This window comes from Paenibacillus brasilensis (genome assembly GCF_009363115.1).
Taxonomy (GTDB): Bacteria; Bacillota; Bacilli; order Paenibacillales; family Paenibacillaceae; genus Paenibacillus; species Paenibacillus brasilensis.
In genome coordinates, this window is record NZ_CP045298.1 from 5,116,003 (window position 1) to 5,173,673 (window position 57,671).

Sequence of the window (57,671 nt, forward strand, 5' to 3'; positions counted from 1 at the left end):
TACAGAACATTGGGTGACGCTTCCATTTTTCGTTCCACTGTTAGATTAGACGGTCTTTGTGAAATATCCGGCAAAGAAATAGGTAGTGTCACTTCATCTTCAATCCCTTCAGTTCAACAGCATTATGATCATCTCTTTATTATTATATCCGAGTCATCATCTGTCCAATAAATACAAAAACGACTGGAGACCCAACAATAGGGACTCAAGTCATTTTTGTATAACTATTCGGAATATCATTTTTGGTTTTGGAACAGCAGTGAAAAACGATAATTACTTATCTAAGGAAGCCTTTCCTTCTCTGAATGCGATCAGGAAAATAGCCCCGCCTATAATTACTGCAGCTAGAAGCAGTAGCGTCAAATTGCTGTACAGATACGCTGCAACGTCAGTAACCATCGGGAGAATAGGAAAGTTGAGCCTGAGTTGTGTAAGCAGTCCACCTACAATTGCGATACCGAGCCCTTCTGCCAAAAAACAGGAAAAATTCAAAAAACCCATACCTGAGCCTGATTCGTCAGCGCTTAGCGAGCCTGCCACAATGGTTGAGATAACCGTTTTGACAAAGGATAGTCCACCAAAAATCAAAACCAAGGCTCCCGAGATGATCCAGGGAGTACTATCCGCGAAAAGTGAAACGATCAAAAGTCCCGCACCGAGCAGCAATAGTCCGGCAATCATGACAAAACGAGCTCCCCGCCTGTCGACTAAAGAACCACCAACGATCCCGAAAAAAATCACGCCAATCGTTCCAGGAAACAGAACACTGCCGCCAATGAGGCTTGTCGACATCTGATGTACTTCTCTCATCATGTAAGGGATCATGGACATAAATCCTGCGACGGTTCCTAGAAGTATTCCCCCTACAAGTACTCCGACGATAAATCTTTTCCTCTTGAATAAAGCCGGTTCCAAGAAAGGTTCCTTAGCTCCTCGAATTCTCAGCACAAATCCTATGAATAGAATGACGCTGATGATCAAATACCACCACTCGTAATGCGTCGTAAATAAAGTAAACGAAGCAATTCCAAGCACAAAGAGCAGGCATCCCGGAACATCAAGCCCACCTTTTTTCACAGGCTCGTCGGGTAGCGTCCGTAAGAAAAACGGCAGTGTTACTAGCGTCATCATCGGCAGGAAAAACAGATAGGACCAGTGTATATAGTCTGCGATCCATCCTCCAAGTACCGGACCAAAACCTTCTCCCAAAGCAACGGTCGATCCGATCATTCCAAAAGCCTTTCCTTGATGCTGCTTTTCGATACTTCTGGTAACAATGACCATAATCAGCCCGGGAACGGCAGAAGCACCCGCTCCTTGAATAAATCGCGCGGCAAGTAAAGCCGGAAACCAGAAATGAAACAGCAAGCCGATTAGCGATCCCCCGCCGTATATCAGCACACTGATGAAAAACAGTTTTTTTATGCCATAGATGTCCGATATTTTTCCGTAAACGGCCGTTCCTACTGCAAAAGAAAGAATGAAGCTGGTATTGATGTAATTTGCGACGGATGGCTCAATTCCAAATTGAGCGGCAATATCGGGCAACGATACGTTGAACACCGTCTCATTCAATACGCTGAAAAATGCAAGCACACACAGCCAAATCAAGGATTTAGATATACGTTCCTCAACCGATTTTTCCATCATGCAAACCCCTTAAAAATGCCAGGGGAACACGCAGTTTATAGGGCCAGTGATGCAATGTCCCCTTTATTTTGTGCCCTTCTTTTCACTATGTACTTCATTCTAACGCCTCCAAAAGTAAAAATCAGTTTAGTCAAAACTACCTAACCATATTATCATAAAAATAATAAAAATATTACCTTGGATCGGTTACTCTTAGTTGGACAGAAAAAATAAGGGCTAGTAGAATGAAAACATTAGAATTAGGAGCGGATCTACTATGCCAAGACAAAGACGTACATTTACAGCAGATTTTAAGAAACAAATGGTTCAGTTATACGACAACGGAAAGCCGAGAGCAGCCATTGCGAGAGAGTATGAGCTTAGCCCATCGGCTCTAGATCGCTGGATCAAGCAGGCTCAAACCTCAGGTTCATTCGCTGAAAAAGATAACCGAACTGCAGAAGAGAATGAACTCCTTGCGCTCCGTAAAGAAAATGAGCGACTCAAGATAGAGAATGATATTTTAAAGCAAGCCGCGCTGATCATGGGACGAAAGTAAAAATCATTAAGCAAAACAGTGATAAATACTCGGTATCAGCATTGTGTGAAGTCCTGCAAATCGCTAGAAGCACGTTCTACTATGAAGCGAAAGAAAAAGACAACGAAGACGAAGTAACTACGGCTATCGTAGAGATCTTTCATACCAATCGAAAGGCGTATGGAACGCGCAAGTTGAAAGTCAAACTTCAGGAGCAAGGATACACCGTTTCCAGACGTCGAATTGGACGGATTATGAAAGAGCAGGGCCTCGTGTCCACGTACACGATAGCGCAGTATAAGCCGCACAAGACCGCTTGTAACGAAGCAACAACGGCGAATGTGTTGAAGCGTGAATTTGATCAAACCGAAGCTAAACGTTTCGTAGTCAGCGATCTAACTTATGTGAAAGTTCAGCACAAGTGGCACTACATTTGCGTACTGATCGACTTATTTAATCGTGAAATCATTGGCCATAGTGCAGGTCCCAACAAAGATGCTGCTCTGATTTCCCGTGCCTTTGCCACGGTAGAGGGCGATTTGAGCGACATTCAGTGGTTTCATACGGATCGTGGAAGCGAATTTAGGAACCAAACCATGGACGAACTGCTAGAGACCTTTGACATTGGCCGTTCCCTAAGTATGAAAGGCTGTCCCTACGACAATGCCGTGGCCGAAGCCACCTACAAAGTGATGAAAACAGAATTTGTAAACCAAATGAATTTCCAGAGTCTTCATCATCTAAAACTAGAATTATATGATTATGTGAACTGGTTCAACAAGCATCGTATTCACGGCACATTAAGATACATGACGCCAGTCCAGTACAAAGCTGCAGCCCTTAAAAAAGTTGTCTGATTTACTGTTGACAGTCCACCTGCTATTATTGAGAGTCATGCTGAGCATTTAGAAAACTGGATTTAATTATTTTGGTTTTTTGTTCCCCACTCACATAACTCTTCCAAAACGGGTAATAGTGTTTTTGCTTTATCGGTGAGACTGTATTCGACTTTAGGGGGAACTTGAGGATACTCTTTTCGTTTCACCATACCATCCGCTTCCAATTCTTTAAGTTGTGAACTCAATATTTTATAGGTAATAGCTCCTATCTGTCTTTTCAAATCATTAAAGCGAACCGGTTCGTTTTCTGCTAGGAGGTAAATAATAACCATTTTCCATTTACCACCAATAACTGACAATGTATAACCAAAAGGTGTATCTTGAATATTTTTAACTTTACCTTTAAATTCGGTCATACTCATATTCACACTATCCTTTCGGGTAGTACATATCAAAAAAGTGCGTACTACGTTTTTATTCGCGTTCAGTTTATACTAACCTCACTTTAAAGTAAAGGAGAGAACAGCATGACTAAAAAAACAATACGTCTTTTAATGCCACAGTGGCAAGGGGGAAACAACCCTAACTACTCTTTTGGAGCCGAATTGCTTGCTTGGCTAGCTCCTGACAATGATCAACCTCTTATTCATGTTCCAGTTCAAACTTTTGATGGAATTCCGCTTCAAAATGAGAACGGTATGAATGGGAGAAAACAGCTACTTGAGCAATTAGAGGCTGCTCAACATATCATTGACGCACATAAGCCAGATCGCATTGTAATGTTTGGTGGTGACTGCTTAGTCGAACAAGCCCCGTTTGCCTATTTAAACGAACGATACGGGGGTAAATTAGGTTTAATCTGGATCGATGCTCACAGTGATTTAGTTAGATATGTTGGCTATGATAACGGACATACATTACCGCTTGGGAATCTTTTGGGAGAAGGAGATGAGGAGTTCGCAAAACATGTAAAAATTCCTCTTAAACCTGAAAATGTCTTTATCGCTGGATTAGCAGCTCCTACAGAAGAAGAAACAAAAGTGATTTCCGAAGCGTTTCAAACATTAGGTATAGCTCCTGCAGAACAAGATACAGAAATGATTCAAAGACTGGGTATTAAAACTGCAGGAACCAAAGAGTTAACGAACAGTACTGCATCTATAAAAGAGTGGATTAAAGAAAGTGGCATTAAGCACCTAGCTATTCACCTTGATTTAGATGTGCTTGATCCCAAGGCATTTCGTTCTTTATTGTTCGCCAACCCTGAAGCACCTTATAATTATTCTCCTGCGGGAACAATGCAAATGCCTCAACTACTTCATCTGATTAAAGAACTGTCTGAAGAAACAGATGTAGTTGGATTAGGTATAACGGAGCATATGCCGTGGGATTCTATTAACTTGAAAAATCTGCTTGGAGAAATACCTATTCTAAACAAGTAGTAAAAACGGAAATTATGTTTGTCATAGTCAAATTGCTTTAATACAATCGGCTTAACATCCCCAATACCTGATTCTCCCTTCTCTTTTCTCATACGAATAATTTTTCAAACATTTCCATGGATAATTTTATGTTATTGCAGAAGGATTTAGAGTAAAATATATTGACACGCAGGTAGGAAAATAGTGTATATTATGTAAAAGCATCATCTTCTCTTTACGGATAACTTAAACCTATTCAAATCTCCGCAACTTTAAAAATGGTGGTGTTAACAGGCGTTGGTCTCCATAATAATACCCACAAAAATAAGTAATAGAATAAAATCCTATCCATCTAAGGAGTGAAAATGCTATGTACGCACGAACGGTAAAAGCGAATACAAGGAATGTAATCGGCAGTTATTGCAAATGGATCGCAACTGGTATGATTTTAACTTTCACGGGATGCTCGCTTGCATCCGCAGCTCCTTCGCCCTCATCCTCAAGTGAAACTAATAGTAAACCCGCCTCCTCCCTGGTTACATTTCAATTGCAAGAGGCTACGATTGCTCAGATGCAGGACGCGATGAAGTCAGGGGCACTGTCGAGTGTCGAGCTTACCGCCATGTACCTTAACCGGGTATATGCCTATGATTCCAGTGGCATTCGGCTCAATTCCATCCCTGTTCTGAACCCTGATGTACTAAAAGAAGCCGCTCAGGCTGATCAACTAAGGGCGCAGGGCATCAAGACCGGGCCTCTGCAAGGCATCCCCTACACGGTTAAAGACAGCTACAAGGTTAAGGGACTCACTGTTGCTTCTGGATCTCCGGCTTTCAAAAACCTGATGGCAAAGGATGATGCCTTTACAGTAGAAAAGATACGCAAATCCGGCGGAGTTCTGATTGGTAAAACCAACATGCCGCCAATGGCAGCGGGGGGAATGCAAAGAGGGGTTTATGGCCGTGCTGAAAGTCCGTACAATCCAGATTATCTGGCTGCAGCCTGGTATTCTGGCTCCTCTAACGGATCTGGCGTCTCAACAGCCGCCAACCTCGCTGCCTTCGGTATGGGGGAAGAAACGGTATCTTCTGGAAGATCTCCAGCATCTAACAATGGTTTAATTGCCTACACGCCATCGCGGGGCCTAATCTCCATTCGGGGGAATTGGCCGCTCTTCCCAATACGGGATGTCGTTGTCCCACATACGAGAACTGTCGAGGACATGCTCCGCTTGCTTAACGTGATCGTTGTAGAGGATAAGATCACCAAAGGCGATTTCTGGCGAGAACAGAAAGCCGTTCGGCTGCCTTCTGTCAACAGTGTCCGTCCAAAATCCTATTTAGAACTGCGAGACACCCACGCTTTGAAGGGCAAACGCATTGGCGTTCCGAAAATCTATATCGGTAAGGACCATGAAACCACAACTCCGATCAAATTCAGACCTTCGATACAGGCATTATGGGAAAAAGCTGTAAAAGATTTAACTGCTCTCGGAGCTGAGGTTGTGGAAGTTGACTTCCCCCTGCAGGCGAACAGCGAGAAGGACCGGGCAACAGCGAAAACACCTGAGGAGCGTGGACTGATGCCAGCAAAATGGGCCGAAAAGGAATTTGGGCTGCTTAATCCTTATGCGGCTGAGGAATTCCTCAAAAGTGTGGGCGATCCAAACTTCCCGTCATGGGCTAATATCGACCCTGCAACCGTCTTCCCGAATCCGCCCGGTTCGGTAGATGCCAAACGTGGCAGAGACCTTGGCCATTATGACGTATTCATTGATACCATAAAGAAAGGCGTCACCCCATACGAACAAATTCCACAGTTTCATGAAGGGCTGCGGGGGCTTGAAAATGTACGGAAGATTGATTTTGAAGATTGGATGAAGCAAAACAATCTTGATTTTATTGTATTCCCGGCAAATTCCAATATCGGCAAAGCCGACTCCGATGTGAATGAAACGTCCTATGAGGAAGCTTGGGAAAATGGCAACTATTTCTCCAATACGAATTTCATTCTACGCGAGTACGGGATCCCAAGTGTGTCCGTGAGCATGGGCGCTATGAAGGATACCGGTATGCCCGTTAATCTAACGATGGCGGGTGCCGCATACACCGATAATGACCTGTTGCGTTATGCTTATTCCTATGAGCAGGCGACAAAAAACCGTCCTATTGCAACGCGTACGCCAGCGCTTGAGGATGAAACCTTTTCCTATAACCCGAAAACTACGCTCCCACCCTCTAAACGCAAGGAAACAGACGTGCCTGTGCTCAAATTGAATGCCTTAATCAAGGACGATGTCCTCTCTTTGGAAGGTTCAGTCACAGATCAAAGCGCTATCGCACAACTCAAAGTTTATGTCAATGGCATTCGTGTCGTAACTACAGAAGATAAAGCCAATTGGTCAGCAACGCTTCCAACTTCTAAATACAAGCAGGCTGGCGCCTTCCAAGCCGATACGCTGCATATTCTTGTGCTGGCCAAGGATATTTACGGAAATACCTCTGCTCAAGTCAAGTCTGTCGTTTTACCCCAATGACGAAGGACATCATCGGCCGCCCCATCTAAATAATAAAAGAGGGAACTTGACTTATGTCAGGTTCCCTCTATTTTCGTTGATACAGCACATTGCTTTAGGGGAAACAGAATTTCGTACAATATTTGAAATAGAAAAGTTTTAAAAAATAGTCGGTACCATTCCCCCATCTATACGGATTGGAGCACCTTTAAATGCAGATGCATAAGGACTACATACAAATGCAGCTAATCTACCTATTTCAATAGGCTTGATAAATCGCTGTATTTCAGATTGGGGCAGGTTTGTAGTCATAAATTCTTTCTCTTTTTCTGAAAAAGTCATATTTTCATTAGGGTACATACCCTCAATTATTTGATGCACATTTTCAGAGAGCGTTGGTCCTGGCATGATTGTATTGACAGTAACTTCTGTTCCTTTTGTTAATTTAGATAGGCTTTTTGACAATGATAATAGCATTGATTTTGTCATACAATACTGAGGCATTTGTCCTGAAGGCATGATTGCTTCTTCACTCGCAATAAAGATAATGCGGCCATAATCATTTTTCAACATTTTAGGTAAATAAAATTTAGATAATCCATTTGCAGCCAGAACATTCGTACGGAAGTATTTTTCCCATACTTCATCGTTAATCTCCTCATATTGCATAATTTCATAAATACCCATATTGTTAACTAAAATATCAATATTGGGGTATTTTTCAAATAAGGCTTCTCTTTGCCCTATATCCACAATATCGGCTGTTGCATTTTGAGGAGATGTGGCTGGGAAATCTGACTTAATTTCATTTACAGTTTGTTGTACTTCTTCATAACTTCGTCCATTAATTAGTACATTAACACCTTCCTTGGCAAGTTCTATGGCAATTGCTTTACCTATACCTTTCGTTGATCCTGTAACTAAAGCTATTTTATTGTTTAACCCCATATCCATAATACATTTCTCCCTTCTGGATTGTTCAGTTTAAATGTTCAGTACGCCAATTTGAAGGAGTATCACCTTCCCAAAGACGGAAGGCGCGGTAGAACGAGTTCTGGTCTTCATATCCAATCAAGAATGCCACTTCTTTAATATCGAGCGAAGGGTCTGCCAAGTACTCTAGTGCCTGCTCATGTCTCGCCTGTGTCAACAGATGCTTGAAGCTCGTGTTTTCATCAGTAAGCCGGCGCTGCAAGGTACGATCGCTCATACCGAGTTCCTTCGCGACAGCCTGAATGTCAGGGCGCCCTCCTGTGAGGCTACGTTTCATGATCCATTTGACCGTTTCGGTAATTGACCGGCTGCGTTGCTGTTCATCCAGCGATCGGTCCAGAACGGGAGTCAGGATCTCCAGCAACTCTTCGTTGTACGAAACAAAGGGGCGGTCCAGATCTCTTCGATGTAGCGTCAACCGGTTACAATTTGCACCAGTCCCGATACGGCAACCAAAGTAAGCTTCGAGGGCCTGTACATCGCCCATTGAGTGCGAAAATTCGACGAACCGCGCTGTCAAAGGTTGACCTGTGCCCCGGCGCCCAAGCTCCAGAAGGCATGCCAGCGTGATACCAACCAGCATCGGCGGACCGGGTTGCTCGGTATCCAGCCATTCCAGTTCGATTGTACAATGCTCACCCTCCTCGGAGATACGTAAGCTTTCCGGGGGGCACAGTTGTTTATACCGAGCCATTCGGTTTAGAGCGTCACGGTAATCACGAGCGTGGTAAGTCGCCAAGACGGTCGGTGGGTACTTTGCTGTTTCAAAGACGGTCGCAAGCTCGATGATTCCTTGGGAAGTGTCACCAATGAGATCGGAATAAGCCTGCCAGATTGCGAAATATTGGGCGGTGGTGACTACTGGTTCAGTGATAATAGTGAGCGGCAGTCGTGCTTCGCGAGCTACGTCATGGGCGGCAATCCCTAATTGAAGTAATCCTGTCCAAAATCCTGGCGGGATTTTAATACGGTCAGAGGTAAGAGAACTCATGCATATGGATCTCCTTTAGCTATTTTTATATTCATTAGTTTTGGTTGTGATTGGGTGTCCTGCCTTGTTGATGGGACAACTCTTATAGTACCTCCCCAATGTCGCTCTGTAACTAGCAGAAGGCGACATTCTACTTGCCAATTACGCCAAATCTTAATCTGCTGTTAATTTATTATGTAAACAATTCCCTCGGCTTTTGTCATTCATGTGAAAGCCAAGGGGGTTGTACACTGGGCATGACACCATATTTCACGAATCGAGTGGTTATATTTAACAACAAACCACTTAAAAATTTGCTGAAAGGATGGGTAGAATAATTTTAATAATAACTTTTTACGAATGTATTATGAGCTTTTCTGATTGGAGCCAGATTGTTAGCCGAGCACCAACGTCGAAAATATCAAAGGGGGCAAAACATTATGAAAATCATTGTTACCAGTATATTCGTTCAAGATCAAGACAAGGCATTGGAGTTTTATACAGAAACGCTGGACTTTGTAAAAAAGCATGACGTTCCCGTCGGAGAATTTAGGTGGATAACGCTTGTTTCTCCCGATGAGCAAGACAGTACCGAGCTTTTACTCGAACCGAATGACCATCCTGCCGCCAAAGAGTATCAAAAGAAGATATTTGCCGATGGCATCCCAGCAACAATGTTTGGCGTTGCAGATATTAATAAAGAGTATAAACGATTATTGGAAAACGGCGTCAAGTTTACTATGGAGCCGACAAAAATGGGCGAACTCACAATAGCTGTCTTCGACGATAAATGCGGCAACCTTATTCAGATTGTGCAGAAGTAACTTCATGACGAAGTATCTTAGTGCTAAACGACTTATATTGGCAAGTTTTAAGCTCGGCTTCTGTGGATTCCCATAAAGTCAACTAATTCCTGCATTGAAGTTTTTTCGTAACCTTAAACCCAAAACAGTTGTACCGCTTTATCTAATACCTCATTAATTTCAAATTCTTTGGATCTTGCCATTGTAATCACCCCAAGCAACCATTATACATTTAAGTGAACGATCGGCAAACTAGAGAGTAAAACGTGAATAAAATCAAGCGTTGTCGCTTGATTTTATTGTTTATAAGTCTCTTTTATGAATTAATGTAATTAGATATATTTTTAGCCTCTTCTTTTTTTAAACACAGAAATACCTTGTGTCAGGATGCTATAAATAAGAGAAAGCCATACACTATAATCAGGTTTTGGCAATTTTCCTTTCCCAAGCCTTTTTAACTGTTGCTCATACCACCCAAGTTCTAACATTGCAGCACTTTTATCAATACTCCTATTTCCGGTTCTTATCGGCTTCAGCGTGATGTTTGTAAAGCTGCCTTGAAAAACTCTATTGGGAAGGTCTGGTACTATAGCAAATGGCTTTCCTACGCCAACCATATCGATTCCACCATCAGTTAAGGCATGAGTCATTCCGTCTAAAGATCTAAATCCACCAGTTACAACTAACGGGGTAGTAGTCAATTTTCTTACCTTCACTGCGTATTCTAAAAAAATAGGCTTCTCGTTTCTTCGTGCTTTCTCTCACTTCTGAGACCAACATTTTAGGGTTTTCATAGCTGCCACCAGAGATCTCAATTAAATCTACGCCTAATTCGGATATTTTTTGAGCAACTTTCATGGATTCCTCTTCTGTAAAGCCTCCTCGTTGAAAATCGGCAGAATTCAATTTTATACCTATCGGAAACTGTTCACCGACCTGTTTTCTAATTTCTTGATACACCCGTACAAGGAATCTCATTCGATTCTCTAAGCTGCCGCCCCACTCATCACTGCGTTGATTATGATTTGGAGATAAAAATTGATTGATCAGATATCCATGGGCAGCGTGAATTGCACACCGGAAAACCCTGCTTTTTTTGCAATTCTTGCGGAATTCCCAAAACGTGTAATTAACTCTTCAATCTCTTCGACTGTAAGAGCTCGAGGGGGATTGAAGAAGTTTTTTAGATTTCCAGAAAGTGGGGAAGAACTTGGGGCGACTGGTTCTTTGGATAACATCTTGGGCGATTGTTTTCCAGGGTGATTTAGCTGCATCCAAAGGTGTGTTCCATTTTCAGTACCAGCTCTAGCCCATTCTTCGAGCAGAACCAGATCACGCTCATCTTCAACCACGACGTTTCCTGGTTCTCCTAGTGCTCGTCTGTCGATCATAACGTTTCCTGTTAAAACAAGTCCTGCTCCTCCTCTTGCCCACGTTCGGTAGAGATTAACTAATAGCTGAGTAGGATTAGCATCTTTCTCAGCCAAAGTTTCACTCATCGCCGCTTTAAAAAATCGATTTTTTATGCTCACTCCATTTTTAAGTATTAATGGCTTAACTAAGATTGAAGTATTTTTCATACCGTCCAACTCCTTATAGTTCCTCATCGTTTATGATCATCTAGCAAGCGGACTCCATGGAAAATAACAAATTCCTATTCGAGGACAGAGTGAAAGAATCTTCCTCCTCTGTACAACACCGCAACTACTTGGGGGGAAGCACACGTTGTGGAAAAATGATTTCTGATCAATGTAACATTTAGCTGGTTCAATTGAAGTTTGATCTTAGGAATAATGATATATGCTCAAGAAATAAGTCTGAGTGCTTGAATAAGAACCAGTGTCCCGAGTCAGGATAAGTTAGATGCTACCACGGACATTGTGTGTCCATATAATAGAATTCGCCGGTCGGACCGTTATCGGGCAAAGTCGCTAAACGAACTGCCGTTACTGCTCCATCTGCCTTCGTTTTTGTGCGTGCACCAACTAATACCGTAATTCCTTGACGACCTAATTGTCTGGCGACCTCGAAACCGATCCCTTTATCGCTCCTGTTACAAGTGCAATCTTGTTAGACATTAACATGTTCCTCCTTGTTTATATGCCTCGACCAACAATAAAGAACGATCATTCTAATAAAAATATAAAAAATGTCCTTTCGTAACCCTGTTCCCACCTTCTTGCCATTGAAATTCCCTTTCTTGTGTTATCAATATAATATATTGAGAACGATCAGTAAAGAAATGATTTTTATAATGTTTATGTTTAACTGTTATTTTTCATACAGCATTAAAGCCAGGATGTGCTTCAGCACATTCTGGCTTTAATAATAAATCTATTGTATTTATCGACAATTGAAACCTATACGCTGTTATTCCAGCGAATGTTCAATCAATATCGACTGCTTCTATTCCTGTATTCCGTGCAGCCTTTGTTATTTGTTGCTTCCGAAATCAAGCGTGTGGCCAGTCTCTATTAACGTTTTTGTGTTACTTAGAACATGCCACCAGGCACTATCGCTGGGTTCATAGGAAGGATCGTCAGGATGCCACTGATCATGGATAAGAGACAGCTTCGTGCATCCACCCACTGGCTCTAGACGCCAGGAAATCCGGGATTCATAGTTCTCTTGTCCTTCTTTCAGGTAAGCTGGACCAACCTTATGCGTAAAACACAGATGTTTTAATGGAGTATACTCCAGCAGCGTCCCGTACACATGTACGATTTCTTCACCTTCAGGGCCCGGTCCGACATACTCCAGCAGTTCCCCCTCCTTGAAGCTGGAACGGATTATGCTTGCGTAATAGATTTGCTGCACGTACTCTGGAGAGACCAGGCAGGCCCATACTTGCTCTGGTGTCCCCCCAATGTAGATCTCATATTTCAGTTCTTTCATGCTATATTCCTCCCTAATCATAATTGTTTGCTTGTACTTACTTACATTTATACTTAAGACTCGCTTACACTATACAAAAAGAACACTGACAGCTACAGTCAGTGTTCCCGAGAAAATAGAATTAATTTTCGTAATGGCGAGCCATTTCCGAGGCAACCACCACCAACCGCTGCTTCAATGCTGCTGGCTCCCGAATATGCAGCGATTTTCCATAAGGCAAGAGGAAATACGGAACGTAGGTGAATAACGAGCTTTCGTCCAGTAGAAACCGGGCCCATCCCTCCTGCCGTTGCTCTAAGGTATGGCCGAATAGCCAGTGACCGCAAAGATCATTTAATATCACCTCGGATGACTCAATCACCACGGCAATCAGCGCCCGCTCTTGTTCACGGGCAGGAACCAAACTCTGCAGGAGAAAATCGCGTGCAGAGAAATCGTCAGGACGTATGAAACTTGCGCCGCTACAACGGAGTCTGGTAATTCTGTCGACACGGAAGCTACGGATCTCCTGCCGATAGTGGCAATACCCGATGCAGTACCACTGCCCCTTCCAAAGTACAAGCCCATAAGGGTCAATGAAACGTGAGGAGACCGTTTTTTCATTTCCCTTGCGGTACTCCATTTCCAGAGTGTCTCCGTTCGCAATGCCTGATTCAAGCTCTTGCAGAATTTCCGTTATTGCCGCATTAGATGTATACAGCGTTTCAATCCCGCGCTTATGACTCTCCATCCGTTCCATTTGTTGGTCGTTGCTGTAACGCTTCAGCTTATCCAGCGCTCGGTCAAGCGCTTGGACATACGGATATCCCGTCCCACGGACGAAGGCGGCTGCTTGGACAAGCGCCTTCTGCTCTTCGGCGTCGAAGAACAGCGGTGCTTCTACGAAATGATCAGGCAGGCAGTAGCCACCACCGGGTCCGGAATCCGCAATAACTGGAACTCCACTGACGCACAGCGCATCTATATAGCGGTATACCGAACGAACGCTGATCTCCAGAACTTCAGCTAATTCCCCTGCGGTGCGTTTACGCTGCTTTAGCATCCAGAGAATGGATAACATATGGTCTGCTTTGGACATCAGACGCTCTCCTTCCAAACAGTTCAATTACAATCAGTTTACCGCGAAAACTTTGTATCGCCAACTTTACAGCGGCTGGAATACAAGTAATGTCATATAGACCAGCCAAGATTCATTATGGCATCTGCGTTATGTAGGGCAACAAGTTGCTGAATAAATATTTCAGAAATAATCTGACGTTCAAAGAATACGTGAATCGGATGAAGGTCGCCTCCTAAGCGGTTTGATCTGATAAAGTGAAGATAATAAGGGACTGGACGAATGTTTTCCGTTCATTTCCTTATTATTAGATGTCGGGGTCAAGCCTAGGCAGATTGCGCACAAATCCTTATCTTTTTACGGCGGAACCTACCGTCATTGCACGCTCTACTTGTTCACTCAAGAATAGATAGACGAGTACCATCGGCAGAGAAGCGATAATCATAACGGCCCCCATTGCCCCCCAATCTAGCGAAGACGACCAAACCACTTACGAGCTAGTGACAGAATATTCATCATGTTAACACAACTTATCAGCACAGTAATAGATCAAAATTAATCCTAAAGATTCAACCACCACCTTGAAAGTATACTAGGGATATGTTAGGATAAAGTCGAATTTTAGTAAAATTATTAACTAAAAAGGTGTGAACTCTTTGGCAACCATTAAAGACATTGCCCGTGAAGCGGGTGTGTCTGCCGCAACCGTTTCACGGGTTTTAAATAACGATCTGTCACTGTCCGTGAGCCCAGACACCAAGAACAGAATTTTTTCGATTGCAGAGCAGCTCAGATATAAGCCTTCCCGGCTGAGGCAGTTAAAGCGGAACACGGAACGTGCCGGGAAAACAGTCTCCCTCTTGCTGTGGTGTTCTATTGAAGAGGAAAGGGATGATCCGTATTACGCCTCGATTCGCCGTGGAATCGAGCTGCGCTGTGAAGAGCTCGGCCTGACGTTGGGACAGACCTTGCGAGGCCGCTCTTCTATCGCAACCTTGCAGAAGACGGACGGTCTGATTGTTGTGGGTGGAGTTGATCCTGATGAGGTGATCAAGCTGCATCCCGACAAGAACACCATTGTCCTTGTCGATCAGTACGATGAACAGCTGGAGTACGATTCCGTACGCCTCCATTTCCGACAAGCTGTTGATCAGGCGCTCGGACATCTGATCGAGCTGGGCCACCGACAAATCGGGTTTATCGGCGGCAAGAGCGACGGAGAGCGACGGGCGCATTATTTTGAACGGTTCATGCGGGACCAGGGGTTGTACAATCCTCAATTCGTCCGTGTAGGCGCCTGGAGTACCGCGGATGGATATCTGATGATGAACGATCTCCTTGCCGAAGAGCAAAGACCAACAGCCTGCTTCGCTGCAAGCGACCCGCTTGCCATCGGTGCTCTTCGCGCCCTTCATGGACATGGAGTCAAGGTACCAGAGGATATGGCTATCGTCGGTTTCGACGACATTGAGATGGCGGCCTTCGTTCAGCCTCCGCTAACCACTGTACGCGCCTATCCCGAACAAATGGGAAAGGCTGCCGTTCAACTGCTCTCTGAGCGGTTTGAGGGACGTGAACCTCCTGCGCACAGCGTGATTGGCACTAAGCTTGTCATACGGGAGAGCTCGTGCAGAAACAGCTAAAATAGGCACCTGAAAGTCTTAACCTCTTTGATAAATATCCTTACGTTAAAACAAATTGATATTATTAATCCTCAAGGAGTGAATACCATGAATATTCATGTAGACGAGACGCTTGGCTTGTTTCACCTGCAGTCCAAGGATTGCAGTTATATTATCCAACTTGTAGAAGGATATCCCGCACATGTCTATTGGGGAGCTCAGCTTCATCATGACAAAAATCTGGCAAGTGTACTGGAACTTAGAGAGCGCTGCTCCTTCTCTCCCAATCCTGTTCCTTCCAACCGCACGATTTCTTTGGACACGCTTCCCCAGGAATATCCTCAGTATGGAACAAGTGATTTTCGTCAGCCTGCTTACCAGGCTGCACTTGCGGACGGAACTCGGATTACGGAGCTAAAATATAGTGGCTACCGCATTGTACAGGGTAAACCAAAGCTAGAGGGACTTCCTGCCGTCTATACCGAATCAGATGATGAAGCGACAACTCTCTTTCTGATCCTTGAAGACCAATACTCGGGCCTTAAGACCACACTGCTCTATACTGTATTTGCCAATCACAGCGCTATTGCCCGGTCTACTCTTTTTGAGCATAAAGGAAGCGCTATCATAAATATTGAGCAAGCCATGAGCGCCTCTGTCGATTTCGCCGATTCCAACTACCAAGCTCTCTACCTGTCCGGAGCTTGGGTGCGGGAAAGACATATCCAGCGTCGCGACCTCGGACCCGGGGCCATTCGGTTGGAAAGTCGCAGGGGCTCCAGTAGTCACCAGATGAATCCCTTTCTGGCACTGCTTCGTCCTGATGCAACTGAAGATCGTGGAGATGTATACGGCTTCAGTCTGGTCTATAGCAGCAACTTTGTCGCACAGGCAGAAGTAGAGCAGTTCAACCAGACCCGTGTAAGTATTGGAATCAATCCCTTTGATTTCTCTTGGCGACTTGAACCAGATCAGTCATTCCAGACCCCCGAAGCCGTACTGGTCTTTTCAGAAGAAGGTCTTGGGGGCATGTCGCGTACCTATCATCGACTCTACCGCACACGTCTGTGCCGGGGGGCTTACCGTGACAAAGAACGTCCGATTCTCGTGAACAATTGGGAAGCCACATATTTCGACTTCGATGCCGATAAAATCGAGGCGATTGCCAAGGAAGCAGGACCCCTTGGAATTGAACTGTTTGTTCTTGATGACGGTTGGTTTGGCAAACGCGACAACGACGATAATTCACTTGGAGACTGGTTTGAAGACCGCCGCAAGCTGCCCGGGGGTCTTGCCGACCTGGCCAAACGAGTTAATGAACAAGGATTACAGTTCGGGCTATGGGTAGAGCCGGAGATGGTGTCTCCTGATAGTGAATTGTACCGCAAGCATCCCGATTGGTGTCTGCATGCCGAGGGTCGGCGGCGGACTGAAGGTAGATCTCAGCTGGTGCTCGATCTTTCGCGCAAGGAAGTATGCGACTATTTATACGATACACTTAGCTCTGTTTTTTCGATCGCTCCGATTACTTATGTCAAGTGGGACATGAACCGTAATATGACGGAGATTGCATCGGCTACAGCTTCAAGCGAACGGCAAAAGGAAACCGCGCATCGTTATATGCTTGGACTTTACGATCTGCTGGAACGCCTCACCTCCCGGTTCCCGGACATCTTGTTCGAAAGCTGTTCCGGAGGAGGCGGTCGATTCGATCCCGGAATGCTCTACTATATGCCGCAAACATGGACCAGCGACGATACCGATGCGATTGAAAGATTGGCTATCCAGTACGGAACAAGCATCGTGTATCCGGCCAGCACCATGGGGGCACACGTATCGAGCGTGCCGAACCACCAGGTGGAACGAATCACCTCCTTGGCCATACGCGGCGACGTGGCAATGAGCGGCAACTTTGGCTACGAGCTTGACCTTACTGCATTTACAAAGGAGGAAAAAGAGCTCGCTGCCAAACAAATCGCCCAGTACAAGGAAATTCGCTCCCTAGTACAGCAGGGGAATATGTATCGGCTTCTTAGCCCTTTTGAAGGCCGAGGCGATACGGCATGGATGTTTGTTAGCGAGGACCAATCTGAAGCGTTTGTCGCTTATTTCCGCGTGCTGGCTGAGCCGAACGGACCAATCCGGCGATTAACTCTAAAAGGACTTGATCCGAAGAAAAAGTATACAATCGAAAGCGGAGCGACGGGCAACACTACAGATCATGGGGGTAATACCTTGATGGAAGACGGCGGTTCCCCCTTCCGTGCAGCGTTCGGCGGCGAAATCTTTGGAGGTGACCGCCTAATGAAAATTGGACTTGTTGTCTCGGATCTGACGGGAGATTTTGCCAGCTCTACCTTCCGTCTTAAGGCTATCCCACGCAGATAACGGATCCAGCCAGTAGCATAAAGTGACGATATAAAAATGTAAACAAGGCAGACCGGATAATCGGCCTGCCTTGTTTAATCATTAGACGGATAATTCCGTTATCTGCCCGTTTCCGAATAATATTACTTCCCAATTTAATCCATTATATATTATTCCCTAAAGAGGACAGTATACAGATCATACACCAAGCTTTAGATGCGGGCCAGAGCAGTTAAGTCAGTTTTTGGATGGAATGGCCTTGCGCCTTAGCCCAGATTTGCTGGATGCCATCGATACAATAGTATCTCCCGGTATAAGAATAGATGAGAATGAACAAATCTGGAAACCTGAATGGTTGAATCCCTCCCGCCGAAGACGAGCTTAAATAAAAGAACGAATAAATATAATAATAACGTTTGTTTTCTTCTATAGCTTCGTTATTTTGTCCGTTAAACGAAAAGCAGGCTGTCCATCGACAGACTGCTTTTTATTGCTCCATACCCAGCAATACAGCCGACAGCAAACCGGGAAAGCGTGAATTCAAATCGTCGTATCGGATAGAAATGAATCGCTGGGTTCCCACCAATCTCGTATGAATGACTCCTGATTCCCGGAGAACCTTGAAATGATGGGACAAGGTTGACTTTGGAGCTGAAATATCTAACGAGCTGCATGATTGCTCCCCGTTTTTGTCCAAAATTTTGATGATGTTAAGCCGGATCTGGTCACTAAGCGCATATAAAACGGTGGATAGGTTTATTTCATTAACATTGGGATGATACATCGTTCTCAAAATCCTTCACCTGCCCGTACAAGAATTATAGTTGCATTATAGCATAAGTGGTGCTATATTTCTAATGTTCGAAAATATTCGAATAAACGAAATTATGGAGGTTTCCGCTTTGAACAAAATTATCACCTTGTTTTTCTTTATTATGTTTTTCATCGGAACTGATACGTTTATTGTATCTCCGCTTTTACCGATCCTCCGCGAGACTTTCGGTATTTCTGTCGAACAGTCGGGTTGGATCGTTGCGGCTTATGCTTTGGGTTATGCCGTGTTTGCCTTGATTGCAGGGCCTCTGTCAGATGGATGGAATCGAAAAAAAGTGCTGCTATTGGGCTTGCTTGGTTTCGGTGTGTTCACACTGCTATGCGGTTTTGCTGCTGACTTTTGGACCATGTTTGCTTTTCGCTTTCTGGCTGGGATTAGTGCCGCTTTTGCCTCGCCTCAAGTCTGGGCCGCCATTCCGCAGCTGGTTCAACCGCATAAAATTTTAAAAGCCATGGGAGTGGTCACCGCAGGATTGGCCATTTCCCAAATGCTGGGCGTGCCCATCGGCAGCTATCTTGCTACCGTCAAATGGCAAACACCATTTATCATAATTGGCAGCTGCACCTTCCTGCTCGTTTTACTTACTTTTGTTCTATTACCTTCTATGCCTGCTGCTCAACAACAGCATAAAGCAGCCGCGATTGGGAGCAGATATCGTTCTTTACTGCACAGTTCGACATCCAAGGTTGCTTTTCTCGCCTATTTCCTCTTTCAACTTGGAAATTTTGCTGCATTCTCTTTTATTGGCATCTGGCTTTCTGACAAATTTAACTTAAATACTGCAAGTATTGGTACCGTGATTCTATTCCTGGGTTTGGGAAATACGATTAGCAGTTTTTTCGGCAGCAGCCTGGTTAACAAAGTGGGGCCTAGACACTCTTTTATGTATGGTGTAATCTTCATCGTCCTGCTTTATTTACTGCTTCCATACTTGCCTAGTGTAACCTATGTTGAAATTACATATTTTCTGATCTTCTTCATCCTTGGAATGATTTTTCCGCTTATGATGAGTTTGCTTCAAACTCTGTCTGCCACAGCACGTGGAACCATCTCTTCACTCGCCAACTCCTCGATGTATTTCGGAACGACCGTTGGCTCTTTCACTGCGGGGATTCTGTATGCTCACACGGGTGGTTTTATTTCCGTCAGTCTTTTTACTGTGCTTTGTTTCAGTATGTCACTGGTCCTATTCCTGCGAAGCGGGGTTTTACCAAGCTCCTCTCCTTCATCTGCTTCCTAAAATGGCATAGCAATTTTAAAAATCTAAAAAGCCGGGCTAAAATAACAGCTCGGCTTTCATTTTATCTACTATTTTGAATAGCAACTCCCTCCACCTTGACGTTCACCACAATCGTGGATAACCCTGCCATATTAATCATATCCTCCATGACATTTTGCTGTAACTCTCGGCTATGATTATAGCCTTAGACAGTAGGAACCGTTCCACCGTCGATGACATAATCGGCGCCTGTAATGGAACCCGCACGATCTGAAGCCAAGAATGCCACCAATTCGCCAACTTCTTCCGGATAACCAGGGCGGCCTAAAGGTATGCCGCCCAAAGCATCCATTACGGATTGAAGCACACTCTCCACACTGCCTGTTACCTTAGCAATATTCACCATCATCGCGTCAGCAGCAATGGTTTGAATGAACCCTGGTGATACGGTATTAATACGGATGCCTTTGGGAGAAAACTCCTTGGACAAGCTTTTGCTATAGTTAGTCAAAGCGGCTTTGGCAGCAGCATATGGTACAGTAGACTCGTACAACGGCAATTTTCTTTGAATAGATGAAATATGAATAATTACACCTTTGCCCTTATCCAGCATCATTGGAAGCAATCCACGATCCAAACGCACAGCAGCCAGTAAATTCCAATTCAAGGTTTCAATCCAGTTCTCATCCGTTACTTCCAGTGCACCACCTGGAGGCGTATTAGAGCCCCAACGTTATTTACCAAAATGTCAATGGTTCCAAAACGCTCTTTCACTGCCTCAATAACCTTTTCTACACCTTCAGGGGTTGAAATGTCTGCTTGAACAAACAGGTTAGGATCAGCAAGTTCAGCCGGAATAGAACGTGCAGTCGTCAGGACGGTTGCACCAGCCGCCGCGAATCTTTGAGCAATCTTCTCTCCCATCCCTTTCGTACCGCCTGTTACAAGCAGTTTCTTATCTTCGAATTCAGTCATTGGGTTTGCATAAGTAATAGCCATTAAATTTGATTTCCTCCTTTTACGAAATTCCTTCAATAATCATTCCACGGTAGGTTCCGCCCTTCAATCGGTGCTGCACGGCATCCTGATAGGCGGGACTATAATACCAAACTTTTGCTGCTTCAAAACTGGGAAACTCCAGCAATGCAGCCCCTTCTGCTTCAGGACCCTCGATGACTTCATTCTTGCCATACACAGCAAGTGGTGTAACAGGGTGGCCTTCCAACCCTGCTGGAGCTTTAGAGGAATACATCTTGAGTTCTTCCGGATCATTGGTCTTCTCTCGTATAAAAATTACATAAGCCGTCATATTGGATTACATCTCCTTTTGTTATTTGTTAAGGCTCTCAAATTCAAGCTTATTGTAATCTTGACGTGAATTGATTGTCTAATTTATAGTTTTAATAAAATCTATTATTATTATTCATATTTTAAGAGGTGTTCCTAGTGGAGCTTACACAATTGCAGTATTTTTTAACAGTTGCGCGTCTTCAGCATATGACTAGTGCATCCAAGGCGCTCAACATAACCCAACCCGCATTAAGCCATGCGATTTCCAAGCTGGAGAATGAACTCGGAATTCCTCTATTCGAGCGGAATGGCCGGAATGTAGAGCTTAACCGATACGGGAGAATATTTAGCAAGTGGGTTGAAGAAGCGCTTAAAAATCTTGAAAAGGGAAAACAGGAGATTAACGAATGGTCTAATCCTGATAAAGGTGTCATTCATATTTCTTATTTGAACATTTTGGGTATTGATCTGGTTCCAGCGTTAATCAGGGATTATCAGATCACAAATCCAAGTGTACGCTTTGATTTGACACAAGGTAATCTGGGCGATATCAACGAGCACTTCGATAAAGGTCATTCCGATTTAATGATTACTTCAAGAGAGTCCACTGTGGATGATCATGAATGGATTGTCATTCGGAAAACGCCTTTGTATATTGTTGTTTCTGATCAGCATCCTTTTGCCAACCGATCCTCTTTAAGTTTGTTTGATTTATCCGGTGAACCCTTCGTTGGTCTCAAGAAAAATTGCGGATTAAAAGCCACCATAACCTCCCGGTTCGAAAATACAGGTTTTATGCTGGATTCCACTTTTGATGCAGAAGATTTACCCACTGTGGCGGGGTTTATTAAAGCCGGGCTTGGGGTATCTGTACTTCCCAAAACCTTTGGCTTAATGCTCGATGGACTTGTATGGGTTCCGATTCAGGAGGAGGGCTGGGAATGGGAAGTAGGATTAAAATGGAGAAAAGACCGCTATGTATCTCCAGCAGCCAAGCGATTTATTGATTATATCGACCAACAGAGTAACTAATTGTTGGGTTTGCAAAAAAACTGTCCTATAGGCAGTGTATTGTTTAAATAAATTTATAAAAAGAGTTCCATAGTTTTCACTGTGGAACTCTTTTTTACAGATACATTTATTTTGTAATCGTAATTTGTTTGGATGCAGTGTTATAGTTCACTTGATAACCCGAAAGCTCGCTAATAACTCGTAGTGGAACCAGCGTGTAGCCGTTAATAATAACCGGAGCTGTGATGTTCGTCGAGTAATTCCGGGAGTTGTTTAATTCGTACACCGCAAGGGTCGTATTCTTGACTTGAAGCACCACCTGTTTGCCGTCATCAGGACGGTTCAGAATGATCTTTTTAGTTGCTTTATCATAGCTTACCTGATAGCCCACATGTTCACCAATAAAGCGCAGCGGAACCATCGTTACCCCATTTATGGTTCGCGGAGCCTGAGCTATCGTTGTAGCACGACCATCGACATAAGCTGATCTAGCTCCTGGTGTCAGGATAAATGAGCTTGAATATGAGGCAAACGCATTGTTCGTGTATGAGTTCGTTGTACCGGAAGTCGTTGTAGTTGGGCTCGTCCCGGACGATGAACTGCTGGTACCAATCGCTCTATTGCGAATAGCTTCCAGCCGATCCAGCAGATCGCTTTTACGTGACCCGCTCGGCAAATCACTGATTGCATCTCTGGCAGAACGCCAGTCGGAGGCATTCAAACTATTTTCCGCAATCCGCATCAAATCCCTTGCTTTCTCATAATTCGATGAGCTGGACGACGACGAAGAGTAGCTATCTGCACGTTCCGAAATCTTTACACCGCTAGATTCTCTTCCATTGCTATTAACGGTTGTAACCTTAATCTCATACCAGCGTCCTTCACGCAAATCCGTAATTTTGTAGGATTCAGAGGAGGTAGTCCCCTTGTAATCACCATCAACATATATTTTCACTTTTTCAGCCGAACTCGGCATATCGTAGGTGATTTTAATCCAGGTATCGCTCTTGCTATCTACTTCAAGATTGGATACTTCTGACGAATTGGAGGACGTGCTGTTCGTTGTGGCAGTCAGCCTCACACCGGAGGACAATGCACCTGTGCTTCGCTTGGACCTGATCATAAACGTGTATGTCTGGCTTGCCGAAAGATTGTTGAATGTATAGGATGTTCCTGTTGAGTCTGTTATCAGCGTTCCATCCCGATATAAGCTTACCGTACTAATTCCGCTAGGACTCGTCCAGGAAACGGTAACGCTATAGTTATTAACCGATGTTACTGTAGCTCCTGTCACTTCCGGCACTGTATCGACGGTGAGCGCTGAGGTCGTAACCGGAATACTGATTCCTCCGGATATGTTACCGGATTTGTCTATAGTCCTGATCATCACTGTATAGTTTGTGGAAGCAATTAATCCACTGAACGTATAGGACGTCCCTGTAGTACGCTGCACTTCATTGCCATTTAAATAGATAATGGCTTGGCTCAAGTCAGCGTCCTTGGGCATTATGTAATTTACGGTAAAAGCGTTATACCCTAAATTCGCCACTGTCAATCCGCTTACCTCTCCCGGGGGTGTCTTATCTACAGGAGCGCTTGTAGAAGCAGTCTTGGCCTGTATTGTAGTACCTTGAGATTCATCTCCACTCTTATTCACCGTCTTCACTCGGAAGGTATATGTCGTATCCGGCTGTAAGCCGCTCAACGTATAAGAGTTACTTCTAATATTATCTACATACACATCGTTGCTGACACCGATCAACTTTACATGGTCAAAATTAATGTCCGACGGATTAGCCCAAAACAAATTCACCCTTGTTGTATCTAACGCAGCCGCATTCAGATTGCTTACCTCTGCTAGTGCAACACTCAGAGCAGCGGCTTGGCTCGCCAACGCATCTGTTCCTCCCCAAATTCCATATCCCGTATTTAAAATCAGTGTAGCTGTTGCGAACGGAGCCATCCATTGGCGCAAATGCTTCTTATTCATGGTCAATGCTCTCCTTGATAACAGTATAGAAATTTTAATTTTCATAATTATAAATAAGCCTACAAATCCTCCTGCTGTAGCCTAGCTTTTAAAATGTATACCATAATGGTTACATGTTCATTTAACTGTTATCGGAATTATCATAGAAAATGTTTAGGGCTTCACATTCTTTGATGATAAGTGAGAACTCAGACATCCGCTTGGGGATGCTGTAAATATTCGATATTTCGTAACTTTTTATCGTCTTGCCGTATCAATTTGTAGGTTATATTAAATTTTAACTAATAAAATAAAGGAGGTTTATGATGTTTAAAAATGCATTTAAGACCTTTGGTCTCATCGGTAATATTGAAGCGATTTCATATTTACTGCTCATATGTATTGCCATGCCGCTTAAATACGCAGCCGGAATGCCGCAAATGGTAAGCTGGGTGGGGATGATTCATGGGGTACTGTTCGTGGCTTATGTGGCTGCGATTGTAGTCATGCTGATTTTACGGAAAATAACAATACTGCAAGGGCTCATGGCTTTGATTGCCTCACTGCTGCCGTTCGGGCCGTTCATTTTTGATCGTAAAGTATTAAAAAAAGCTGAAGCACGGGGCAATAGCACTACTCCAATAAAGGCTACATAAGCATGTACGGGGTTTCTTCCTCTTCCTCTCTCATGTGCCCTCTATACAAAAAAACAACCGATGGCTTCAAACCACTCGGTTGTTTTTTGTATAGAGATTGTAAAGATACTAATTATCTAGGTTTTCCTTCTTCTTAACTATGTAAGCTTAACTAATCTCTTGGGTAATTGACACTCATGATGTCCATAAAAGGAACTTTATCCGTCTCACCATTATTCTCTACATGAACTCTCCCTGTTCTTGGGTCCATTTTGACAATCTGTCCGCGAACTGCTTCTTCACGCCCCCAAACGGTCAATACGACTTCTGATTGCTCTTGTTGTGCCTCTACAAGCTGATTCCCGATTTCCTCCAGCACAAATTCATCCCGAGTAGGCCGTTTGGCCACCTTCGCCTTTGCCACTTGCGTTCACCCTTCCTTGCGTACAAATCAAATTCATTCTATTTTACCATACTTTTCATCATTTGGTACTGGTAATCCGAGTAAAAATTTATCCACGGATATATAAAAAGGAGCCGATTTCTCAAGACAAGAAATTCGGCTCTCAAAGCGGCTGTTCTAGCTTATTCGGAGTGTTTTGAAGGCTCAGATTATTTAATCAGCTGTGGAATATAATCCACCACATTATAAATGGGTTCACTGCTCTGTTGAGTAACAGCCAGTATTAAAGCTCCTTCCAACATGGATATAATGAGCACTGCCAGACTGCGCGCTTTTTCTTCCATCCATCCATCCGCTTGAAGACGCTCCATATAGAGATGCTGCCAATCTGTAAACGTATTCACACAGGCATGGCGGAGAGATTCACTAATGCAGGAAGTTTCTGCAGCAGTCCAAAAGCCAATCGGCATAAATCCGTTAAAGCTGACGCGATCTGCCTCCTCAGCTGTATTGCGAATAAATTCCTGAATGGCCCTCACGGGGTCATCGTTCTCTGCCAGAGTCTCTTTCAGTTTTTGCTTAATAAACTCGTTCCCTCTTCTAATACACTCTAACGCCAGCTCTTCCTTGCCACGTGGAAAATAATAATAGAGAGAACCCTTAGGTGATCCACTTTCTGCAAGAATCTGATTAAGCCCAGTAGCGTGATACCCTTGATGAAAAAAGAGCCTCGACGCGGTTTGTACGATATTCTCATATGATTCGGGTTTAGCAGCCATATACAGCATCCTTCGTTGTATGATATTTAAATTTTATTTTGACAAAAAAATAATAGCATGTTTATTATATATAGACCGATCGTTATAATTCAATACCCATCAATATATTGGAGGAACAAAAACAACATGAGTACAATGAGTCAAACAAGCACTCCTTCTGAACCCACAACGTTCAAGGTGCTGCCTATTATGATTGCCCTGCTGCTTAGTGGTTTTATCGGAATGTTTAGTGAGACGGCGCTGAACATTGCGCTGAATGATTTAATGCAGATTTTGCACATTACGACAACAACAGCCCAATGGCTGACTACAGCTTTTCTGCTGACACTTGGTATTTTGGTACCTGTATCTGGATTGCTGCTGCAAACCTTCACGACAAGACAGCTGTTTGTTGCATCGTTACTATTTTCTATTGCAGGTTGTCTTGTTGCTGCGCTCGCACCTACATTTTCAGTGCTACTGATCGCACGCATTCTTCAGGCCGTTGGTACGGCGCTGTTATTGCCGTTGATGTTTAATACCATCCTGATCATTTTCCCGGCTGAAAAGAGAGGCGCGGCGATGGGGATCATCGGATTGGTGATTATGTTTGCACCTGCGGTTGGGCCTACGATTGCAGGATTGGTGCTGCAAAATCTGTCCTGGCACTGGATTTTCTGGATCTCCCTTCCGTTCCTGGTATTCTCGTTAATCTTCGGTATTTTCTTTATGCAAAATGTTTCGAAAATTACCAAGCCGAAAATTGACATTTTGTCTATCCTATTGTCTTCCATCGGCTTCGGCGGTGTCGTGTTCGGTTTCAGTAAATCCGGAGAAGGCGGCGAAGGCTGGGCCAGCCCGGTTGTTTTGCTGCCTGCGATCATCGGGTTGATCGCGTTGATTCTGTTTTCTATGCGCCAGTTAAAAATGAAGCAGCCAATGCTGAATTTGCGTGTTTTTAAATATCCGATGTTTGTCATTGGTGTCGTGATGATCTTCCTGTGTATGATGACCATCCTTTCTACGATGTTAATTCTTCCGCTCTTTTTGCAAAAAGGGCTGGCCCTGTCCGCTTTGACAGCAGGTTTGGTGCTTCTGCCAGGTGGGATTATCAATGGTCTTTTGTCTCCCATTATGGGCTCCCTGTTCGATAAATTCGGTCCCAAATGGCTCGTCATCCCAGGGCTTGCGATCGTTGTCGCTGTTTTGTTTTTCCTGTCCGGCATTACAACGACATCAGCTATCGTACTCATTATCGTGCTTCATTGCTGCCTGATGATCGGGATATCCATGATCATGATGCCAGCTCAGACGAATGGTCTAAACCAGCTGCCTCTGGAGCTGTACCCGGATGGAACAGCCATTATGAGCACGCTCCAGCAAGTTGCTGGTGCTATTGGTACAGCCATAGCAGTAAGCATTCTCTCCAAAGGCATGGAAAGCTATTTGAGCCAATCCAGCATGCCTGAATCCGTAAACGAAATGGCGAATGCCATGGTGTTCGGATCCCAGCATTCATTTTTCTTTGCCATGATTGTCAGTGTGATCGGGCTAATCCTTGCCTTTTTTATCCGCAGAGTTCATGTCAAAAAAGGGGCAGCCCAAGCTCCGATGCACTAACTGACAAGCCTATATAAAGGCTGCTGACCTTATTTCCACGGTCAAGCAGCCTTTTTTCAGTATGAACCTCATCTGCTTTGCCTCACACTCAAAAGTAAAGGATGTCCCATCAACCACATACATGGCGTTGGAGACATCCTTTTTATATATTCGTGGAACTTTCTGTTAGGAGCTTGTCGATACCTCTATTCGCCTTGAGGCACGGTCAATCCCAAGCCTTCGGCTACACGGCGTCCATATTCAGGATCAGCCTTGTAGAAATGTCCGATCTGGCGCAGCTTAATTTCGTCGCTTTCTACGGGTTTCATCGCATTTACGATATTTCGAACCAGACGTGCACGCTCATCTTCACTGAGCAAGCGGTACAGGTCTCCTGGCTGTGTGTAGTGATCATGATGATCGTAGGCTACACTTTGAGCTTCGCCAGACACTTCAAAAGGAGCGATTTTGTGTGCTGGGGATTCTTTCGGTCCACCGAGGCTGTTAGGCTCGTAGTAGACAGAGCCACCACCATTGCTGTCACTGCGTAATGCACCATCACGTTGATAGTTGTGTACTTCCGCATGCGGGCGGTTGATCGGGAGTGAATTGTGATTAGCGCCTACACGGTAGCGATGTGCGTCACCGTAGGCAAACAGGCGTCCTTGCAGCATTTTATCCGGAGAGGCTTCAATACCTGGCACAAATGAACCCGGAGAGAACGTCGCCTGCTCTACTTCTGCAAAATAGTTCTCAGGATTACGATTCAGTACCATACGTCCTACCTCGATCAGCGGATAATCCTTTTGCGACCATACTTTTGTTACATCAAATGGGTCAAAGCGGTATGTGTTCGCATCCTCTACTGGCATGATCTGTACATGTAGTCTCCATGCAGGAAAATCGCCCTTCTCAATGGCATTAAATAAATCTTCTGTATGATAATCCGGATTTTCACCAGCAATTTTCGCTGCCAGATCGACATTGAGATTTTGGACGCCCTGCTCTGTTTTAAAATGATATTTTACCCATACGGCTTGACCCTCGGCATTCACCCACTTGAACGTGTGACTACCGAAACCGTGCATATGTCTAAGTGTGGCGGGAATGCCGCGGTCAGACATGAGAATACTTACCTGGTGCAGTGATTCAGGAGATAAGGACCAGAAATCCCACACTGCATTCGGATTTTTCAGATGAGTTTGGGGATGACGTTTTTGCGTATGAATAAAGTCTGGGAATTTAATGGCATCCCGAATAAAAAAGACAGGCGTATTATTGCCTACGAGATCATAGTTACCTTCCTCGGTGTAAAACTTCACCGCAAACCCGCGCGGATCGCGCACTGTATCAGACGAGCCCAGCTCACCCGCAACGGTAGAAAAGCGGATAAACATCGGTGTACGCTTGCCTACCTCGGACAAGAAGCTTGCTTTGGTATATGCAGATAAATCATTAGTGACTTCAAAATATCCGTGCGCTCCCGCACCTTTGGCATGAACAACACGCTCCGGCACACGCTCCCGGTTAAAATGCGCCAGTTTCTCCAGCAAATGCACATCCTGAATCAGTGTAGGCCCGCGTGATCCGGCAGTGATGGAATTTTGATTATCACCGACAGGAGCCCCCCAGCTTGTAGTCAGGTTGGTTGGTTGTTTACTCATGTTTAAAATCACCTCTTCAATGAATTGGTTGACGATATGTTGTAATCAAAAAGGCCTCTCACCTCTGACACTGTATATATGAAAGAACCAGGGAAAGATTCAGACGGCTTCAAGATGAGAGGTCTATTCTATTTAAACATGAATTCCTTAACTAAATAATGAAGATTTCAGGAAGATTTCAGGAAGATTTGAAAAAAGTTTGACGAAGATTAGAGCAGCAATGATTCTCTGTCGAGAAAATCCAGGATATCTTGAACAGACTGGGCTACCTCCCGACCTTCAGTAGATACGAGGAGATCAGGCTCCAGCGGTGCTTCATAAGGAGCATCAATCCCCGTAAAATGGCGAATTTCTCCCGCTCGCGCTTTCTTGTACATCCCTTTTGGATCACGCCGCTCGCATTCCTCCAGACTGCATTGAATATAGATCTCATAGCAGCCTTCCTCCTGTAAAATTTCCTTTACCATTTCACGGTCCTCACGATAAGGGGAAATGGTGGCGCAAATCGTAAGAACACCAGCATGGGCCATTAGCTTTGACACTTCAGCAATACGACGGATATTTTCCTTACGGTCAGTAGGCAGGAAGCCCAGGTTACGATTTAAGCCATGTCGAACATTATCCCCATCCAAAATAAACGTGCGTATGCCGCGTGCATATAATGCTTTTTCCAATGTGGAGGACACCGTTGATTTTCCTGAGCCAGATAGCCCCGTAAACCAAAGCACCGGACTTTTATGTCCATTCAGAAGCTGACGCGCTTGCTTATTAACCTCTGACATATGCCAGGTAATGTTCGAAGATGGATTCATTCAGCACTCTCCTTTTCATGACATATTACTTTTCACGAGATATTATAACAAGCTTTTTGTAAGATAGCCCCCGGCTTCAGGAAAGAAGTTTTTTAAAACTGCTTAAGGTACGTTGACCTGCTGTATGATCCAATACGGCAAAAACAACCCGTTCGAACAACAAGGCATAGCCCTCATCTAGAAGCACTTGCTTAAACCAGTCCGCAACCTCTTCCGGCTTATTGCGGAATACCCCGCAACCATAGGCTCCCAGTACGAGATGCTCTACCCCGTTTTGCTTGGCCATTCCGAGAATGTAACGAATACGCTCCAACATCACTTCGCTTATCCGGTTGACCTGCTCTGGCTCCCGTTCTCGCACGACTCCAGCATTAACAGCAGGCGCAGTCAGGAAATCGACCTGATATGGCTTTTCTAGCAATGTTCCCTGATCATCCCGAAATACCGGAACCTCAGGCGAATAAATCATATAGTCCGAGTAAAAACAGCTTCGCAGTTTTCGGTTATGCTGGTACATTTCTTCCATTTGTGAAATGCAGGGATACAACGCTGACGAACGAGCCAAGCTTTCCTCTTGGGCCTGGCTGCCTCCAAGAAACCCGCCTCCCGGGTTTTTGGCTGATGCAAAATTCAAACACGCTATGTGCTCCAGCTTCTCCTCAACCTGGAGTCTAAATGCCGCCTGTAATGTGCTTTCGCCCGTAATTTCCATCATTGCAGCAGTATGCGCCCGTTTGTCTATGTGTGAAGAGGACTCCAATGCACCTTGTATCCTTTGCTCTGCCTCTTGTTTTAAAGCCACCAGTTGAGAAGGTGTATATAGCTTCGAGCCTGCGATCGCGTTATCCATTTCTTTTGCTATATTCACTTGTACTTGTTTGGTATTTGTGTAATATCTATTCTCCAAAATAGATAGCGTTTCCTGCGCCATCTGTGATCGAGTAACCCGGTTGCTCCGGTGATTCATCGTATTTGTCATGATGACAATTCCTCCTTTTGCAATAGTTCCTCACGTAAATTCGTCAATATTTCCCCTAGCCAATTTGTGCCTCGCCATAACTTGCGGTTCTTTATGCGGGCATCATTTTCAGCCAAGCCAACACCCCAAATGGTGTCTGTCGGACTAGCTTCAACCAGTGTGGTCCCCTTCGTCTTAAGCAGATATTTAAGCAGATTCGGATTTTGCGTAAATTTGGCATTGTTACCGTCATACACAAATTGTCGGCAATTCTTGTCCCACAAGGATTGATCAAATCCGCGTACACTACGACCACGGGCCTTTTGCTCTCGAGGGGTGGATGCCAGCATAATTTTCCGGGCCGCCTCCTCGTCCCCAAAAAGCTGCGCTTTTTTAAACATCATATATTGCTCAGCGCAGTTAAACTCCAAACCCTCCACAACAAAATCAGAAGGATACCATTGCGAAAATGGCGAATGGCTGCGATAAAAAAATGTAAACTTTTCCATGATAATTCCTCATTTCATATTCCTTTATATAAAACGCGACCTGGGCTTGAATCGGTATAGCTTGGATGGACGATGTCCAGCCGCCTTTCTATATTCATTCGTTTCTTCCACGAGATCCGCTATTTTACGGCGGAAAGCCGCAGCCAATAGCTCCTTACCCAAAATAATTTCATACACCTGTTGAAGCTCACCCAATGTAAACAGGTAGGGCATCAGATGAAATGCGATATCTGCATATTCAATTTTGCTGCGCAGACGCTCGATCCCATACGCAATAATTTTGGCATGGTCAAAGGCAATTCCCTCTGACTCCAGCACTTCCCGCTTGATTTCAATGGTTTTCCCCTTCAGCAGTTCGGTCAATTTTACTTTGGCAGACAGACGAATGTCCCCATGCTTCAGGGTAACGTCAATGTCTTGCTCCCACGTGTAACCCTCCGGCTGATTCGTCCGCGTCTCCTGAACCACACTGTAATCCAGCTCAAACCATCGGGCATCTGCGGCATCGTCCCCGGCCTGTACCTCCAAGGAATCATGGTCTACCAATGCCATGTAAGCGCAGCTGATAACCCGCATCCGCGGATCACGTGCTACATCTCCCCAAGTGTATAGCTGCTCCATATAAATCTGATCCACATTCGTTTCGGTTTTAAGCTCGCGTTGCGCAGCTTCTTCGAGGCTTTCATCCATACCTACAAAACCACCGGGCAACGCCCATTGCCCTATAAAAGGGTGCTCGCCTCTTTGGATCAAAAGAAGCTGGAGTGTCTTCTCAGGCAGCTTGCGATAATTATGCTGGAGCTGGTCCATTACAGTAAAGAGCAGCATATCTACCGTTACTGACGGACGTTCGTATTGTGTTGCATCATAAGCGGCCAGAAATTGCTCCTCCGTCAAGCCGTCAGGATTGTATTTTGGTGTTTCTGTCACTTGCGTCACCCGCCTGTTCTTATATTGATATAAGTTATTATTGTTATGATAAAAACAAAATGTTAATATCAATATGGTAATAAATGAATTTGGCTTTGTCAACATCTTCTCCATGAAATCCATATTCAATCAGTGAAGAGCTTTGCACTTCACTGATTGAAAACAAAAGAAAAACCCTAGTCTTGTATGGACCGGGTTTCTCGGACAGCTAAAGCATAGCTTCCTTTATTTATACCAAAGATCATCTATTTCAAGCTCCTGTAGACTGCTCAAAAACGATTTTGAGTTATCAACATAAAGTTCGGTGTCGATATAATATAGTTTTTTATCATGTAAACATTGATCAATATAATCTGCATTCAAGATACTTTTATCCTCTACATTGGCGGCAAATGCCTGCAACTTGGGAAGCGCGGTTTTCTGATATTCAAGCCATGAATGATGGAATCCGGCTGGTTCCTCCAAGCAATAGATGTCTTGATACAACGCTTCAGCAATCCCTTTCTTCCTGAGATAGTCAGATGAGAATGGCATACTTTTGAAGTACCGCCCTGTCATGGCGAACACGCGATAGCTCCAATGAGGAGCACCATGATTAGATTGACAAAACAGATTCAGAAAGAAGACAGAATAATGCATTTTAATCGTAATAATCTGGTGCTTCTTCACTTCCGACACAATCCGGTCCGCCATCCGGCTATCCACGATCTCATCGAAGTCGGCCAATATGATCACATCATCGTCCTCAACCCGATCCCGCAAGATAGAGGTACTCCTGTTTCTTTGGCAAGCTTCATTATGAAACGCGCTGTTATAGCTGAGCAGACGCCAGTACCAGCGGTCAAAGTGTTCCGCACCACAGCTAGCCACATCAAAATACAATGAATTCTTCTCAGGCTCGCGAAACAGATGATTCGCATGCAATGAATGATGAATGACCTTTGGACCAACATAATCCGGATTAAAGTTGCGTGGCTTATCCAAATAGCTAAACGTCTTGTTGGCTTCGACCACATGTAGCTCGTCAATCCAGCGGGCATTTTCTTTGATTTTAATATCTGCAATCCGATTTTCATTAAAAAAAGGGCAAGATTCGTATATTTTCATAGCCGGAAACTCCTCTCCACTATCATAGTATTGGGATGAGCACCCATGCTTTGGCGCAGCCACCCGGATATTAAGCGTACAAGCTTAGCAATTGTTTGGTCTTCATAGTGAAGTGAACTGTAATAGCAGGTTAAGCTTAAACGATCATGTTTAAGACTTGCTGTCATATTTAGCTTGTAAGCAGAGGGATTGTCCGGCGCGTTGGTATTTCCGTAGGGAAGGGTCAAAGGCTCGTACAAATCATCTGCCAGCCCGTCCATTTCCTCCGATTGATAATGGAAAAGCATGTGTGTCCCGTCTTGTAGTGGCTCTGTATTTGGATACATATCCTGTATCATGTACCGTAAAATAAAGTAATCCAGTCCTTCAGATGGAATATGCTGTAACGTCTGCTTGACATCTCCCAGCATAGTTTCCCAATTTTTTGACAGCTCCTCTTCGGGAGTTTGGATTCGAATGGGGTAAGCTCCGGCAAAAAAACCAATCGTACGATCAATCACAATCCCCGGCAAAAAAGACTCGCGTTGATAAGACATTACATGCAGCAGCAAATCGGATTGCTTTTTCAGCTGAAAGCAAGCCTGTGACAAGGCTGTTAGCAGGATGCTTAGCGGTGTAGTATGCTGCTTCACAGCCAATGATTTTAAAAGGCTAATATGCCCCTCTCCTTCAAGTAAATCCTGTGTAATTGTTGTCATGTGGCAGTGTAAAGGCTCGATCTCCGAATCCCTGTCGACCTCTAAAGACTTACCACCTTCCACAACCCTTCTCCAGTAGATTGCTGCTTTAGAAGGAATGTCTTTTGCCGTATATTGTGTTAACGCCATGCACCAATCCCGATAGCTGCTTTCCTCCCCCCCATGTAACGCCAAATCACTTCCCATTCCCGGCAAGAGAAGATGCTTCAAATCCTCTAATAAAATGTTTAACGATATGCCGTCAAAAATTAAATGATGGAACAGGAGTAATATCACCTGACGTTTCTCTTGGCCATAGTGGTCAAACAGCACCACCTTCCATAAAGGGCCCTCCTCGATGTTAAATTCATGCTGAACCTTCGCGCAGTATTCCGAAAGGAAGGCGTCATGTGATCCTGGGATCACTTGCAGATCCACGTAAGAAACAACCTGTTCTACGCTCATGTTCTGCTCATACTGATACCATTCATCATGATCCAGTGGGGAAAATGACAGGCGTAGCGCCACATGTTTATTCCATAGTGCCTCCAGCGACGTGTTTAGCAACTCTCTGGAGATGTATTTCTTGAGCAGAGCGAGGTAAGGCACATTAAACATGTTGCGATTCGTCAGGTCTCTTTGAAAAAAACGTCTTTGTACGGCAGACAGCGGAAATCCATTATTAGGATAACCCTTCTTTGTGGACTGACTAGATGGGATATTTTTATTTGGACAAAGAACAGCTCCTGTATCCGCCAATTCTCTGCTCAATGAAAGGGCCAACCGTTCGATGGTTTGCTCGCGAAATATTTGGTTGACTGTAACTGGATAACCGCTTTTTTGCAGCAGGCTGGCTATACGCAGCGCAGAAAGCGAATGCCCTCCCAACGCGTAAAAGTGATCAGCCTTGCCGATCTGATCAAGCTTCAGAACTCGACTCCAAATCTCTTTTATGATTTGTTCTATTTCGGTCAGTGGTCCGGAATTTGATTCGATACCGCTGTTTTGGATTGCTGGCAAAGGCAGCTTTTTACGATTGATTTTCCCGTTAATCGTTAATGGGAAAGACCTCAGCCAAACGTAACGAAAGGGTAGCATATATGATGGAAGACCATCAGCCATAAAAGATTGAAGCTGCCCCTCCGGCTCTTCCTCTTCTGCTGTATAGTAAGCAATCAGCCGCAATTCCCCGTAAAGCTCCCGGGCAACGACCAGGCATTCTTTCACAACAGGGTAACTGCCAAGACGGAATTCAATTTCGCCGGGCTCGATTCGATAGCCACGAAGCTTCACCTGATCGTCAATTCGTCCAATAAATTCGATATTACCATCCGGCAACCATCTTGCTTGATCTCCCGTGCGGTAGAGAACCAGATTCACTCCTCTTTCACGGTCCTTGGCAGAGGTATATGGATTTAGAATAAAGACACGCTGTGTCAGCTGGTTTTGCTGCCAATACCCTCTTGCAACCCCGTCCCCTCCCACATATAATTCTCCGACTGCCCCGACAGGCTGGATTCGGCCCCTTTTGTCCAAAATATAGCAGGTTGAATTACTAATGGGTTTGCCAATGGGAATATTCTGCTCAAAAGGCTCTTCGATCCGGTAGCTCGTCGAAAATGTAGTATTCTCCGTTGGGCCGTACAGATTGAGGATCGAAAGTTCCGGATAGGCAAGCCGGATGCGATTGATATGCTTAACCGATAAAACGTTCCCACCTACAGCCAGCGATCTGAGTCCAGCAAACATCCTTTCATTTTCTTCAATCCAGTGGTTGCACAGTGCGGAACTTAGCCATAGTGTATTAATTTCCCATAACTTCATCCGCTGCTCCAGCATATGGATGTTAAGAAGATCATCCTTTGATACGACAAACAGCTGGCCTCCATTCAGCAATGTCCCCCAAATTTCAAACGTAGAAGCGTCAAAAACGGGCGAACCCGTATAGAGCAGCCTGATATCAGAGGAAAACGAGAAATAGCTGGTGTTTTTGACCAAGCGGATGACATTGCGATGTTCTACCATAACGCCTTTGGGTTTTCCCGTCGAGCCGGAAGTATATAGCAGGTAAGCAAGGTCATTAGGAGCAGGAGCAGTTATATTCCTTTTCTCTTCATGTGGTACAACTTCAGCCTGGTCAAAATGCTCTGTATACATTAGCTTTAAATGGATTCCCTCACAGGCCTCCAAGATACTCTCCGCTCCTTGCTGCGAGGTGATGATGGTGTCCAGTCTGGCGTCCTCGACCAATTCACGCGTTCTTGCTGCCGGAAAATCGGGGTCGATGGGAACGTAGGCATATCCTGCTTTCATAATCGCCAGGATGGAGACAATGAATTCGGGAGAGCGTGGCAAGTATACTCCAATAAACCTCCCATTTCTAAACGGTTTGGTGTCGCATCGACTGTCTGCATCATCCGTTAGCTTATTGGCAATCTGCTGGGACATTAGGTTTAGGTCGTGGTAAGTCATAACCTGGTTGTACGTAACAATTGCAGGCTGTGAAGGCCGCAGCTTCGCTTGTTCCTGAAACAAGTCAACAATAGAACGATCTCTGGGATATGCTGTATACGTATTGTTCCAGTCGTAGACGACTCGATCATATTCGTCTTTGCTTATAAAACACACATCTCCTACTTTATGATTCGGATGGTCCAGCACATATTGCAATGTATTCAGCAGGTGCTCTTCCAACCGGCAAATCGTTTCTTGCTCTAATTGATCCGCATCGTAAATAAACTTGATGGTTATCTGTTCTCCGTCGTTGGCAATCGTGAGGGTCATCGGATAGTTGGTTTTTTCACGCTCCTCCATACCTGACATGTTTAATCCATTTTCAGGCTGCCGATAGTCGTTCATATAATTCTCGAATGCCACGATGCTGTAAAACATGGCATGTCCCTGAATAGCACTCCAGCCCTTCAGTTCGTTCAGACTCACATAGCTGTAGTCATTCAGCTTCTGAATGGTTTGGTGCAGCTCCTCTAGATATGCTGTAATGGTTTGCTCCACATTCCAGTGCATGACCAGAGGCAACGTATTAATCAACATGCCTGTGATTCGATCTGCTTTTGCCAGATCCGATCCCCTCCCGGACACGACCAGGCCAAAAACGGTTGTATCTGCATCATGATAGACCTGCAGCACTTTCCCCCATGCGAACTGTACCAACGTGTTTAATGAAACTTGTGTTTGCTGTACAAAAGCAGCGATACGATTGGTTAGGCTTGAATCAATATACAGAGTCTCGATTTGCTGGTTCTCAATCGGTTGATGAACATCGGGAAGTATGCCTCCCTTCTTTACAGGCAGAAGAGTTGGCTCCGTTACATCTGCCAAATAATCATTCCAGAATAACCCAGCCTCCGTTCGATCCTTACCGTTCAACCAACGAATGAAAGCGTCACAAGAATGGGACAAGCTACGACGTGGCATTATATTTTGCAGGCTACAATCATAGAGCTCATGAACCCGATTCAGCAGCAAGGGTAGGCTCCAACCGTCCAGCAATATATGATGATAGCTCCAGATCACCATCCACGCTTCCGGGGCAGTCTGAATCAGTGCTAGGCGATATGCAGGCTTGCTCAGATCAAAACGGCGATTACGATCCTGTGCCATCCATCGTTCAATATATTCCTGTTGCCGTTCTGGCTGCTCTGCCGCAAAATCCAGGAACGTCCCATCCAATTCTGCTGTTCGGACAATGCATTGCAAGGGCTTGTCCAGCGATTCCCAAACGTAACATGTCCGCAAGCAATCATTTTCGGCAATCACACTGTTCCATGCTTCCAGGTAACGGCTTACCTCCAGCCTGCCATGGTATTTCCAACGAACCTGCACGAAGTATTGATCAGAAGCGGGATGTTCTAAATAATGGAATAGCAGACCTTTCTGTAAGGGACTTAAATACATCATTTTATCCAGACCATATTGCATGTGGTACTTGTATACGATCTGATCCAGCGTATGCTGCTCCAATGAAACCGACGGAAAATCACTTGGTGTAAACTCCTCATGTTCCGTCTGGCTGCAATCCTCGATAATGGCAAGCAGATATGACTTGAAAGCATTTATCAATCGAGAAATGGTCGCTTCTGCATAGTGACGTTTGCTAAATTTCATAAATAAATGCAGTTTTCCATGAACAATGGAACAGTTGAGCTCCAATAGGCTTGTTCCATGATTAAGCGGCGAGCTATGATCCTGCGCAGCGTCACGTGTAAAACCTAACCACTCGTTTAGACCACTCGTATTTGCCTGATCAAATTGACCCAAATAATTAAATAAAGCCAGAGGTTCGGAGGCTGCTAACTTGGTACGGACCTCTTCGTTCGGATGGCAATATCTCAAAGCACCGTATGATATACCACGGTGAGGAATACAGCGCAACTGCTCTTTGACGGATTTAATCGTCTCTCCCAAGGAGCAACTGTCCCTAACCTGAATACATACCGGAAATATGGAGGTAAACCAACCGATGGTTCTTGTCAGATCCATATCGGATACAAAATGCTCACGTCCATGACCTTCTAACCGAAACGCAATCGTCTTCTGTCCAGACCAAGCGGAAAGTGCCAGCGACCAGGCCGTAAGCAGCAGGTCGTTAATCTCGGTATGATAAGCCTGAGAGCAATGGTGCAAAAGCAACTGCGTATCGCTTTGAGTAAGCATTGTCACGAATTCCGAAGATTCGCCGCTCTTTTTGTGATCTGGGCAACGATCTACCGGCAGCACAAATGCCGAGCTTTGAAGCTGTACTTGCTTCCAGTACTCTAGATGATTTAGAATATTTTTATTTTTGGCATAATCCATCAATGCGGACTGCCAGTTTTTATATGGGTTTGAAACAGGAGGCAACGCTGTACCGTGATACAATTGATATAATTCCTGAACTAATATTCTCCAAGACACTCCATCAATGACCAGATGATGAATCGTTATAAAAAGACGAGCATTACCATCAGGATGACCTTGGATGATTCCTGCATACATCATCGTGCCTGTCTCATAATTCAGTTGTCTGTTCCATGCATTGCATATGCTTGTAATTTCAGATTCGGGGCAATTGATTTGTTGAATAGTGTGGCTGGCAAGTTGAATGGAGGTATCTGCTCGGTAGCGCTGTGAATACGTATGCTCTCTGGCTGAGATCTCCATCGAAAGCTCTGGATGCAGTCGAATCAATTGGTTGATGGCCGTTTCCAGCTGTGCGGGGTCACAATCACGGAGTAGTAAAAACAGCTGGGATTGATTGAAATAATCCGGTTCTACGAACTGCTGCTCGAAAAACCAGTGCTGGATCGGCGTCAGACCAAATTCGCCCGTCAAATCAGCGATACACTCTTCCTTCTTCTCACAGTCTGCCCAAGTAGCCACAGCAGCTAAATCCTTAATGGTTGGGTACTCTGCAACTTGTCTTGGAGTAAGCATAATACCATCATCCCTGGCCATTGATACGACCTGAATGGCAAGAATCGAATCTCCCCCAACCGCGTAAAAATGATCGTTAACACCGATATCGCCTCTTTTTAAGATCTGCCGCCAAATTCGAAGCAGGCGCTGTTCAAACCCAGCCTCACCTGCTTCCGCAGCTTCCTCAGCAGGGACAAATAAGGTGGCTTTCGGATCGGGAAGAGCTCTACGATCAACTTTTCCGTTTGTATTTACTGGTAATGAATCCAGCTGACAAAAATAAGCTGGAACCATATAAGCAGGTAAAACAGAGCTTAAATACTGCGCCAGCTCGGCCTCTTTCAGCCTTTTTATGGCAGTAAAATACGCCACCAGTTTATGGTATGATTCATCCTTCCATGCTTTCACAACACATTGTCCAATGCCAGGATACTGGCGAAGCCAATGCTCTATTTCTCCCAGTTCGATACGATAGCCTCTGATTTTGATCTGTTCATCACTGCGGCCGATAAATACCAGTTCACCGTTCGGCGTCCATTTCACAATGTCTCCGGTTTTATATAACCGCTCTGTCTGTGCTGGATACTCCCTGCCCATGACAATCTGTTTGTGAACGAAGCGTTCCTGGGTCAGCTCATCACGATTCAAGTATCCTCTGGCAAGTCCTATTCCACCCACCCACAGCTCGCCAGGAACACCGACTGGTACAGGATTGCCAAATGAATTCAATACAAACAATCGTTTGTTATAAACGGGTTTGCCGATCGTAATTCCTTTCCCAGGCTTGCATACAGATGTGGAACAAATGACCGTGACTTCGGTCGGACCGTAAGCGTTCACAAACAGTCTTCCTTTTCCCCAATAGTCCACAATATCCGATGTACAGGGCTCTCCCGCAGATACGATTGTGCGCAGTTCAGGCAGATCTCTTTGTTTCATCGTTCGCAGCACAGACGGTGTCAGCATGGCAATGTTGATATTCTTCTCTTCAAGAACGTCTGAAATATCCGCATAAGGCGGCAGCTCCTTATCCGATAGCACAACAAGTGTCCCGCCTACGGTTAACGTTCCAATCCATTCGTAGACTGAAGCGTCGAAACTGATGGAGGCGAATTGCATGACTCTGGAGTCAGGGCTAATACCGAACTTTTCAACAAGGTAAGGGATTAGAGTAACAAGTCCAGCGTGTTCAATAAGGGTCCCCTTCGGATTTCCAGTGGAACCGGATGTGTATATAACATAAGCCAGGTCATTCTGTTTCACCCGCGGTTTAACGCGAATATTTAAGTTCTCATCGGGATGATAACGCGGCTGCATCAGGCATTCATCCACACAAATCAGCGAATGCGTTTCCATACTATTTCGAGAAATAAACGGATTCAGTTTGGTCACTAGTTTGCTATGCGTTATAATCATTTTCGCCTGCGCATCTTCTAAAATAAATCGAATCCGTTCTCCAGGATATTGGGGATCTATCGGAAGATAAGCGGCTCCCGCCTTCATAACCCCTATCATCACCGGGATTACATCCAAACTTCTATCCATGAAAATGGCAATTAACGTGCCAGGCGGCAAAACTTCATGCTCCTGTATCGAAAGCGACTCCAAAATCGCGCGGCTGATTTGATTTGCCCGTTGATTTAACTCAAAGTAGGTCAACTTGAGCTCTCCAAACTCCAATGCAATCGTCTCGGGTGTTCTGGCAGCCTGCTCCTCTATCAGATGAACCACAGTTTTATCCAAGGGATATGCTTGTTCTGTATCATTCCATTGTTGCATCTGCTTGTATTCTTTTGTGGTCAGCATGGGGTGAAAGAGTACCTTTTTCGCCGGAAGATGGAGTATATTTTCCAGTAGGATTTGAAAATGGTCTGCGAGTCTAGCCATCTGTCTTTTTCCGAAATGTCTGCCATTATACTGTATTGTACACTCCAATATATCTGGACCATAACGGTAGCAGAATGCAATCTCTGGTTGATTTACACTGCACAAGGGAGCTGGCGTTTTTGTGTTCGAACTTGGATACGAGAAGTCACCACACGTTTCTACGATGCCCACATTGAAATAATCTTCATCTATTCCTGATGGGGAATCGACCTTCGTTGGCTGTGAAAAAGCCTCTATCCGCTCGTTACTATGTCGTTTGACCCATTCTGCCTTTACCCTTTGCATTAAGGAAAGAAGATGATCTTCCCTCTGAATATGGATAAAAAGTGGATAATCCCGACGACATGCTCCCCCCTCTTTGTCTGATATCACGGAATATAAAACAGGTACAGCATATTGATTGGCGTAATGGGATAGAAGTACAGACCATATGGATGTTATAAAAGCAGGCATGCCCAGCTGATGCTGCTGTACAAATTCTATAATCGCTTTGACCTGACTTGTTCTCAAACGAATTTTGTAAAGTATTTGATCTTTATCTTTAGGCTGTCCCGTATTCCCCCTGCAATGAGAAAATAAAGGCAAGTACCGTGGGTTATTGTCCGGCATACCAGACAAACTCTGAATAGCAGTAATGGAAGATTCGATCATTTATTAAACCTCTCCTATCTGGGATGCTATACCAGCCGCTTGATAAAAAGCAGTCCTGACTTCCTCAACCTCTATCTCGTAGCTGCAGCGCATAGAAAAAATAAGACCGTCCATGTAGGAGGAAGCAATGCAGTTGAACAGTGAATAGATCGGGAGCGGATTCGGTTGCTTTATGACAGCATCATCGTAATAATGACTGTACTTCAGGCCTTCCCTGGTACTATTGGCTAAATAGTTAAACATGAATACATCTAGGTGCTCATACTGCTTCCCAAACTGTACAAGTTTTCGGGTCCGCTCCCACTGTTTTTTGTAAGCAGGGCTTGTAAGTAGATCCATAAAATTGATAGTATGGCGTTTTAATAAATCCAGCCTGCTTCTGACAGACTGCAGCATTTCATCTGGATTCTGCTTCATATCCATCAACATAGGCACAAAATCAATAAATTCACCAACCGTGTTATAATACGCCGCCTCGTCATACCTTCTTCCATCATATAAAAATAACAATGGCAGCTTATCCATGCCTAAATAAGTTTGCAAGCCCCTTGTATAGACAGAAAGCGCCAACTCTAAAGATGGGTTTTCAGCCGGGATGCTCACGCTAAACAGATAGGCTTCGGTGCTCGTTCTTAGCTTGAGGGATCGTAAAAGGTCCTGCTTGCTTTTTTGAAACGCTTCCAGCTGAAAGGATGTCATCAATTCTTGTTCCGTAATTCGTTTGGGCCCACTTTGGATTTGTTTCACATACTCTGCATAGGGCTTCCCTTCATCGGTAGGAAAGGATTGGTTCTGAAGCAGGCTTCTGTAGCAAGCAAGCATCTGTCGTTCAGCCACCTCCGAGGTCACCCGATCACATATAGCATGATGATAAAGAGTTATGACGTAATGCTCACGCAGATTTCGTTTCAGCACAAACATGTGAAACAAAGTATGCTCTCCGATGTATCGGGTATTTGTAATGTAATCATTTATCATTTCCGAAAAGGGCCCACAGGGACTGCTATCCGACACGTCGATGATCTTAAGTTTTGGCAGGTTAGCGTCAGGAAGTACATACTCTCTCCAAAATGTCCACCCATCTCTTGGGACAGGGACGCTTCTCAGTAATCCTTGACTTTGTACAAATTGAGCGTAGGCCTGATTCAGAAAATCATAATTCACATACTCGTCCAGCCGAAAAATGCCTACACTGGGTGGTGTATGAAACGAAATTTGCATTTGTTGAATTCCACTGAGTGGATATTCTTGTGCCACTTGTCCCGTTAGAACCCATTGATCTTTTCTCCAATAATCGTCCTCCAGCTGCTTGCGAAACCTTGCTACTTTATCCGTATCCATGCCTTTCAAGTCCAGACACTGGAAAAACACCTCTTCATTGATGGTCCAGTATTGATCATCCATTTTAGATTTTTGATGCATTGGTACAATATAGTGTGGTAATAGTTCTTTAGCAATTTTCCCATCCATGATCCGTATGATATGGTTAACGTCAATGTCAGCGTCAGGGCCCGAGTAAAGCACCTGAATATCTCTAACTTCGTGAAGGAAATCTCGCACCTGATATTTCACCAGCTCGTAAACACCCCCTGTTTCTTGGTGCAGCCAAGAAATCATTTCTTGTTTGGTTTCTATGATGCCCTGTTGCTTTTTGGAGCGTTCATCATGATAAGCCGAATGAAGATAAGCAGCGAGGGCCCGGATCGTTTTATAGTGGTATATATCTGTCAAAGTGGTATGAAATCCTGCCCGCTCCATTCTCGACATCAGCGTAAGTGCATGAATAGAATGTCCGCCGAGGTCAAAGAAGCTATCTAAAACACTGAACTGCTGAATACCTAACACATCCTGCCAGATTTCCATCAGCTTGGCTTCCAGCCCTGGCTCAGGGGACACGTATGCTGCTCCAGTATGCAAATTACCTTTAAGAGCCAACAGTGCCTTGCGATCCAGCTTTCCATTCAGTGTCAGCGGCATCTGTTCTAATTGCATAAAAAAAGATGGAATCATATAGCTCGGCAGCTTTGCAGAGAGAGTGTTTTTAAGTTCATCTGATGTCAGCATTTGGTTCGCAGTAAAGTACGCTGCCAGCTGCTTCTGACCCGTCTCATCTTCACGCGCGATAACAGCGGCTTCCTGGATATCATTAATTTTTAATAGATGTGACTCTACTTCTCCTGGCTCAATTCGGAAGCCTCTTATTTTTACTTGATCGTCGATCCGTCCGATATATTCGATATTTCCGTCCGTTTGCTCTTTTACCCAATCTCCGGTTCGGTACAACCTGCCTCCCGGCACCCATGGAGACTGAATAAACCTTTCCTGTGTCAACTCGGGGCGGTTCAAATAACCTCTAACTAATCCATCCCCGGCAATGCATAGTTCACCTGCAACTCCTTGTGGCAGAAGGTGCTGATCATGATCCAGAATGTAAACCGACGTATTACTGATTGGTTTGCCAATCGGGATGGTATTGGCATTTTCGTCCAAATGATCAATCCGGTAAAAAGTTGCAAATACCGTGCTCTCAGTCGGTCCGTAGACATGAATTAAACGACCGGGGCCTAGGTGGGTAAATGCTTTACGCACATGGCTGACCGACACCTTTTCACCGCCGAATAGCAAGGCTTCAAGTGTTGCAAAGCAATCGGGATCAATATCCACCAATGCATTAAAAAGCGCTGTCGTAATGAAGCATTTCGTGATTTGTTGTGTCCGTAGTACGCGTGACAGCTCACGTGCATTCATGATTTGAGCTTGTGGGGTCAAAACGAGGGTGGCTCCATTAAGCAGAGCCCCGTATATACCAAATGTAGAACCATCAAACGAAAAACTGGCCATTTGTGATATACGATCTTTAGTCGCAAATTGGATGTAATTCGTCTTTTTAACAACCCGAGTAATATTATAATGCATTGTCAGGTTTCCCTTAGGCTCGCCCGTAGAGCCAGACGTGTACATAATGCAAGCCAGCGCATCTGAACTATGAATAGATGTGAGATTCTCTGTTTCTTCTCCATAATTTTGCTGGTTCGTTAAATCCAGCACAAGAGCATCAAGCCCCACTTGTTGGTTAATTGGCAGCCGGGTTAGCAGAAGCTTTGCGCCAGAATCTGTCAGCATATAGCGTAGACGTTCCTTGGGATATTCGGGGTCAATGGGCACATAGGCTCCCCCGGCTTTTAAAATCCCAAAAATCCCGACGATCATCTCCAATGAGCACTCGGCTATAATCCCTACAGGCTCGTCTGTATCTACGCCTTTGGCCCGCAGAACGCGTGCAAGTTGATTGGCCTGTTTGTTTAGATCAGCATACGTCAAGTGCTTGTCTCCAAATACGACTGCCACTTGCTCCGGTGAGCGCTCGACCTGCTCCTCAAACAATTGATGAATTGTTTGATCCCGTGGGTAATCCGCTAATGTACCGTGTAACATGCTTAACTTCATCTCCCTCTCCCATTAACATTCATATCAATTAAGGCTTGCTCCATGAGGCGTAGAAGTCATTTATGGATAAACTATAATCACAACTTTACATTAAAATGGGAATTTAGCTGGAGGAGAAGAAATGACATCAGGTGTAGCATTCCCGGCATCCCTAGAAATTCAAGTTCGCCATGAGCAATCAAATATTGAATCCGATATTCCAAAAAGGTATCGCTTCTTAGCTGCGGCCATTGTGTTAACGCCTCAGTAGTCTTCATCAAAATTTGAGTTATTGTTAGATGACAAGTCATCTACCTCCTTTCATCCAATCCAATTAGAGCTTGTCTTTCGACCGAAAATTTCTTTAGAATAAGTGTATAGCTATCACTTAATGCTCTACAATAACAATACCACAGGATGGTTACTCGACTGGAGGAAAAGAAATGACATCGGAGTGGCAGAGACTACAAACCAAACTGCCGGAATGGGTGGAACAAAGCCGTCACGAGTATATTCATGGCAAGGTAGCGGCGTATATTCCCGAATTGTCCAAAGCGCCCGCTGAAGCGCTGGGTGTTGTTGTCATGAACGGTGCGGGTGAGACCGTGGTAGCCGGGGACACGGAACTCCAATTTACAATGCAAAGCATCTCAAAAGTATTTACGCTCATTCTGGCCCTGATGGATAATGGAGAAGACGTTGTCTTTTCCAAAGTGGGTATGGAGCCTACGGGCGATCGTTTTAATTCCATGTTGAAGCTGGAACTGGTCGAGCCAGGTATTCCATTTAATCCGCTTATTAATGCTGGAGCCATCGCCGTCTCCTCTCTGATTCGCGGAAATAGCCCCGAAGAAAGGTTTGCCCGCGTTCTGCAATTCTTCCGACTGCTTGCCAGTAATGACACGCTGGAATATGACCAGGATGTCTACGATTCGGAATCTGCCACAGGTCATCTGAACCGTTCCCTTGCTTATTTTCTGATGGAAAAAGGGATTCTGAGAGGTCATGTCGAGGACGTGCTGGAGGTTTATTTCAGACATTGTGCTGTAAAAATGAACTGTACGGATTTGGCACGCATGGGACTCGTTCTGGCCTACAACGGCCGTGATCCGGTTACGGGCGTACCTCTGGTCCCCCGCCGTTATGTGCAGATTGCCAAAACATTTATGACGACATGCGGTATGTATGACGCTTCAGGAGAGTTCGCTATTCAGGTTGGACTGCCTGCCAAAAGCGGTGTATCCGGCGGAATTATGACGATGGTGCCTGGACGATACGGCATTGGATTGGTTGGACCTTCCCTGAACCGTATGGGCAACAGTACAGCAGGTGTACATTTGCTGGAGACCATGTCTCGGGATTTGGATTGGAGCTTGTTCTAGTAAACAAAAAAAGGGTATTCCCAGCCTAATGGCTTATGAGAATACCCTTTTCTGCCTGCATTCCTGTTATGTTACGAGGTTTGGCCGTTAGCCAGTTTAATTTGAATACGGAACGGGTCAGCTACATACTTGGCTCCATTGAGTTCCTGCACTCCATAGCCTGCTGCTGTCAAACGAGCGACAACGGCATCCAATTCCCTCTGATCCGGTACAATCAATTCAAAAAAATCCAAGCCTGCTGCGTTCTCGGGAGCTGGAGGTGCTCCTTCCCCTGCCCATATATTCAAGCCCATGTGATGGTGGTAGCCTCCTGCGGAGATGAACATTGCCGAGGAACCATATCGGGACGTAATGTCAAAGCCAAGCACATCGCAATAAAATTGCTGCGCTTTGAGCAAATTAGACACATGGAAGTGAACGTGTCCGATGACCGTTCCCTGCGGTAGTCCCTGCCAAGGTAAGTTCTGAGAAATTGCTACCAAGTCTTCGGCATCCACAGGATCTGTACCCATAATATAAAATCCATTGGTATCTTTTTTCCACTGCTCGCGAGGACGATCTGCATAGATTTCAATCCCGTTATTATCAGGGTCATGGATATATAGTGCTTCACTTACATCATGGTCTCCCTGTCCGATTTCAATCTCATGAGCCAGCAGATTACGTAAGGACAGCCCTAGAGCCACACGGTTCGGTAGAAGAATAGCAAAGTGGTATAGTCCAGCTGTGGATTGGCGCGGAAGAATAACTGCATTTTCAATATATTTTAGGGTCAGCAGCGTATGCTTTCCGCCGACAGTCAATTCAGCAGTATTCGCCGTTTCACGCAGCAGTTGGAAACCAACCACCTCAGTATAAAATTGAATCGAGCGCTCCAAGTTACTAACCTTTAATGAAACCTGCCCGATTTTAGTATTGTCAGGAAGATGTGCTGTCATGGGATTTCCCTCTTTCTACATGGATTGGACGACTTGGCTAATCAAACATTATTGTTCTGTTGACGTACGACGGCTGAATAAAGAATCCACAGACAAGCGGGTCGTCGGTGCAAACACCAGATGAAGAGCTACCAAAATAAAAGCAATATCCAGCTCATAGCCCGCACCTTGACCATTCCCCATCAACCCGCCGGACAATTTGGCCGTGAGAATCGCGCCGATCAATACAATAACAAAAATTCCGGCTACATAACGGGTAAGCACTCCAAGGATTAATGCAATCCCGCCGACCAATTCAATCACCGCAACAACATAACCTAAAAATCCTGGAACGCCAATGCTGGAAAACCAGCCTGCCACATTATCCAAGCCCATTTGGAATTTAGCAATTCCGTGTGCCAAAAACAAAATCCCTAGCGCCACCCTCATAATTGTAGAAATATTTCTGCTTGCTGAACTCATGTCTATCTCTCCATTCTGAATATATTATCGTACCTGTATAAGCACATATTAATAATTATTTTATATTACTAATAATTTGACTAAAAAAATAAAATGATATCGTTCTAAGCTGTAACTTATATAAGTACTCACAAAGACAAATTATTAGTAATAGGAATAATTATTTTGTAATGTGAATTTATCATAACAATTATAGTCTGTCAACAAAATATTTGGTATGATGAATATTAAATTAGTATACATTATATTTTTCTAAAGGAGGAATGCTCTATGGGTATAGGATGCAACATAAGGGCAGCACGTAAACGTAAAAATTTATCCATTCAGCAAATATGTGAAAGAACCGGATTATCTCAAGGGTTTATGAGCCAGGTGGAAAACAATAAAACCTCTCCTTCCATCGCTACACTGGACAGCATCGCTAATGCGCTCAAGGTCCCCCTCGCTTTTCTGCTTCTTAAGGATGAAGAGCGGATGCAGGTGATTCGCAAGGACGAGCGTCGTAAAACAGTGTATGGTAAAAACAACCTTCAGATCGACCATTTAGGTGGCCAGGGTAACGTTAAAATGATGCTGGTGGACATGCCACCAGGTTCATCGACAGAAGAAGAGCATGCTCATGCGGGAGATGAAATTCATTATATATTGGAGGGCACGGTGTATGTAGAGCAAGGTGAGGATTCAGCTACCCTCGAAGCAGGAGATTCCTTTAGCTGGAGAGCAGCCATTCCCCATTATGTCAAAAACGTGGGAGAAAGCAGCGCTCGCGTTCTCATCTCCGTGTTTCTCGAAGCAGAAAATGACGCTTAATCAAAGCCTGAAAACAACGGAATATCATCACCCATTTCATCAAAAAAGCGCGTACCGGGAAGTTATGTTAACTTCAACGATACACGCTTTTTGTATTTTTACATCTATCAGTGCGACTCTTAACTTATTCCAGCGCCTGTTGGGCATCCGTCCGTGATTCCCATGGCAGCTTGAAGGCTTTCATGATCTGCTTGGTATCAGTTGGGAGCCCAGTTACCGGATCACCCGCAGTACCCAGCAATTCTTCTTTATGATCTATTGTAATACGCCCGTAATAAGTGGTGCTGCTGTCTCCCCATCCTGTAGTAAACTCATAGACCAGCGGCTTATTTAATTTCGGATAAGCTCCCCACTGATTTTTGGCTTTATTTTTTAAAAAAAGCTCCAGCGGATCGTATTCCATCGTAAATTCTTTGCCAAAGGGGGCTCCTACATACCCTTGATAGGTGACAAGCGGAAAACCGTCCTTCACTTCAACCAGACTCAGCACATCCCCATTCACTGTAAAATAACGCAATGCTTCACCTTGAGGAAACATATAGACACTAGACAGGAGCTCGGTGTTGGGAAAATGAGCTTCGATATAAGGATGGACAGAATATCCGCTTAAACGGATGAACGCATCACGCGCTGTCACCAGATCCCCCTCATATATTTGTTTTTTTATTGCACCATGGATCGGCGGCTGTACCTGTATCTGTGCGTTTGTCTTCTCCAATGTATAACCCAAATCAACCGACACATCCCGCAGTGGGATATACACTTCTTTACCTGACACCTCATAGGTGAGTCGCTGCTCATTCTTACGTGACCGTTCCTTAAGCTGCACGGGTTCTGCCCACTTTTTCAGCGTAACCAGCTTCTTTTTGACATCCCACTGATAAGTCGCACCCACAGCTTCGGCAAAAGGTTTAAGTGGAACCATCAGCTTTCCGTTGATCAACATGGGTTTTGTCTTTGCGTTTAATGGCTGCCCATTGACGACAACATTTGTTACCTGCGTCGATTGGGTTGATGGAGTTACAGTGTCTCCCTGTCCGGCAGCTTCGACAATTCCTTGTTGCATAGCCGTAAGAAGTAGAGATAACGTAAACAAGGCGGCAAGCAATCGTTGGAATCTTCCTCGTTTTAGCTTCATCATCATTCTCCGTTCATTTCTTGGGTTTCGGATCTATCTCTTTTTGGCTGCGTCAATGTCTCCAGGATTCAGACCTGCCCAAACGTTCGGAATACTGACGGTCTCTGGATGCTCAAATACGAGAAACGCTGTCGGCAAATACCGCTCGCCATATTCAGAAGAAGGTTTATTGACTATGGCATGGTCTTTAACGAGCACGGTTGACGATCCACCATCCAGATTAGCACCAATAACCGCTCCGTGTTTAAGTAGAATATTTTGCATATCGTACAAATTAGCGCCAATGCTGTAACCCGGCTGACGCCCGTCAATGGTCACGAAAAGAATCGCGCCGTCTGCTCTTTGCCCCATTGCAGTGCGAGGAGCAATTCCCCATCCTTCACTGGCATTGCGAATCAGACCTTTACCATTCACGATTAAACGTGGCTGAAAGGTGACTGCTTCTTGCACGTTCATTTTGGACAATTCAGATAGTGAATAGTGCCCGGCAATCATTTTTCCCTGCTTATCAATACCTACGATTTGGACTGAAGCATTTTTCCCCATATCGTTGTAGTATATCTGTCCTTGGGAGATGACAACGCCGATCGGTTTAAAGCCATTTCCGTTCCAGTTGGGATCGGCAAAGCCGCCGCCATTTACGCCAGCAATAGCCCCTAAGCGCTCGACCATGCTGGATACTCGTTCTCCCCTGCCAGCCTTGGCAGGAATTCCGAGTCTGATTTTAGTGGGGTCATGCACTGTCATTACATAGCCATGATAATTCCGACCGGACACCTCTTCCACTTCAACCAGCGGCGTTTGCTGCAACTTGGTCGGTTTCAGATCAGGCAGCTTGATCGTATGTCTGTCCCTCTCCTCACCCATCTGCTCAAAACGAGCCGAGTATTCGGCCACACGTTTTTGCGCCTCTTCTTCACCGATAAAATATTTCGCCCAATGGCGATGTTGAGTAGTAATCAGCGTATCGGCGGCCAAATAGCGCATATCCTTGCCAGAGGGGGTTAAAAATAACCAAGCCGTGCCCCCTACTCCTGCTAGCAGGAAGACTATAAAAAGTCGCAGTATAAAGCGACCGAATCTACCTTTTCGTTTCTTCTTCTTTTTATTTTTCTGCCTGCGAGTTGCTGCACGCTGTGGCAAAACTTCCGGTTTCATTCAACATCTCTCCCGTTATGGTGACTTCAATCTTAAAAACTCACTGTTATCCATTATACATCAACATCTAACGACAATATAATAATCTAATTTTGTAGAATGATAGTGTCAATTTTTTAACAGATTCCCAACCTTATAAAATAACACAACAAACAGCCCTCCACACAGATGTGAAGGACTGTTTTCGCAATTTACTTTATTTAAACTACGTCCGTATTCGCTTGGCATATCCCCTTTTTACGGTTCTGCCTCCGGTTCAAGCAGCATAAACAGTTCTTTCATTTGCTGTCGCTTGAGTTTGGGGCTGAGCACATATAATGTATCCCCCGGCTCAATCACAGTCGTACCTCTCGGGGCAATAATTTGCTCGTTCCGGATAATGGCGGTGAATAAAATGTCATCAGGCAGCTGCATATCCTGGATCGCTTTGCCCGCAATTGACATTCCCTTTTGCACCTGAATATGATTAATTTCCGAAGTGGTTTTCCCCAGAGAAACCAGCTCCAGCAATGAAGGCGACGACGTCTCGTTAGGGTCCATTAAGCCAAGCTTCACAGCCAGCCACGAAATGGTCGTACCTTGAATAATCGCAGAGGTCAGCACGACGAAAAATACAACATTAAAAAACATGGGCCCTACATCCATCTCGTCCAGTAAAGGATAGGTGGCCAGTACAATAGGAACTGCTCCCCGTAGTCCTGCCCAGGATAACAACGTCTTTTCGCGCATGGAGTATCTGGAGAAAAGTAAGCTCAGAAAAACGCCAATCGGTCGAGCCACGAGCATCAGGATAAAGGAAAGCGCCAAACTTTGCCACGCAATGCCCAGCAGCTGATCAGGGAAAACCAGCAGTCCGAGCAGGACGAACATCATAATCTGCACCATCCAGGCGAAGCCATTGTTAAAATGAATAATGGACCGCTTGTAGGTCAAGTCGGAGTTGCCCAGCACAATGGCCATGACATATACCGCCAGTAGTCCGCTTGCCTCCAGCAAGGATGCCGCCGCATACGTTAGCACTGCAAATGCCAAGGCCATCACTGGATACAATCCGGATGAGTCAAAATTCATTTTATTAATCGCATATACCCCTAAGCGACCGAGTGCAAAACCAATGATCAGACCAAAACCCATTTCCCATAAAAACAATAAAATATGTATCCAAATGGATTGTTCAGGGTGGTGTATCAGCTCAATTAATGTAACTGTGAGAAATACAGCCATCGGGTCATTGCTGCCGGACTCCGCTTCGAGCGTAGAGGTAATTCGTTTCTTGATATTTTTCCCTCCCAAAACGGAAAACACAGCCGCCGCATCCGTCGATCCGACAATAGCCCCAAACAGTATAGATTCCATCCAGCCTACGCCTAAAATAAACTTGGCGCAGACACCAATGACTACAGTCGTAATGATGACCCCAAGCGTGGATAACGACAACGCAGGTCGAATGACCGGCTTAATATCTGCAAACTTCGTCTGCATCCCGCCTTCAAACAGGATCACAATGAGCGCGAGAATACCCACCAGCTTCGCCTTCTATCTATATACCCTCAAATCATGCAGAATACTAATCCTGGGATAAAAAATATTTGAAAATTAAAAATCCAGCTCACGGTCTGTGCTAATTTAGCACTTCATGAGCTGGATATATGTTTTTTGTAGACTTAGCTGCGATAAAAGTCGCGTTTTATGCTTTAGGGTGAATCATATGAGCCGGTACGACATACTGGTCAAATTGTTCCTCGGTCAGCAGGCCGCTACGAAGAGCCGCTTCTTTAAGTGACAATCCTTCCGCATGCGCAAGTTTGGCAATTTTAGCGGCATTCTCATATCCGATATATGGATTCAATGCCGTCACCAGCATCAGCGAATTGTTCAAATTATGCTCAATTCTAGCGAGGTCTGGCTCGATGCCGACCGCACAGTTATCATTAAAGGCCACAATTGAATCGGCTAGCAGGTTCACGGATTGCAGGAAATTATAAATAATAACCGGCTTAAACACGTTCAGTTCAAAATTCCCCTGACTCGCAGCAAAGCCAATCGCTGCATCATTACCCATAACCTGCGTAACGACCATCGTCAGCGCCTCGCTCTGGGTCGGATTCACCTTGCCTGGCATGATTGAGCTGCCCGGCTCGTTAGCAGGGATCGTAATTTCACCCAAGCCACTGCGTGGACCACTTGCCAGCCACCGGACATCATTGGCGATTTTCATCAAATCGGCAGCGAGCGCTTTGATTGCTCCGTGTACAGCTACAACTTCATCATGGCTGGTGAGTGCATGGAATTTGTTCGGTGCGGAAGTAAAAGACTTGCCAGTAATGTTGGAAATTTCGGTAGACGTTCGGGTACCGAACTCTGGATGAGCGTTAATTCCTGTACCTACAGCTGTGCCGCCAATCGCCAGCTCCTTCATGTATTGAACCGTGTCTATGATGATTCGCTTGCTTTTGTCCAGCATGGCATACCAGCCGCTAATTTCCTGACCCAGTGTAAGCGGCGTGGCATCCTGCAGGTGAGTCCGTCCGATTTTAATAATATCCTTAAATTGCTCTGACTTCTGTTGGAAGGTTTCTTTCAGCTTGTCAATGGCAGGCAACAAGCGATCCTCAACTGCAATAACGCCGGCTACATGAAGCGCCGTAGGAAACGTATCGTTTGAACTTTGTGACATGTTCACATCGTCATTAGGATGCAGTTTTACATCTTCCCCCTGCTCCTGCAGCCATTGGCTTCCCAGATGAGCAATCACTTCATTCACATTCATGTTGGACTGCGTACCGCTCCCTGTCTGCCATACAACCAGTGGGAAATGGTCATCGACCCGTCCAGCGAGAATTTCATCCGCTGCATAAATAATGGCGTTCTGCTTCTCCTGTGACAGCTTGCCCAGCTTATAGTTGCTGATCGCCGCACTCTTTTTAAGCACCGCGAACGCCTGAATAACCTCTAGCGGCATTTTCTCCGAGCCAATCGGAAAATTTTCCTTGCTTCGCTGTGTTTGCGCTCCCCACAGACGGTCTGCCGGTACCTTGATTTCGCCCAACGTATCCTTTTCAATGCGGTAGTTCAACTCATTTCCTCCTCTTAGCCTATGAAATTCAGACAAAATATGGTGATCTTCTTTGCCTATTATACATTAAATTTCAAATGTTATCATATATTTTGCAAACGCTTTTTTACGATAAGGTCAGAGGAGAGAAGGAATATTGCTTACAAACCTGCTCTTTAAGTCAGCTAATGGTAATATTGCCTTTGGCACGAACTTCTTTTCTGCCCAGCAGCTTGTTCAGTGCGTCGATGTAGGCTTTCGCGCTGGCTTCCAAAATATCTGTACTTGTACCTCTTCCTCGAGCTGTGTACTCTCCTTGTCTCAAGATGGCATGCACTTCCCCCTGTGCGTCCTTGCCATACGTCACGGACTGGATTGAATAATCCTCCAGTTCCACCTCTTCACCACTTGCTTTATCTATAGCATTGAAAATCGCATCTACGGAACCGTTACCCATCGCGACTTCATCAATGGCTGTTCCATCCTGTTTACTCAATCGAATAGAGGCTACCGGAACAGACTGATTGCCGTAGGATACTTGAATGGAGTCCAGGGTGTAAATCTGAGGGGAAACATTGCGGCTTTCGTCCATCAGGACAAGCAAATCCTCATCCAGCACCTGCTTTTTCTTGTCGGTCAAGGCTTTGAATTTGTGGAACGCCTCCTGCAGCTGCTCCTCTGTCAGACTATCAAATCCCATGTCCGCCAGCTTTTCCTTGAACGCATGTCGACCGGAATGCTTGCCCAACACAAGCTTACTCGTCTTCAAGCCAATACGCTCAGGGGATACGATCTCATACGTTGTGCGCTCCTTAAGCATTCCGTCCTGGTGTATGCCGGATTCATGTGCAAAAGCATTGGCTCCAACGATGGCCTTGTTCCCTGGTACTGACATCCCCGTTCGCTTGCTCACCAATCGGCTGGTAGCATACAGTTCCTCCAGAACCAGACTCGTCTGTGCGTTATAAAGCTCGGTTCTCGTATCGAGGGCCAATGCAACCTCCTCGATCGGTGTATTCCCTGCTCGCTCACCGATACCATTGATGGTACCTTCAAATTGATCTACACCGTTACGAATAGCCGCCAGTGTGTTGGCCGTGGCCATGCCAAGATCATCATGACAGTGCGTGCTGAGCTGTATTTTCTCGATGCTGGGCACTTGTTGCTTTACAACTCTAAACATTTCACCGAACTGGTCAGGCGAGGCATATCCCACCGTATCCGGCAGATTGACGACTGTCGCCCCAGCGCGAATTGCCATATCCACGACCTCACAAATAAAGTCCAGCTCGGTACGACTGGCGTCCTCCGCCGAAAATTCTACCTTGCTGAAATAATTGCGTCCATAACGAATGGCAGCGGCTGCGGTCTCTAGTACTTTTTCCTTATCCATCCGCAGCTTATGCTGGCGGTGAATAGGTGAAGTAGCCAGGAACAAATGAAGACAGGCATCCTCGGCTCCTCGCAGCGCCTCTCTTACCGCATCAATATCCTGCTCTTTGGAGCGTGCAAAACCAACCAGTGTGGCCTGGGTAACCTGTTTGGCAATCTCCTGCATGCTGAATATCTCACCAGGCGAGGTAGCCGGAAAGCCGGTCTCAATCCGATCTATACCCAACTTTTGAAGCTGAAGGGCAATTTCCACCTTTTCCGAGCTGGTCAGGCTGACTCCTGGTGATTGTTCTCCATCTCTTAACGTTGTGTCCAACACCCATATTTTGCGCATACAGTTACCACCTTTGCTTTAGTATTAGGAGATGCTCAAAAACAGGTTTGCAGATCGCCATATATTCATCCGATCATCAGATGTTTAAACTTAAAAAAATTATGAACTAGCCATATGCTTCTGCAACTCCAGCTTGGTGCCGTCCAAATGTTGAATACTATACAGTTCGGCAGCCTTACCATCCCGATCCCGGATCGCTTCATAAATTTTCTCATGCTGCAATGTAAAATGATTTTGCATTACTGGATCGGTAATGAGGTTGTTCAGCGCTTTCCGAATCGCCTCTACAAAGCTGCGATATACGTCTGTAAGCACCTTATTGCGTGTAGCCCCGGCAACAGCCAAGTGAAAAGCGATATCCGCATCAAGATACCCATTCATATCTCCAGCGGCCAATGTCGCAGCACGCCGATCCAGCGCCTCCCGCATCAAGTGTAAATCCTCATCATTACGGCGTAAGGCAGCCAATCTGGCAATCTCAAGCTCCAGCACACTCCGTACCTCATACACCTCGATGATTTCTGCTCGGCTTAGGCGGTAATCCAATGGCTCTTGAGAGGTTGTCGGTTGGCAAACAAAAGTTCCGTGTCCTTGCTTTTTCTCTAACAGACCGGCATGTACCAGAACGCTAACCGCTTCACGCACAGTGGATCGTCCGACCCCAAAGAGCTTCATGAGCTCAGGCTCTGTTGGAATCTTTGTGCCCACGTTCCATTCACCAGCAGCTATTTTTCGCTGCAACTGTTCAGCCACTTCATCGGCAATTTGCTTGCGTTTGACGGCTTGGAAAGGCACCATATCATGATTCATCTGATCATCTCCTGTTTCGTATCATACTATGACTGGTTCTCATTTTGCAACTGTTTTTCAATCTCCTTCTGCACCACGCTACTGCCCTGGATTCGGACTCGCCACCTTCAGCTTTTTGTCCACCCAAATAAGCCTACACCGTTAGACACGATGTAGGCTTATTTGGGGTACAATAATGCTAGGATTTCGATTTATTAGGTGTAACACAATACAAACGGCTGGTTGTTTCAAAGATATGACCTGGCGCAAGTGCAATTAAACCGATGTCTTCCGCAAGCAAGTCCGGACGATTCGGTGCGTTGATCATGTTCATTTGCGGTTCGGGACAGATAAATTCCTTGTTCGCTTTGTTGTTCCAGATCATCCAATGCTTATAGGCTGTGCCTACATCGTATACGAGAGTAGCACCTGTCTTACTGTGTGTCAGCTCCATGTAGTTGCGTCCATTTTGTGGAGCTGCCGTGTAATGATTATCCATAGAGGCAAAATAAGGACTAACTCCCGTTGTCTTCAGCAGTTCCTCTTCCGGGGATAATGGCTGGAACTGTCCGGTGGCCAACAGCCGCTCTGTCAGCTCACGACGTTGACCGATTGTGACCTTAATCTTGTAATCCTCAGGCGAGCTATCGGGTACGAATGGTACACGAATCGCCGTGTGAAAGGCAAATAGGTTAGGGATCGGTTGATTGTCCTCGTTATGGATCACATAACGCTGATGTAGGCCGAGTTCATCCAGGCTGTACGTCAACTTCATGGTAAAGGTGAACGGCAAGTACCGGAACATGGGA

The 57,671-nt window shown here is 45.0% G+C and carries 42 protein-coding genes and 4 pseudogenes (2 of these 46 only partly in view); 12 read left to right on the forward strand and 34 right to left on the reverse strand.

Annotation, left to right across the window (positions count from 1 at the left end):
* Together GCU48_RS24235 and GCU48_RS24240 are read right to left on the reverse strand one after the other, a co-directional pair.
* On the reverse strand, nt 1-92 hold the beginning of the coding sequence (locus tag GCU48_RS24235; protein ID WP_025718507.1) for an SRPBCC family protein. The gene continues 361 nt to the left of window position 1, outside the view; only the first 92 of its 453 coding nucleotides appear in the window; the start codon lies at nt 90-92; its stop codon lies beyond the left edge, outside the window.
* 181 nt (nt 93-273) lie between these two features.
* On the reverse strand, nt 274-1,647 hold the full coding sequence (locus GCU48_RS24240) for an MFS transporter (RefSeq protein WP_152382259.1): 1,374 nt from the start codon (nt 1,645-1,647) through the stop codon (nt 274-276).
* A gap of 259 nt (nt 1,648-1,906) precedes the next feature.
* Between GCU48_RS24240 and GCU48_RS24245 the strand changes: the two genes are divergently transcribed.
* Nucleotides 1,907-3,024, forward strand: a protein-coding gene (locus tag GCU48_RS24245; protein ID WP_152378784.1) for an IS3 family transposase whose coding sequence is annotated in 2 segments (ribosomal slippage) — nt 1,907-2,153 and nt 2,153-3,024 — 1,119 coding nt in all. Because the reading frame shifts where the segments join, the coding sequence is not laid out codon by codon here.
* Nucleotides 3,025-3,086: 62 nt separating this feature from the next.
* On the opposite strand, the gene GCU48_RS24250 is transcribed toward GCU48_RS24245, so the two are convergent.
* A complete protein-coding gene (locus tag GCU48_RS24250) occupies nt 3,087-3,428 on the reverse strand; it encodes a winged helix-turn-helix transcriptional regulator (protein ID WP_025718511.1) in 342 nt (113 codons plus the stop codon).
* 105 nt (nt 3,429-3,533) lie between these two features.
* Here GCU48_RS24250 and GCU48_RS24255 point away from each other — a divergent pair, with 105 nt between their 5' ends.
* Nucleotides 3,534-4,448: an arginase family protein gene (locus GCU48_RS24255; protein ID WP_152381731.1), complete on the forward strand. Its 915-nt coding sequence runs from the start codon at nt 3,534-3,536 to the stop codon at nt 4,446-4,448.
* A 349-nt stretch (nt 4,449-4,797) separates the two neighbouring features.
* Nucleotides 4,798-6,963, forward strand: coding sequence for an amidase (locus GCU48_RS24260; RefSeq protein ID WP_152381732.1), 2,166 nt, complete (start codon nt 4,798-4,800; stop codon nt 6,961-6,963).
* A gap of 138 nt (nt 6,964-7,101) precedes the next feature.
* Here GCU48_RS24260 and GCU48_RS24265 read toward each other — a convergent pair whose 3' ends face one another.
* Both GCU48_RS24265 and GCU48_RS24270 read right to left on the reverse strand, forming a co-directional pair.
* Nucleotides 7,102-7,896, reverse strand: coding sequence for an SDR family NAD(P)-dependent oxidoreductase (locus GCU48_RS24265; protein ID WP_152381733.1), 795 nt, complete (start codon nt 7,894-7,896; stop codon nt 7,102-7,104).
* Between the two features lie 25 nt (nt 7,897-7,921).
* Nucleotides 7,922-8,926 carry a helix-turn-helix transcriptional regulator gene (locus GCU48_RS24270; protein ID WP_152381734.1) on the reverse strand — a complete coding sequence of 335 codons (1,005 nt, stop codon included), beginning with the start codon at nt 8,924-8,926 and terminating at the stop codon, nt 7,922-7,924.
* Between the two features lie 419 nt (nt 8,927-9,345).
* Between GCU48_RS24270 and GCU48_RS24275 the strand changes: the two genes are divergently transcribed.
* On the forward strand, nt 9,346-9,729 hold the full coding sequence (locus tag GCU48_RS24275) for a VOC family protein (protein ID WP_152381735.1): 384 nt from the start codon (nt 9,346-9,348) through the stop codon (nt 9,727-9,729).
* A gap of 116 nt (nt 9,730-9,845) precedes the next feature.
* Here GCU48_RS24275 and GCU48_RS28470 read toward each other — a convergent pair.
* The 5 genes and pseudogenes from GCU48_RS28470 to GCU48_RS24300 all read right to left on the reverse strand — a co-directional run.
* A pseudogene (locus GCU48_RS28470) lies at nt 9,846-9,911 on the reverse strand (TetR/AcrR family transcriptional regulator); the annotation flags it as partial.
* Nucleotides 9,912-10,052: 141 nt separating this feature from the next.
* Entirely contained in the window at nt 10,053-10,409 is a 357-nt protein-coding gene (locus tag GCU48_RS28935) for a hypothetical protein (RefSeq protein ID WP_307499209.1), read from the reverse strand.
* A pseudogene (locus GCU48_RS29430) lies at nt 10,372-11,315 on the reverse strand (NADH:flavin oxidoreductase/NADH oxidase family protein). The gene GCU48_RS28935 and the pseudogene GCU48_RS29430 overlap by 38 nt, the downstream one beginning before the upstream one ends.
* 826 nt (nt 11,316-12,141) lie before the next feature.
* The gene (locus tag GCU48_RS24295) at nt 12,142-12,603 is read right to left on the reverse strand and encodes an SRPBCC domain-containing protein (protein WP_152381736.1); all 462 of its coding nucleotides are present in this window, start codon (nt 12,601-12,603) and stop codon (nt 12,142-12,144) included.
* Between the two features lie 121 nt (nt 12,604-12,724).
* Complete coding sequence (locus tag GCU48_RS24300) at nt 12,725-13,681, reverse strand: helix-turn-helix transcriptional regulator (protein ID WP_025718521.1); 957 nt, start codon at nt 13,679-13,681, stop codon at nt 12,725-12,727.
* A 635-nt stretch (nt 13,682-14,316) separates the two neighbouring features.
* Between GCU48_RS24300 and GCU48_RS24310 the strand changes: the two genes are divergently transcribed.
* Both GCU48_RS24310 and GCU48_RS24315 read left to right on the forward strand, forming a co-directional pair.
* Nucleotides 14,317-15,303: a LacI family DNA-binding transcriptional regulator gene (locus GCU48_RS24310; protein ID WP_152381737.1), complete on the forward strand. Its 987-nt coding sequence runs from the start codon at nt 14,317-14,319 to the stop codon at nt 15,301-15,303.
* Nucleotides 15,304-15,390: 87 nt separating this feature from the next.
* On the forward strand, nt 15,391-17,670 hold the full coding sequence (locus tag GCU48_RS24315; RefSeq protein WP_152381738.1) for an alpha-galactosidase: 2,280 nt from the start codon (nt 15,391-15,393) through the stop codon (nt 17,668-17,670).
* A 466-nt stretch (nt 17,671-18,136) separates the two neighbouring features.
* Here the strand turns inward: GCU48_RS24315 and GCU48_RS24325 are convergent, their stop codons facing one another.
* Nucleotides 18,137-18,442 (reverse strand): ArsR/SmtB family transcription factor, encoded by a 306-nt coding sequence (locus GCU48_RS24325; protein WP_025718528.1) that lies wholly within the window; start codon nt 18,440-18,442, stop codon nt 18,137-18,139.
* 109 nt (nt 18,443-18,551) lie between these two features.
* Between GCU48_RS24325 and GCU48_RS24330 the strand changes: the two genes are divergently transcribed.
* Nucleotides 18,552-19,724, forward strand: a complete 1,173-nt coding sequence (locus tag GCU48_RS24330; protein ID WP_025718530.1) for an MFS transporter — start codon at nt 18,552-18,554, stop codon at nt 19,722-19,724.
* A 184-nt stretch (nt 19,725-19,908) separates the two neighbouring features.
* On the opposite strand, the pseudogene GCU48_RS24335 reads toward GCU48_RS24330, so the two are convergent.
* Both GCU48_RS24335 and GCU48_RS24340 read right to left on the reverse strand, forming a co-directional pair.
* Nucleotides 19,909-20,702 (reverse strand): annotated as a pseudogene (locus GCU48_RS24335) (SDR family oxidoreductase).
* A gap of 19 nt (nt 20,703-20,721) precedes the next feature.
* A complete protein-coding gene (locus GCU48_RS24340; protein ID WP_025718535.1) occupies nt 20,722-21,012 on the reverse strand; it encodes a DUF1330 domain-containing protein in 291 nt (96 codons plus the stop codon).
* A 137-nt stretch (nt 21,013-21,149) separates the two neighbouring features.
* Between GCU48_RS24340 and GCU48_RS24345 the strand changes: the two genes are divergently transcribed.
* Nucleotides 21,150-22,025: a LysR family transcriptional regulator gene (locus GCU48_RS24345; RefSeq protein WP_025718536.1), complete on the forward strand. Its 876-nt coding sequence runs from the start codon at nt 21,150-21,152 to the stop codon at nt 22,023-22,025.
* Nucleotides 22,026-22,131: 106 nt separating this feature from the next.
* Here the strand turns inward: GCU48_RS24345 and GCU48_RS24350 are convergent, their stop codons facing one another.
* Nucleotides 22,132-23,994: a stalk domain-containing protein gene (locus tag GCU48_RS24350; protein WP_152381739.1), complete on the reverse strand. Its 1,863-nt coding sequence runs from the start codon at nt 23,992-23,994 to the stop codon at nt 22,132-22,134.
* A gap of 305 nt (nt 23,995-24,299) precedes the next feature.
* Here GCU48_RS24350 and GCU48_RS24355 point away from each other — a divergent pair, with 305 nt between their 5' ends.
* Nucleotides 24,300-24,629, forward strand: a complete 330-nt coding sequence (locus GCU48_RS24355) for a DUF3817 domain-containing protein (RefSeq protein ID WP_152381740.1) — start codon at nt 24,300-24,302, stop codon at nt 24,627-24,629.
* Nucleotides 24,630-24,780: 151 nt separating this feature from the next.
* Here the strand turns inward: GCU48_RS24355 and GCU48_RS24360 are convergent, their stop codons facing one another.
* On the reverse strand, nt 24,781-25,032 hold the full coding sequence (locus tag GCU48_RS24360) for a YolD-like family protein (protein ID WP_007432418.1): 252 nt from the start codon (nt 25,030-25,032) through the stop codon (nt 24,781-24,783).
* Nucleotides 25,033-25,220: 188 nt separating this feature from the next.
* Entirely contained in the window at nt 25,221-25,790 is a 570-nt protein-coding gene (locus tag GCU48_RS24365; RefSeq protein WP_152381741.1) for a TetR/AcrR family transcriptional regulator, read from the reverse strand.
* A gap of 135 nt (nt 25,791-25,925) precedes the next feature.
* Here GCU48_RS24365 and GCU48_RS24370 point away from each other — a divergent pair, with 135 nt between their 5' ends.
* Nucleotides 25,926-27,389 carry a DHA2 family efflux MFS transporter permease subunit gene (locus GCU48_RS24370; protein WP_208812043.1) on the forward strand — a complete coding sequence of 488 codons (1,464 nt, stop codon included), beginning with the start codon at nt 25,926-25,928 and terminating at the stop codon, nt 27,387-27,389.
* Between the two features lie 185 nt (nt 27,390-27,574).
* Here GCU48_RS24370 and katA read toward each other — a convergent pair whose 3' ends face one another.
* The 9 genes from katA to GCU48_RS24415 form a co-directional block, all read right to left on the reverse strand.
* Nucleotides 27,575-29,032, reverse strand: a complete 1,458-nt coding sequence (katA, locus tag GCU48_RS24375) for a catalase KatA (RefSeq protein ID WP_152381743.1) — start codon at nt 29,030-29,032, stop codon at nt 27,575-27,577.
* Nucleotides 29,033-29,241: 209 nt separating this feature from the next.
* Nucleotides 29,242-29,844 (reverse strand): adenylyl-sulfate kinase, encoded by a 603-nt coding sequence (gene cysC, locus GCU48_RS24380; RefSeq protein WP_152381744.1) that lies wholly within the window; start codon nt 29,842-29,844, stop codon nt 29,242-29,244.
* Nucleotides 29,845-29,920: 76 nt separating this feature from the next.
* Nucleotides 29,921-30,823: a TIGR02452 family protein gene (locus GCU48_RS24385; protein WP_152381745.1), complete on the reverse strand. Its 903-nt coding sequence runs from the start codon at nt 30,821-30,823 to the stop codon at nt 29,921-29,923.
* Nucleotides 30,820-31,311, reverse strand: coding sequence for a riboflavin biosynthesis intermediates N-glycosidase (locus tag GCU48_RS24390; RefSeq protein WP_152381746.1), 492 nt, complete (start codon nt 31,309-31,311; stop codon nt 30,820-30,822). The genes GCU48_RS24385 and GCU48_RS24390 overlap by 4 nt, the downstream gene beginning before the upstream one ends.
* Before the next feature lie 24 nt (nt 31,312-31,335).
* Complete coding sequence (locus tag GCU48_RS24395; protein ID WP_152381747.1) at nt 31,336-32,241, reverse strand: NUDIX hydrolase; 906 nt, start codon at nt 32,239-32,241, stop codon at nt 31,336-31,338.
* A gap of 225 nt (nt 32,242-32,466) precedes the next feature.
* A complete protein-coding gene (locus tag GCU48_RS24400; protein ID WP_152381748.1) occupies nt 32,467-33,348 on the reverse strand; it encodes a glycosyltransferase family 17 protein in 882 nt (293 codons plus the stop codon).
* Nucleotides 33,345-41,978: a non-ribosomal peptide synthetase gene (locus GCU48_RS24405; RefSeq protein ID WP_244315935.1), complete on the reverse strand. Its 8,634-nt coding sequence runs from the start codon at nt 41,976-41,978 to the stop codon at nt 33,345-33,347. Before GCU48_RS24405 ends, GCU48_RS24400 begins: the two co-directional genes overlap by 4 nt.
* 3 nt (nt 41,979-41,981) lie before the next feature.
* On the reverse strand, nt 41,982-45,425 hold the full coding sequence (locus GCU48_RS24410) for a non-ribosomal peptide synthetase (protein WP_244315937.1): 3,444 nt from the start codon (nt 45,423-45,425) through the stop codon (nt 41,982-41,984).
* A 77-nt stretch (nt 45,426-45,502) separates the two neighbouring features.
* On the reverse strand, nt 45,503-45,715 hold the full coding sequence (locus GCU48_RS24415) for a DUF3658 domain-containing protein (RefSeq protein WP_307499236.1): 213 nt from the start codon (nt 45,713-45,715) through the stop codon (nt 45,503-45,505).
* Between the two features lie 132 nt (nt 45,716-45,847).
* On the opposite strand from GCU48_RS24415, the gene glsA reads away from it, so the two are divergent.
* Complete coding sequence (glsA, locus tag GCU48_RS24420; protein ID WP_025718557.1) at nt 45,848-46,786, forward strand: glutaminase A; 939 nt, start codon at nt 45,848-45,850, stop codon at nt 46,784-46,786.
* Between the two features lie 71 nt (nt 46,787-46,857).
* On the opposite strand, the gene GCU48_RS24425 is transcribed toward glsA, so the two are convergent.
* Together GCU48_RS24425 and GCU48_RS24430 are read right to left on the reverse strand one after the other, a co-directional pair.
* Nucleotides 46,858-47,724, reverse strand: coding sequence for a VOC family protein (locus GCU48_RS24425; RefSeq protein ID WP_152381749.1), 867 nt, complete (start codon nt 47,722-47,724; stop codon nt 46,858-46,860).
* A gap of 48 nt (nt 47,725-47,772) precedes the next feature.
* Nucleotides 47,773-48,186 (reverse strand): DoxX family protein, encoded by a 414-nt coding sequence (locus tag GCU48_RS24430; RefSeq protein ID WP_025718560.1) that lies wholly within the window; start codon nt 48,184-48,186, stop codon nt 47,773-47,775.
* A 270-nt stretch (nt 48,187-48,456) separates the two neighbouring features.
* On the opposite strand from GCU48_RS24430, the gene GCU48_RS24435 reads away from it, so the two are divergent.
* The gene (locus GCU48_RS24435; RefSeq protein WP_152381750.1) at nt 48,457-48,996 is read left to right on the forward strand and encodes a helix-turn-helix domain-containing protein; all 540 of its coding nucleotides are present in this window, start codon (nt 48,457-48,459) and stop codon (nt 48,994-48,996) included.
* 124 nt (nt 48,997-49,120) lie between these two features.
* Here GCU48_RS24435 and GCU48_RS24440 read toward each other — a convergent pair whose 3' ends face one another.
* The 7 genes and pseudogenes from GCU48_RS24440 to GCU48_RS24470 all read right to left on the reverse strand — a co-directional run.
* A complete protein-coding gene (locus tag GCU48_RS24440; RefSeq protein WP_152381751.1) occupies nt 49,121-50,134 on the reverse strand; it encodes a stalk domain-containing protein in 1,014 nt (337 codons plus the stop codon).
* A gap of 33 nt (nt 50,135-50,167) precedes the next feature.
* Nucleotides 50,168-51,292 (reverse strand): phosphodiester glycosidase family protein, encoded by a 1,125-nt coding sequence (locus GCU48_RS24445; protein ID WP_152381752.1) that lies wholly within the window; start codon nt 51,290-51,292, stop codon nt 50,168-50,170.
* Nucleotides 51,293-51,529: 237 nt separating this feature from the next.
* Nucleotides 51,530-52,822 (reverse strand): annotated as a pseudogene (locus GCU48_RS24450) (potassium/proton antiporter); the annotation flags it as partial.
* 157 nt (nt 52,823-52,979) lie between these two features.
* Nucleotides 52,980-54,368 (reverse strand): class II fumarate hydratase, encoded by a 1,389-nt coding sequence (fumC, locus tag GCU48_RS24455; protein WP_152381753.1) that lies wholly within the window; start codon nt 54,366-54,368, stop codon nt 52,980-52,982.
* A 160-nt stretch (nt 54,369-54,528) separates the two neighbouring features.
* A complete protein-coding gene (locus tag GCU48_RS24460) occupies nt 54,529-56,073 on the reverse strand; it encodes a 2-isopropylmalate synthase (RefSeq protein ID WP_152381754.1) in 1,545 nt (514 codons plus the stop codon).
* A 99-nt stretch (nt 56,074-56,172) separates the two neighbouring features.
* Complete coding sequence (locus GCU48_RS24465) at nt 56,173-56,883, reverse strand: FadR/GntR family transcriptional regulator (RefSeq protein WP_025718574.1); 711 nt, start codon at nt 56,881-56,883, stop codon at nt 56,173-56,175.
* A 178-nt stretch (nt 56,884-57,061) separates the two neighbouring features.
* A protein-coding gene (locus GCU48_RS24470) for an aldose 1-epimerase (RefSeq protein ID WP_152381755.1) crosses the window boundary here: on the reverse strand, nt 57,062-57,671 show its 3' portion. It continues 410 nt past the right edge of the window; 610 of the gene's 1,020 nt are visible here — the last part of the coding sequence; the start codon falls outside the window, past its right edge; it ends in the stop codon at nt 57,062-57,064.

Excerpts from the sequence above, each read along its gene's own strand:
- GCU48_RS24425 (WP_152381749.1), bottom strand. The coding sequence starts at position 47,724 with ATGACAGCACATCTTCCTGACAATACTAAAATCGGGCAGGTTTCATTA.
- GCU48_RS24260 (WP_152381732.1), top strand. The coding sequence starts at position 4,798 with ATGTACGCACGAACGGTAAAAGCGAATACAAGGAATGTAATCGGCAGT.
- GCU48_RS24300 (WP_025718521.1), bottom strand. The coding sequence starts at position 13,681 with ATGTCCAAAGCAGACCATATGTTATCCATTCTCTGGATGCTAAAGCAG.
- GCU48_RS24295 (WP_152381736.1), bottom strand. The coding sequence starts at position 12,603 with ATGAAAGAACTGAAATATGAGATCTACATTGGGGGGACACCAGAGCAA.
- GCU48_RS24415 (WP_307499236.1), bottom strand. The coding sequence starts at position 45,715 with ATGACTTGTCATCTAACAATAACTCAAATTTTGATGAAGACTACTGAG.
- glsA (WP_025718557.1), top strand. The coding sequence starts at position 45,848 with ATGACATCGGAGTGGCAGAGACTACAAACCAAACTGCCGGAATGGGTG.
- GCU48_RS24400 (WP_152381748.1), bottom strand. The coding sequence starts at position 33,348 with ATGAAAATATACGAATCTTGCCCTTTTTTTAATGAAAATCGGATTGCA.
- GCU48_RS24270 (WP_152381734.1), bottom strand. The coding sequence starts at position 8,926 with ATGAGTTCTCTTACCTCTGACCGTATTAAAATCCCGCCAGGATTTTGG.
- GCU48_RS24445 (WP_152381752.1), bottom strand. The coding sequence starts at position 51,292 with ATGAAACCGGAAGTTTTGCCACAGCGTGCAGCAACTCGCAGGCAGAAA.
- cysC (WP_152381744.1), bottom strand. The coding sequence starts at position 29,844 with ATGAATCCATCTTCGAACATTACCTGGCATATGTCAGAGGTTAATAAG.
- GCU48_RS24385 (WP_152381745.1), bottom strand. The coding sequence starts at position 30,823 with ATGACAAATACGATGAATCACCGGAGCAACCGGGTTACTCGATCACAG.
- GCU48_RS24435 (WP_152381750.1), top strand. The coding sequence starts at position 48,457 with ATGGGTATAGGATGCAACATAAGGGCAGCACGTAAACGTAAAAATTTA.
- GCU48_RS24265 (WP_152381733.1), bottom strand. The coding sequence starts at position 7,896 with ATGGATATGGGGTTAAACAATAAAATAGCTTTAGTTACAGGATCAACG.
- GCU48_RS24465 (WP_025718574.1), bottom strand. The coding sequence starts at position 56,883 with ATGAATCATGATATGGTGCCTTTCCAAGCCGTCAAACGCAAGCAAATT.
- GCU48_RS24315 (WP_152381738.1), top strand. The coding sequence starts at position 15,391 with ATGAATATTCATGTAGACGAGACGCTTGGCTTGTTTCACCTGCAGTCC.
- GCU48_RS24275 (WP_152381735.1), top strand. The coding sequence starts at position 9,346 with ATGAAAATCATTGTTACCAGTATATTCGTTCAAGATCAAGACAAGGCA.
- GCU48_RS24365 (WP_152381741.1), bottom strand. The coding sequence starts at position 25,790 with ATGGCTGCTAAACCCGAATCATATGAGAATATCGTACAAACCGCGTCG.
- katA (WP_152381743.1), bottom strand. The coding sequence starts at position 29,032 with ATGAGTAAACAACCAACCAACCTGACTACAAGCTGGGGGGCTCCTGTC.
- GCU48_RS24370 (WP_208812043.1), top strand. The coding sequence starts at position 25,926 with ATGAGTCAAACAAGCACTCCTTCTGAACCCACAACGTTCAAGGTGCTG.
- GCU48_RS24340 (WP_025718535.1), bottom strand. The coding sequence starts at position 21,012 with ATGACGGCTTATGTAATTTTTATACGAGAGAAGACCAATGATCCGGAA.
- GCU48_RS24390 (WP_152381746.1), bottom strand. The coding sequence starts at position 31,311 with ATGGAAAAGTTTACATTTTTTTATCGCAGCCATTCGCCATTTTCGCAA.
- GCU48_RS24250 (WP_025718511.1), bottom strand. The coding sequence starts at position 3,428 with ATGAGTATGACCGAATTTAAAGGTAAAGTTAAAAATATTCAAGATACA.
- GCU48_RS24410 (WP_244315937.1), bottom strand. The coding sequence starts at position 45,425 with ATGAAGTTAAGCATGTTACACGGTACATTAGCGGATTACCCACGGGAT.
- GCU48_RS24460 (WP_152381754.1), bottom strand. The coding sequence starts at position 56,073 with ATGCGCAAAATATGGGTGTTGGACACAACGTTAAGAGATGGAGAACAA.
- GCU48_RS24350 (WP_152381739.1), bottom strand. The coding sequence starts at position 23,994 with ATGAATAAGAAGCATTTGCGCCAATGGATGGCTCCGTTCGCAACAGCT.
- GCU48_RS24440 (WP_152381751.1), bottom strand. The coding sequence starts at position 50,134 with ATGAAGCTAAAACGAGGAAGATTCCAACGATTGCTTGCCGCCTTGTTT.
- GCU48_RS24355 (WP_152381740.1), top strand. The coding sequence starts at position 24,300 with ATGTTTAAAAATGCATTTAAGACCTTTGGTCTCATCGGTAATATTGAA.
- GCU48_RS24430 (WP_025718560.1), bottom strand. The coding sequence starts at position 48,186 with ATGAGTTCAGCAAGCAGAAATATTTCTACAATTATGAGGGTGGCGCTA.
- GCU48_RS24405 (WP_244315935.1), bottom strand. The coding sequence starts at position 41,978 with ATGATCGAATCTTCCATTACTGCTATTCAGAGTTTGTCTGGTATGCCG.
- GCU48_RS24255 (WP_152381731.1), top strand. The coding sequence starts at position 3,534 with ATGACTAAAAAAACAATACGTCTTTTAATGCCACAGTGGCAAGGGGGA.
- GCU48_RS24240 (WP_152382259.1), bottom strand. The coding sequence starts at position 1,647 with ATGGAAAAATCGGTTGAGGAACGTATATCTAAATCCTTGATTTGGCTG.